This window comes from Amycolatopsis jejuensis (genome assembly GCF_000717335.1).
Classification (GTDB): Bacteria; Actinomycetota; Actinomycetes; order Mycobacteriales; family Pseudonocardiaceae; genus Amycolatopsis; species Amycolatopsis jejuensis.
This window is the reverse complement of the sequence record NZ_JNYZ01000004.1, coordinates 111,350-169,020: the sequence shown is the minus strand read 5'-3', so window position 1 is coordinate 169,020 and position 57,671 is coordinate 111,350. Positions and strand designations below refer to the sequence as shown.

Sequence of the window (57,671 nt, the reverse complement as noted above, 5' to 3'; positions counted from 1 at the left end):
GCATCGCCAAGACGCTGGCCATCGCATCGGTGTGCGACTACCTCGGTATCCCCGAACATGATGTGCCGTGGGTCGACGAGCTCACCTCGGTCTGGAGCCCGGAGCACACGCAATGGTCCGGCGTGAGCGTCACTGACTACCCGGAAGGAACGCTGGAGCGCTACTTCGCGGTCCTTCTCGAGGAACGGGCGGCCGCACCCGCCGACGACGTGCTCACGATCATCGCCGGTGGCCGCGGCGCCTCCCTGTCACTGCGCGCCAAGCTGATGTTGTGCATCGACCTCGTGGTCGCCGGCAACGAGCCCTTGGCGGCGGGTATCTCGGGAGGTCTCCACGCACTGGCGGAGCACCCTGACGCGTTCGCCCGGCTGCAGCGCGAGCCGGAGCTGATCCCGACCGCCGTCAACGAGCTGCTGCGCAGGGTGACCCCCATCCCGTACATGTGCCGGACCACGGCCTCCGACGTCGAGCTCGAGGGCCAGCTCATCCCGGCCGGCTCCTTCGTCTACCTGCTCTACTCCTCGGCCAACCACGACGAGGACGTATGGGGCAAGCCCTACGAGCTCGACGTGGCCCGGAGTGATGCGGGCAAGCTGCTGTCGTTCGGCCGCGGGGCCCACACCTGCATCGGTGCTCCGCTCGTCCGCCTGGTCTACCGGATCCTGCTGGAGCAGCTGACCTCGCGCTTCGCCGCCCTCGAGATGGGCGGAGACGTCCGCATCGTCACCGGGGTGCACATGCCGCACCTCGGCTTCCTCCCGCTCGTGCTCGTCCCCGCATCCCCGGCCCACCGCGACACGCCCTAGGAAAGGTGTCCCATGAGCAACCAGCCGAAGTACCTGATGATCGCCGGCATGGACGTGCAGCCCGACAAGGAGGAGCTGTTCAACGACGTGTACGACACCGAGCACGTCCCGTTCCTGTCCGCAGTGCCCGGCGTGCGGTTCGCGATGCGCTACACCGGGCAGGAGCTGGACATGGCCATCGGCGGGCGCACCCAGCGGCTCGGCGACGGAACCGAGCCGCGCTACTACGTCGTCTACGGGCTCGAAAGCCCGGAGGTGCTCGTTTCGCCCGCCTGGGGGGAGGCCGTGGAGTCCGGGCGCTGGCCCGCGATGGTTCGCCCCTACACCTCGAACCGGCGCCACATCCTGCTCGAGCGCGACGAATCCTGATGTCCGTCGAGTCGAGCCGCCACCTGGTCAGCGCCTACGACCGCGACGATCGAGTCACCCGCCAGCTGACCTTCCCCGAGCCGCTCACGATCTTCGACAGCACCCTGCGGAAGATCCTGCTGACCCCGGGAATTTCCCCGCCGATCGATCAGCTGCTGGCGATCGCCGGCTCGCTCGATCGAGCCGGCATCCGCGAGATCGTGCTCAACGTCCACTGGTGGGGCGACGATCGACCGAACAGCCGCGAATGGGAGGTGCTCCGTGCCGTCCTGCAAAGCGGCTTCGACTTCCACGTCACCGTCTACGCCGACGCCACCCTGCCGCGGGAAGGCAACCGGATCACCCCCCTCGCGGCGATCGAGCAGATCCGATCACTGGGCGCCACGACGATCGAGCTGCCCTTCCTCGTGCCACGCGCCGGAGGCGGGGGAGCCGCGAGCTCACTGGGCGAGCTCGAGGCCCTCTTCGCACAGGCCGCAGACGCGGGCCTTTCCACCGTGCTGGGCCTGTCCGACGTGGGCCGGGTCGACTTCGAGGTCGCGCTGGAGGCGGCGCAGCTGGCAACCGAGCTGGGCTGTACGCGGGTCAACCTCCTCGACTCGTACAGCAGCCTGTCGGTGGAGGCCATGCGCCTGTTCTGCAACGACTTCCGTGCTCGCCTCGACCGGCCGGTGCCGCTCTCGATGCACGTCCACAACGACTTCGGGCTCGGGACCGCCCTCGCGGTCACCGCGGCGACCTCGGGGGTGCACCCCGACGTCTCGGTCAACAGCATCTCCTACCGCTCGGGGTTCGCCGCGCTCCAGGAGGTGGTCCTGGCGCTGGAGCTGCTGTACGACGTCCGGACGGGCATCGACCTCGGTCAGCTGCAATCGCTGTCGGACCAGGTCTCGGCATGCACCGGATTGGTCAACCCGCTGGCCCCGGTCACCGGTGCGCACCAGTACCTCCGCGACGACGCGGAAGGAATCCTGGACTACCTGCGCGACGGCCGGGAGGCCTTCCCCGCCGCGACGTCGTGCATGGCTCCTTCGCTTACCGGCTCCCGAATGCGCGTCGTCTGGGGTGATCGGCACGCGACGTCGACCGTGCGCGCAAAGCTGCGCCAGCTCGGACTGCCGGACAGCGGGGAGCTGGTGACCGCGGTGTACGACGAGATCGTGCGTGCGGTCGACTCCGCCACCACGTACCCGCGGTGGGTCACCGAGGAGCGGGTCGAGGAAATCTGCCGGGTAACTGCGGCTCGCCTGGGCGACGGATACGAATCTCGGTAACGAAATAAGTCCTTTCTATCGAACGAAAGGAATCTGGGTTAGGGTGACCCGCATCCCAGAGCTCTCGGTTCAACCCGAACGGACGACCGGCAGCGAGGAACCTCGCTGACCGAGCAAGGAGACCGACATGAAGCAGCATCTCCTCCGCCGCGTGCGGATGCGGCTGGCCCCGGCGCTCGCTCTCTCCGTGTTGGTCACGGCCGGGTGTTCCGGGGCAGGCGACGGTGCGTCGCCGTCGGACGTGTCGAGTGCGACGATCGGCATGCCGAGCAAGCTGCTCAGCCTCGACATGGACACCAGCCTCGATGCCTTCGGGCAGGCAGTGATGAAGCTCGTCGGAGGCCGGCTCTACGAGATGGCCGACGGTAAGCCGGTTCCGGCGCTGGCCCAGCAGAGCTCGGTGTCCCCGGATGGCCTGACGTGGACCTTCACCCTGGCGAACGGAGCGACCTTCTCCGACGGAACGCCCGTCAAGGCGTCCGACGTCGTCGCGTCGTTCGAGCGAAGCATGAACAACCCGAGCCAGGTGAACCCGAACCTGTTCGCGCCGATGGCATCGGTGAAGGCGCCGTCGGACAACACGGTCGTCGTCAAGCTCAAGTCGCCACGCCCGAACCTGCCGGTGATCCTCACCTACGCCCAGTTCCCGGTGCTCCCGGCTCAGCACCTCGGCGAGCCCGACTTCTTCCGCAAGCCGATCTCTGCCGGACCCTACGTGATCGATCAGACCGGCGCGGACAAGACGAAGCTGTCGGTGAACCCGCGTTACACCGGCCCCGCACCGACGGTGCGGAACCTCGACCTGACCGTCGTGCCGGACGCCAACTCGGCCCTCGTCCAGGTGCAGTCCGGACAGCTGGACGTCGCCTGGGGTGTGCCGGCGAACCTGATCAATGTGATTCCCGCGAACCTCCTCGCGGTTGCGCCGCGTTACGGGTTCGACGCGATCATGCTGAATACGGCGAGCGGTCCGCTCAGCGAGGTGGGCGTCCGCCGGGCGATCTGGGACGCCGCCGACCGGAAGCAGATCTCCGACCTCGCCTGGGGCGGCAAGATCCCGCCCCTCGCCGGCGCGTGGCCGGAGAACGTGCCCGGTTACGACCCCGGCATCAGCACCGCCACCGACCTCGCGGCAGCAAAGAAGGCGCTCGCCGGGACCAGCTGTGCCGCCGGGTGCGCGATCAAGCTGATCTACAGCACCCAGCTCTCGGCCCAGCAGGAGCAGGTCGCGACGGCGCTCCGGCAGGACCTGCAGAAGATCGGCATCACGCTCACCGCCGAAAAGGTCGATGCGACCGAGTGGAACGACGACTACAACAAGGGCTCCTTCGAGATGCTGGTCGTGACCACCTATGACTTCGGCCCGGTCAACGACAACCTGATGGTCCTGCCGCTTCCCTTGAACTCCAAGGTCTACGACAGCTACCCGGGGATGAACCAGGCACTGTCCGATGCCGCGGGCGAGACGGGGGCCAAGCGCGACGATGCGCTGCGCAAGATCGATGCGACGATCCGCGCGAACGTTCCCTGGATCCCGCTCACGGGCACCGGGGTGGTGTCGGCGACCAAGGTTTCGCCGAAGCAGATCGGGTTCATCGACGGCGGGGCGATCAGCGTCGGCCGCGCCGATGGAAGCGTGCGCTGACCACGGTGCACCCCGCGCCACTGGCGGCGCGGTCCGATGGAGCAGAGGATCCACCCAGAACCGACAACCAACGGAGGTGGTCGAAGTGGGAGCACCCACCCTCGAGGCCGGGGACACCCGGGCGGAAGCCCTGGTGGCATCGAAGGCGGCGCGGCGGATCCCGCCTGCGCTCCGGTGGCCACTGAACGTCCTGCGACGGGGAGTGGTGGTACTCGGCCTGGTCGTCGTCATCACGTTCCTGCTCGTCCGGATCCTCCCTGGCGACCCGGCGGATGCATTGGCCGGACAGCACGCGAGCCCCGCGGCGCGCGATGCGATTCGCGCCCGGCTCGGACTCGACGGGTCGCTGTGGCACCAGTTCACGAGCTATGTGGGTGGCCTGGTGACCGGAGACCTCGGGACCTCCGTGTCCCAAGGCGGGGTTTCGGTCGGCTCGATCATCGGCCACGCCCTTCCCATCACCCTGGCGCTCGTGGCCGGAGCGATAGTCGTGGCCCTGGTCGTCGGTATTGCGCTGGGGCTGTTCGCCGGTCACTCCGAGGGAGCCGTGGACGTCGCGACGCGATCGCTGCTGACGACCATGCTGACGGTGCCCCCGTTCTTCCTTGGCTTGCTGCTCATCTGGGGCCTCGCGCTCGCGATGCCGATCTTCCCCGCCGGTGGCTGGCAGGGCTGGGCCTCTTCCCCGAGCTATCTGGTCCTGCCGATCGTATCCTTGTCGATCGCCCTGATCCCGCTCGTCGCCAGGGCGACGCGGCAGTCGGCCAAGGAGGCGCTGGGGGAGATGTGGGTCGAGGCCGCGGAGGCGCGGGGGCTCGGCAGAGCGCGCATGGCGCTGCGTCACATCCTGCCGAACAGCGTGCTGCCGGTCATCACTCTCGTCGGGTACAACGCCGGCGTGCTCATTTCGGGAGCGGTCGTCGTCGAGGCGGTCTTCTCGCTTCCCGGGATCGGCCAGCAGCTGGTCGACGCGGTGACCCAGCGCGACTACCCGGTCATCCAGGGAATCGCGCTGACCTGCGCGGTCGCCGTCGTCATCTTCAACGCAATCACCGACATCCTCTACGGATGGGTCGACCCGCGAGTGAGGCGCGCATGACTACCACCACCTCCCCGGTCGCGCCGTTCGACCGGCGACGGCTGTTCACCCGCGTACGTCCGCGCCGCCGACCGGGCGGGCGGCGGATCGAGCTCTGGGCCGGGGTGCTGGTGCTCGGCGCGGTCGTCGCCTCTTGCGTGCTGGTGCCCCTGATCGATCACACCGACCCCAACGCGTTCGTCGCACCGCCGTTCCAGGCCCCGTCGGCGAACCATCCGTTCGGCACGGACTCCTACGGTCGTGACGTCTTCGTCCGGGTCTTCCACGCCGGCAGGCTCGACCTCGTCATCGCTACCGTCGCGCTCGTTCTGTCGTCCGTGATCGGAACCTTCGTCGGGATGGTCGCCGGCGCGAGCCGCGCGCGGTGGGTCGAGCCGGTCGCGATGCGGATCGTCGATGCGATCGTCGCGTTCCCGTTCATCGTCCTGACCCTCGCGATCGTCGCGGTGGCCGGCCGGGAATGGGCGGTACTCGGGCTGCCCGCCGGGGCGGCGGCCGTCATCCTGTCCGTGGTGCTCGTCGAGTGGACGCTCTACGCCCGGCTGGCGCGCAGCCAGACTCTGACTCTGCGCGACCGTGACTACGTGGTCGCCGCACGGACGCTGGGTTACTCGGCGCCGCGGATCGTGCTTCGCCACCTCCTGCCCGGTGTAGGCCGGACCACGGCTTCCTACGCCGTGGCGGACGCGATCCTCATCATCATCTGGACGGCGTCGCTGTCCTTCCTCGGCCTCGGGATCCAAGCGCCGGCGGCCGATTGGGGGAGCATGATGTTCGAGGGGCGGGCCGTCATGTCACAGGCTTGGTGGATCACGACCATCCCGGGGGCGATGATCGTCCTCACCGGTCTTGCGTTGAGTGCGATCGGTGATTCGCTGCTCGAGGTGAGGTCGCGATGACCAAGACCCTGTTGCAGGTGACGAATCTTGCGGTCGAACGCCGCGGAGTCCGGATCCTGAAGGATGTTTCGTTCTCCGTGCCCCGAGGCGCCTCCGTGGGGCTGGTCGGGGAGACCGGTTCGGGCAAGAGCATGACGTGCCGGGCGGTCATGGGCCTGCTCGGCCGTATCGGGGCAGAGGTCACCAAGGGCTCGGTCGAATATGACGGGACCGACCTGGCTTCCTGCACCCCGGCCCAGCGAAAGTCGCTCCGGCGGAGTGCGATCGGCATGGTGCCGCAGGCATCGATCGGCGGACTGGATCCGGTGGTCCGGATCGGCCGCCAGCTGCGCGAGACGGTCGCTCTTTCCCTGCCTCGCGCCGAAGTCGAGGACCGGCTCGGCGCGCTCCTCAGTGCGGTCCGGCTTCCGTCGGACCCGTCCTTCCTCCGGCGCTACCCGCACGAGCTCTCCGGCGGGCAGCGGCAGCGCATCATGATCGCTCTGGCGCTCGCGGGCAAGCCGGGTCTGCTACTGGCCGACGAACCGACCACCGCACTCGACGTGACTGTGCAACGGGAAATTCTCAATCTCCTGATGTCGTTGCGCGAGGAACTCGACATGTCCATGCTTCTCGTCAGCCACGACTTGGGGGTGATCTCCCAGGTGTGCGACTGGATCGTCGTGATGTATGGCGGGATCACCGTAGAAAGTGGACCTGTTCACGAGGTCCTTCGCGCGCCGGCGCATCCGTACACGCGGGCGCTGGTCGCGTCGCACCCTGCGGCGGTGCCGCCGGGGCAGAGGCTGGCCGGGATTCCCGGATCGCCCCCGGAGGCGACCGACGACCAGGCGGGCTGCCCCTTCACGGCGCGTTGCAACCACGCGGCGGACTACTGCGGGGAACGTCCGGTCAAGCTGCACTCTCTCGACCTTGCCCACGCTGTCGCCTGTCACCGTGCCGAGGAGATCGTGTCGTGACCACCGAACCTTTGCTGAGCGCCGAAGACGCCGGCCTGACCTACCCCAAGGCCGCGACCGCAGCGGTGGCCGGAGTGACTCTCTCGATCCGGGCAGGTGCCTCGATCGGGATCGTGGGCGAGAGCGGGAGTGGCAAGTCGACGCTCGCCCGGATGCTGGCCGGAGTCATCCGGCCGACGGCAGGCCGGGTGCTCGCCCACGGCAGGCCTTGGTCGGAGATCAATCGCTCGGACCCGGTCCGGCGCTCCGTGCAGATGATTTTCCAGGACCCGTCCTCCGCCCTGAACCCATGGATGACGGCGCAGGAGGCGGTAGCGGAGGTGTTCCGCAACTGGGACCGGGCAAGTGTGCGGGAGTCGAAAGAGCGGGCAGGCGACCTGCTGGCGGAGACCGGCCTCACCCGTTCCTCGATGGGTCGCCGCCCGCGCGAGCTGAGCGGCGGCCAGTGCCAGCGCGTCGGGATCGCCAGGGCACTCGCCTGTGCCCCCGACGTCTTGATCGCCGACGAGCCGACCTCGGCACTCGACGTCTCGGTTCAGGCGCAGATTCTCAACACCATCCTCGACCTCAAGGAGACCAGGGGCCTTGCCCTGATGCTGATCTCGCACGACCTGAGCGTGGTGCGGTACATGACCGAATCCGCTGTGGTGATGTACCACGGCACCGCGGTGGAAATGGGCCCGACGGAAGAGCTTCTGACGTCGCCAAGCGAGGAATACACCCGCCAGCTCGTCGCATCGGTACCGGAGATAAGCGCCTGACATCGGTGGTCCACGGGGGTGTCCTTGCCGGATCCAGAGACGTCTCGAAGCCCGGGTTCACGCGGCGTTCAGCCCGCGCACCTGACTTACGCGCCGCGAACCTCCCGATCTTGAGGAGAGCCCGCTTGAGCACGATGCGCCCGGCCTGCCCTGCCGGCGACGGGTGAATGCTGACCCCCGCCACGCCGTTGAATTCGGCCGGCCTCCGAATGCTGCCCCGCCCGTCGCCGCCCACGGTCGCCGGCGCAGTGCGCGCCGCGAGCGCGATCCCACTGCCACTGCTCGACCCGCCAGGCGAGAGCGAAGCGTCCATTTTCACTGTGCATTCTTGAGGTCGTCGCGTGCGCTGCCCATTCGCGATTCACCATCCGGCTCGCGGTACCAGAATACGAGGACAATGACTGCAACGACGGACAAGGCGACGACGTACAACGGAAATGCGAGGCTCGATCCGGTCACCGCAGCGAGCCAGGCGGAAATCAAGGGGGAAAATCCGCCGAGAATGATCGTCGAGTTGTAGGCGGCAGCGCCCGCGGTGACTCGAACCGACGGCGGGAACATCTCCACGAGGCTGAGGTAGGACGGCGTTCCGTAGACGGCGAACGGAATCACGTAGAGCAGGCCGCCGACCAGGCCGAGGCCGAACGACCCCGAACCTCCCAGCAGGAACGTCGGAATGGTCACGACGACGAGGAGACTTGCTCCGGTGATCAGAACCGGCCGCCTGCCGTAGCGATCGGCCAGTCCGCCGGTGAGCACAATGCACCCGACGAGAACGATCCCGATGATGGTGTTGATCGCCAGCGCAGTTCCGCGAGGCATCCCGTTGGCGATCATGTAAGCCAGGTAGGCGGTGAACCCGATATAGGCCGCGGTGGAGTACAGGGCGCCGAAACCCACGAAGATCAGGACCGCCCGCTTGTTCTCGCGCAGGACTGTCCAGAGGCCGGTTGTCCGCGGGACTGCCTCCTCCGCAGCCGCGCGGATTGCCTTGAACTCGGGGGTTTCGTCCACGCGACGGCGGATGTAGATTCCCACGAAACCGAGCGGAAGAGCGATCAGGAAAAGCAGGCGCCAGCCCCATGACGCCATCGCTTCGCCGGGCATGACCGCAGTGAGCAGCGTGGCAAGAGCCGAACCAGCCAGTGTGGCGAGGAAGGTTCCGGTTCCCAGGTAGCTGACGGTGCGCGCACGCCGGTTCGCCGGGGCGTGCTCGTAGAGAAAGGCGACCGCACCGGCAAGTTCCCCGCCCGCGGCAAGGCCCTGGACCAGTCGTAGGCACACCAGCAGAATCGGTGCCGCGATTCCGATGGTGGCATGTGTCGGAACCAGCGCGATCAAGAACGTCGCGCTGCTCATCATCAGAATGCTGACATACAGGATCGACCGGCGTCCGCGAACGTCTCCGATCCGGGCCAGGAGCAGCCCGCCGAGCGGCCGCACGAGGAAGGCGGTGCCGTAGGCCGCCCACGTGTTGAGGAGCGCGGCCGTCGGGTCGGCGGCCGGGAAGAACGATGCCGAGATGTACGCCGCCACCATTCCGTACACGGCAAACTCGTACCACTCGACGAAGTTTCCGATGGTTGCCGCCGCAATCGTGCGACCAAGGCGGGGCCTGCTGGAAACCCGATCGCCGGCCATTCTCTCTTCCGTTGCATTCATGGTACTCAGTCCCTTTCAGCTCCGACGGTCCTTGCCGGCGGTTCCGTTCTGATTGACCAGGACGACAGAATCGGCGTCACCGAACAGCTTCGGGTTCTTGAGAGGATCTCCCGCAAGAATTGTCGGATCGGCTGTTTTGCCGGCCTGTTCCGTCGACGACCGTCGCACCTGTCGACCACACCTGCATGCGAACCTCCCTTGCGATGTCGAGCACATTGCCCCATCCGTACCTCCGGGGCAGTCGACGAACGTCGCAAATCGCACCGTGCTGACGTGACGCTTGCCGAGCCTCAGCGCTCCGCCACAGGCTGGACCAGTGCAGTGGATCCCGGTGAGGGCAATCCGTGGACCTGCCGTCGGCCACGCAGGGCGGAGCTCTCAGCCCGAGGTCACTCGGACGCGGTCGTTCCGCACTTGAAGGACCAGCTCGGCTCCCGTCCACGGAATCCGGCGCTGCTCAACCATGTCTGCCCGGGCCATGCGCCTGCGCCGGGCGGTCGTTGACGCAGAACGAGTTCAGATACCCCGGCTGCGCGGGCGGGACGGAGAACGGAATCAACCCGGTGCACCTGTCCTATGTGGACGAAAGTATCGGGCATGCCATGATCGGATTCCGGTAGTGGACCTGCGACCAGCACATCGGTGATCCGGTGAAGTCGCTGCACATCATGCGCCGCGCCAACTCGGGTTCTTCGCAACGCGACATCGATTGTGCGGAGTGAAACAGGTCCGGGCGTGACGTCCGTGCCGGTCGGTCGCGGGATGCCGGCTCCCTTTGGTGGCCCTGGACAGCAGGCATCGGTCCGCGCAGAGGTCGCGGACTGCGCTCTCGATGGCATCTGCAGTCCGCGCCGGGGTCGAGCGCTTCGTCGGCGAACCGCCGGGCGGCGCTTACCTCCGCGCCGCTCGACGGCGTCGTCGGGCAGGGTGAATCCCGTGCGAGTAGCCCAGTTTCGTTGCATGCAACCAGCCCAGGAAGTCGTGGGTGGCTCCGGCGGCCGCCGCGTCCGCCCTTGGCGGTGAACGGCAACTGCTGCAACGCATTCCTGGTCACCGCAATGTGATCGACCGCGGTGTTCGATCCGGCGTTGCCCGGCCGCATCCGGCAAGGAGACCTGGCTCTGGACCCCGGCGCATCTGCTCGAAAAGGCTGAGGGCACCAGCGGTTCCGCCGTGGGCCCACACCGCGGGACTCGAAGCACGGCGCTCTCAGCGGGGCCCCGCAGCGTGAGGTTGACCCCAGGAGACGGACTCCGGTTCACGGAGTCTCGTGCGGAAGCCCTGCTTGCGTTCGTGGGCCTCGAACTGTTTGCTGCGGGCGGTTTCGGCCTGGCTACCCACTTCCGCGTGTTGCGGCGGCCCGGCCCAGCGATGCCACTCGTTCCCGGCGCTGCCGAACCGCCGTCCGGCTGCGGCACGCCGGGTGCAGCAGGGCCGAGGGGCGCGGCAAGATCGGCACTGGGTCTTGCGGGGACTGGCATGGGCTCGGGCAGGTCGAGCGAATACCCGTCCGGTGTCGCGGCTTCACGGCAGCTCCCACCCTTGGGCCCCGTGCCAGGTGGTGGCCTGTGCTCCGGCCCGGACAGCGGCTGCCAGGGCGTCCTGCTCAGTGGATCCGGAAGCGAGGAGACCGGCGAGCGTGCCGGCGAAGGCATCGCCCGCACCGGTGGTGTCGACCACGGACGTGTGCGGCGGCCGTTCGCGATACTTGCCCCAGCGGGCCCCGTCCGCGCCGAGCGTCACGCAGACCGAGCGCGGCCGCACGGCCAGGCGCTGGTGTTCGTGCTCGTTGACGATGACCGGATCCGCGAGCCGGAGGAGCCGGTCCGGAAGGGGCGCCACGGGAGAAGCGTTCAAGACCAGTCGGGCGCCGGTTTCGGCGGCGAGTTCTGCCGCCTCCTCCACCGCGGGCAGCGGCGTCTCCAGCTGGAGCAGCACGACGGACGCGGTGCGGATCGACTCCGCTGCCGTCGTCACCTCGGCGGCGGTGAGCGTGCTGTTGGCGCCGGGGATGACGATGACGGAGTTTTCGCCGGTGCGGTCGACCGTGACGTGGGCTCGTCCGGTGTGCTGGTCCGGTGCACGCCGGACCGCGGACGTGTCGATCCCGCGCCGGCTGAGGGCATGCAGGTACCGGGTGCCGTCCGGGTCGTCGCCGATCCGGCCGATCATCCGGACGGCGGCGCCGGCGCGCGCGGCGGCGACCGCCTGATTGGCGCCTTTGCCTCCGGGCAGGGTCCGCAGGCGCAAGCCGAGCACGGTCTCGCCCGGCGAGGGGTGCTCGCTCACCGAGACGACGTGGTCGATGTTGAGCGATCCGACGACGCTGACGACGCCGTTCACGAAGTGCCCGGTTCGCCGAGAATGGTGGACAGGAACAGGTCTCCGTAGCGGGCAGCGTCCACGTCGATCGCCACGTCGAGCCTCGCCGCCGGGGCGGCCATACCGTGGAGTTCCTGTTCACCGGACCGCGCGCGGCGGTCGACCACGGTTTGGCCGCGGCCGAACCCCGGCGCGAGCTCCACCTGTACCGGGAGATGCGCTGTGACGAGACCGGCTGGATCGGCGACCGCACACACCGCGCCGGCGTCTCCGATCGTGGCCATGCCGAGCTCGGTGCGGGCCTCGCCGGCGGCCGTGCGGAGCTGGTGTCGCAGCAACTGCCCGGCAAGGCGTGCGCTGCGGTGTTCGTGTGCTGCCAGCTTGTCGCAGCCGGCCGCAGCTACCCCGACGCGGTAGAACACGTCGAGCCCGTACATGGTGACGGGCACTCCGGCGGCGAAAACGATGGCGGCGGCTTCGGGATCGTGCCACGCGTTGAACTCGGCGACCGGTGTTGCGTTGCCCGTCGAGGCGGTGCCGCCCATCACGACGATGCGCTCCAGGCGTTGCATCGCCTCCGGGTAGGTGCGGGCCAGCAGCGCGATGTTGGTCAGCGGGGCCAGCGCGATGAGGGTGACGGGTTCGGCCGCGTCACGGAGTACGTCGCGCAGCAGTTCGACGGCATGCCGGGGATCGGGTTTCCGCGGGGAAGGGGGCAGGCCGAGGTCGGCCATGCCGTCGCGGCCGTGGACGTGGCTCGCGTCGTGCGGTGGGGCGATCAGCGGCCGGGCGGCCCCCGCGGCGACCGGGATCGGGGGAGCGTCCGCGTGCTCGAGGACCGTGAGGGTGTTCCGGACGACCTGCTCGACCGCGGCGTTTCCGGCCACGCAGGTGATCGCGTGCACCCGCAGCCCGGGATGCCGGACAGCGAACAGGAGGGCGAGCGCGTCGTCCACTCCGGTGTCGACGTCGATGACGACGTTCTGTGTGCGCCCGTGCGTCTTGACAGGTCCCAGCTGCATGACTTCACTATGACAGGTAATAGGAAGGACGTCTAGACGTCTTATGAAGAGGTGGAAATGGTGCGCCCGGACATCGTGCTCGTGATGGTGGATCAGCTCGCCGCTCGCTGGCTGGAGCGAGCGTTCGACGGCGTCGTCGCCGTTCCGAATCTGCGCCGGCTGGCCGAGGGAGGGGTCCGGTTCGCCAACGCGTTCACCCCCAACCCGGTCTGCAGCCCGGCGCGGGCCAGTATCGCGACCGGATTGACCAGCCAGGGCCATGGCGTCACCGAATGCGGGTACCGCCTCAGCCCGGAGGTGCCGACTTTCATGCAGGCCCTCCAAGGGGCCGGCTGGCGGACCGGGGCGTTCGGCAAGCTGCATTTCCAGCCGCAGCTGGCCGGTGTCCATCCCGACTACCGGCCATACGGGTTCGACGTCACGCGAATCAGCGAGGACCCGCGCGCGGGGGAGTGGCTGGACTGGGTGCAGCGCCGGCACCCGCAGCACTACCGCGCCGCACAGGCGACGGTGTGGATGACGATGATCCCGGAGCTGGGCGACTACGGTCCCGGGCACTCCGATCTGCGGGAGGAGATCCGGCGGGCCAGGGAGATGTACCCGCAGGTGGCGGGAGAGGCGTATCCGCTGCCGTTTCCCGCCGAGGTTTCCCAGACCGCCTGGATCACCGGCCGCGCATGCGAATTCTTCCGGGAGACCCCGGCAGGCACGCCGCTTTTCGCACAGGTCAGTTATGTGCAGCCGCACAATCCGTTCACGCCGCCTGCGGAGTATGTGCCGCTGGTTTCGGACGCGTCGATCCCCGAACCGGTTGCGGCGGAATGGCAGGGCGACGCGCGCGTGCCGTACTTCGCGCAGGAGCGGTACGCCAGGCCGAGCTACGACACTGCGGACTGGAAACGCGACCGGCGGCTGTACTTCGCCGATCTCGCTCATCTCGACCACGAACTCGGGGTCCTGCTGGACTGCCTCGCCGAGACCGGCCGGCTCGATCGCACCCATGTCATTTTCACCTCGGATCACGGCGAGCTGCTGCATGACCACGGTCTTCTCGGAAAATGGGAACGCCACTACGACTCGTGCATCCGGGTTCCGCTGATCGTGCACGGACCCGGTCTTGCGCCGGCCGTCCGCACCGATCTCGTCGACCTGTGCGATCTCGCGCCGACCGTGTTCGACCTGGCCGGGCTGGCCCAACCCGTGCTGCCGCAGCCGGACCTCGGCCGGCCGTACGAACCCGGCGTACTGCCGCGGTTCGCCGGCCGGTCCCTGCTGGCGCCGCCGTCGGAAGCGGAGGGGCCGCGCGACGCGGTGTACATCCAGAGCAACAACAACCACTGGTCGGCGACGCCCGGCAACTGGGCTCGGACACTGCGCACTGCTCGCCACCGCTACACCGTCTTTCTGGCCGGGGGTGGGGAGCAGCTGTTCGACCTGGAACGGGATCCCGACGAACAGCAGAACCTCGCCGGGCTGCCGGAAGGAGAGGCGGCCCGGCAAAGCCTGCGGGACCGGCTGTTCGAACGGATTGCCTTGGAGGGATACCCGAACAGTCCCCGCGAGCTCTACGGGATCGGGACATGGTGAGCCGGCGTGGCGTGGCGGGCCTTAGGGTGGCCGGGTGATTAAGCCCCCGAAACGCGCCGCGACGGCCGCGCAGATGATCCGGCAGTTCATCGCCGACGAGCTGCAGGCGGGCGACCAGCTTCCTTCGGAAGCCGAGTTCGCCCGCCGCCTCGGGGTCAGCCGCGTCACGGTGCGCGAGGCGCTCGGCCACCTGTGGGTGGAAGGGCTGGTGACCCGGCGCTGGGGAGTGGGCACCTTCGTGCGCGACACCCCGCCGCCGCGGGGGGCCGCGGTCACGAACATCTTCGTCGACATCGCCGATGTCGGTTCGCTGCCGCACAAAATCGAATCCGCCGGACACACCCCTGCGCTGTCGCACGCTCAGGCGGACCGGATCCCCTGCCCGGACGAGGTGGCGGCCGAGCTGGGGCTCGGCCCGGCCGATCCGGTCTGGCGGGTCGAGCGGTGCCTGACCATCGACGGCGCGCCGGCCATCGTGCTGCGGGACCACATTCCGGCCAGCCTCAACGGCGTCGACTTCCCCGCCGACCGGCTCACCGACCTCAACGTGGACCTGCCGGGCCTCATCCAGCGCATCGGGCTCCGCGTGGTCCGGGACGAGGCCCGGCTCGACGCGGTCGCGGCCGACGAGGACATCGCCCGGCTGCTCGGTCTTCCCGACGGCGCCCCGGTTCTGCACGCGCACCAGACCAGCCACGCGAACACCGGGGAGGTCGTCGTCTCCACCTACTCGTACTACCGTTCCGACGTCTTCACGTTCATGTTGGTGCGCACCGTCGGCAGCTGAGCAGCGGCGGGCAACACCCGCCGCTGCACTCAGGACGCTTGCTGTTGCGGCACTGCCGGATTGGTCCCGGCATCGGCGGAGCCGGCGAATCCGCGGGTGCGGACAAACCCCACGCACAGCACCGTGATGATGCACAGCGCGGCGATGTACGCGGCGATTCCCCATGGCCGGCCTCCGTTCGCGGACAGCAGCAGCGTCGCGATCGCCGGCATGAGCCCGCCGCCGAGGACGGTGGCGGCCTGGAACCCGAGGGAGATCCCGGTGTAGCGGACGCGAGCCGGGAACAGCTCGGTGAACAGCGTTGCCTGGATTCCGTAGGCAAGGCCGTTGAACAGATTCACCAGGATCAGCGCGAAGAAGAGCGCGGCGACCGACCGCACCTCCAGCACCGCGAAGAACGCGAACGCCAGCGGAACGCGGCAGAGCGCGACGATCACGAAGGAACGCCGCCGCCCGATCCGGTCCGAGAGCAGTCCGCCGAGCGGCGCCGCGATCAGGTTGACGATGTTGCCCACGAGCAGGGCGTCGATCACCATCGATCGCGAAAAGCCGAGCGGGGAAACGGCGTAGGAGGTCACGAAGACCATCAGGAAGCCGAATGCCGCGACCGAGGTGTAGATCCCGATGGACAGCAGCACCGTCGCGGGGTGGTGCCGCAGCGTTTCCCACAGGGGCGAGCGCGGACGCGTCCCGCTGGCCTTGACCCGTTCGAACTCCGGCGATTCGGAGATCCGGAGCCGGGCCCACAGACCGATCCCGATCAGGCCGACGCTGATCAGGAATGGGATTCGCCAGCCCCATGCCAGCAGTTGCTCGTTCGTCAGCACGGCGAGCAGCACGGTGATCGTCAACGAGGAGAGCACCAGGCCGAACCCGCTGCCGGTCTGCACGAGGCTGCCGTACAACCCGCGGCGCTTCTCCGGCGCGTGTTCGGTGACCAGGGTGACCGCGGCGCCCCACTCCCCGCCGATGCCGAAACCCTGTACGAACCGGAGCACGGTCAGCAGGATCGGCGCGGCGATCCCGATGCTGCTGTAAGTCGGGATGACGCCCATCAGGACTGTCGCGCCGCCCATCACCATCAGGGTCCAGATCATCACCGGCTTGCGGCCGAAGCGGTCGCCGAGGTAGCCGAAGAGCGCGCCGCCGAGCGGGCGCGAGACGAATCCGACGGCGAACGTGCCGAAGGCAAGCAGCGTGCCGGCGACGGGGTTGGCCGCGGGGAAGAACAGGTGCGCGAACACGAGTGCCGTCATCGTCCCGAAGGTGTTGAACTCGTAGAACTCGATCGTGTTCCCGATGACGCTGGCCACGACGAGCTTGCCGTGGCCACGGGCAATGAGGCGGTCCATCCGGACTCCTTCGACAATGGACGTCTAGACGTCTGTCAGTGGCTGGTTCATACTGAGACGGCGGTCACCGATAGTCAAGCCCTGCGATGGCGGGCGGGCGCCGCAGGCGAGGACGCGAGGACAAGGAGGAACCGTGACGGAGCTGACCGGTGGACAGCGGTCCCGAGGCGGCCCGGCGTGGGCAGGGCGGATCGGCCGCACCGTGGCCGAGTCGGCGCCGCACTGGCCGGAACCGGCCACCGGCCCGGCCGCGCCCAACGTGGTCGTCGTGGTGCTGGACGACACGGGATGGTCGGATTTCGGCTGCTTCGGCTCCGAGATCGAAACGCCGGCCATCGACCGTCTCGCCGCAGGCGGGCTGCGGTACCCGAACTTCCACGTCACTCCGTTGTGCGCGCCAACGCGGGCAAGCCTCCTGACCGGCCGCAACCACCACGCGGCCGGGATGCGGTTCCTGCCCAGCGCCGACACCGGGTTCCCGAACTCGCGGGGCCGCATCCACCCCGGCATCGAACTGCTGCCTTCCCGGCTGCGCCAGGCAGGCTACGGCACCTATCTGGCCGGGAAGTGGCATCTCACCCCGCTGCCGGAGATCACCCCGGCCGGGCCGTTCGAGAACTGGCCCTTGGCCAGGGGTTTCGACCGCTTCTACGGCTTCCTGGACGGCTGCACCGACCAGTACGTCCCCGAGCTGTACGAGGACAACCATCCGGTGGACCCACCGGGCGGTCCCGGCTACCACCTGTCCGCGGATCTCGCCGACCGGGCCATCGGCTTCGTCCGCGACCACCTCGCATTCCGGCCGGGCAGCCCGTTCTTCCTGCAACTCGCCCTCGGTGCGACACATGCTCCGTTCCAGGTGCCCCGTCCCCATCTCGAACGCTATCTCGGCACCTTTGCCAAAGGATGGGACCGCACCCGGGAAGATCGCCTGCGCCGGCAGCGGGAATCCGGCCTCGTGCCCGCGGACACCCAGTTGACGGAGCGCAACCCGGGCGTACCGGCGTGGGACACGCTGAGCGCCGGCCAGCAGCAGCTGGCGGTGCACCTCCAAGCGGCCTTCGCCGGATTTCTCGAACACGCCGACGCCCAAGTGGGACGGCTGCTCGACGCGCTGCAGCTGTCCGGCGTCCTGGACGACACCATCGTGATGGTGTTGTCCGACAACGGCGCGAGCCCGGAAGGCGGCACCACCGGAACCGCCGACCTCAACTCGGCCTACGGGCGCATCGAGCAGACGCTCGACCAGGAACTCGCCCGCCTCGACCGGATCGGCGGCCCCGACGGCCCGGCGCACTACCCGCAGGGATGGGCGACCGCGGGAAATACCCCGTTCCGCAGGTACAAGCAGTTCGTCGACCTCGGCGGCATCCGGTCTCCGCTGGTGGTGCACTGGCCGGCCGGGATCACGCGCGGCGGGGAGACCCGCACGCAGTTCGTCCACGCGATCGACATCGCCCCGACCCTGCTCGAGCTCGCCGGTGCAGAGCCGGGCGGACCGGTCGACGGACGCAGCATCGCGGGCACCTTCGCCGAACCCGATGCGCCCCCGGTGCGCGACACGCAGTACTTCGAAATGCTAGGCCACCGCGCCATCTGGCATCGCGGCTGGAAAGCCGTCACCATCCACACCCCCGGCACGCCGTTCGACTCGGACACGTGGCGGCTCTACAACACCACCGCAGACTTCTCCGAATGCCACGACCTCGCCCAGCGCCATCCCGGACAGCTGGCCGAGCTGCGGCAGCTGTGGGAACGGGAAGCAGAAGCCAACGACGTTTTCCCGCTGGACGACCGTCCGCTCGCCACGTTGCTCGGGCTGCGCAGGCCCCAGGGCCTGCTGGCGGCGCGCCGGCTGGTACTCCGTCCTGGGCAAAGCCACGTTCCGCTTGCCAGCCGCATCACCGGGACCGACCGCTCCATGCGGGTCACCGCACGGATTCAGGCAGGCACCTGGCCGGCGGAGGGGGTGATTCTCGCCAGCGGCGGGTCCTACGGAGGCTACGTGCTCTATCTGCACCGGCGCGAGCTCGTGTTCGAACACCTGCTCCTCGACGTACGCGTCACATGCCGTTCCGGAACGATCGCCGCCCCCGCACCGGATCTGCTCGGGTTCACTCTCAGCCGCAGGCCGGACCGCTCGGCCGAACTGGAGCTGTTCGTCGGCTCGGAGACGGCCGGCAAAGCGGTGCTCCCCATCGCTGCGGGCCGTCTGTCCTGCTACGGGCTGGACGTCGGCCGCGACAAGGGAACCCAGGTGTCGACGTCGTATGAAGGCGAATTCCCGCTACCCGGCGACGTTCTCGAGACGGTCACCATCGAGTACCTGGAAGATTCCCGAGCCGAGGAGATCGCCGGAGACCTGGAACGAGAGCAGTAGAACACCCGTTTGCAAAGAGAGCGGCGAAAACCTCGTTGACGGCATCTCTCGCTTTCTTCTTTGGCAGCGGGAACCTCGGGTCCTTCCTGGCCAGGGCTTCTGCATATTGAGGCTTGTTCAAGGTTGGACAAAAGCAATATCGTGGGTGGGGTTCCGGCGGACAATCTCGACGAAGCCGAGCCGGTCGGTGGCGGCCAGTGCCGTGGTAGTGATCGCTGCGGTGCAGGTAAAGGTCGCTATCGACACGGCATGCTCGTTACCGGCCGGTCGCTGATGTGCCGCACAAGAACCTGCTCGGCATGCCCTGGCGCGTCGTCTTCGCGCTCCAGGCCGACGGCTGGATCTTGCGGTCGGCGGTCGTTTGGCACAAACCGCACGCCACGCCGACGCTGATCCGGGATCGGCTCGCGACCCGCCGCGAGATGGTTTTCCTGTTCGTCACGCAACCGGACTACTACTTCACCTTCGACCCGATCCGGCAGCCCTGCACCGGCGACCGCACCCGGTACCGCCGAGTTCACTGCGGCGGGACCAAGCTGAACCCCGTCTGTGGAACCGGACGGGACCCGGTCCGATCACCCCGCGCCCTCCCCGGTCGAGATTTCCGCGCCGTTGCATTGCGGCCGGATGCCCACCGGGCGGGCATGTCCTGGACCCGTTCAGCGGCAGCGGCACTACGGGTGTGGCTGCGCGCGAACTGGGCCGTCGTTTCACTGGTATCGACACCAACCCGGCCTATCACGACATCGCGCGGCGACGGCTCGCCGGACCGACCGCCGCGCCGGACGATATCTGACCGACTGCACCGGTGGTACTCGACCCGGTAATTGTGATAGCCCCTGCAGGGCAGCGAGTTCCTGCGCTGAGGCGCGACTGATTTCGCCGATGTGGGTGACCGTGCAGACGCGGCCGAGCGCCGCGGTGCGGAAACATGTGGCGGCCCACTCATTCGTGGCCTCCCTTTTTCGATGATTGACGCCACCATTCCAGGCCCGCGAGGCCCCGACACGCTGCCGTCCGGAGAGCGTGAGTGGTGCGGCACTGACCAGGCAAGGGAGGCGCAATCTCATGGAAGTCGCGGCAGCACCCGAACCCGGCGGCGATAAGGTCCAGACTGCGTACCCGCGGATCCGGGAACCGTTCTGTGGTCTCAAGAACGTGTGGAGATCGCCGCAGCCGCGCGGTTCCCTCGTCAACGATCGGCAAGTGTGAGTCGTGGCAAGCGAATATCAGAACCGCCGAAGGTGTTGAGGCGCAACGGTTAGCCAGCGAACAGGCACGAGTATTTTTGGAGGTGACGGAATGGCAGGCCCGGAACTGGTCCGTGCGTGGGCTGGACAACGCAGCGTAGGCCGAGTCGGGAGCCACTACGGGAAAGACGCGTACGCGGCGTCGCCGACATTGCTGCGCTTCGCGTGGCTGGGGCGGGTGTCCACTCGGGACATGCAGCCCCGCGCACTTCTACGACGTCGAATCCGGCCGCATGGACCTCGACGAGCGCGGCACCGGACGCTCGCACGAACAGTTCGAGATTCCGATTTCGCGTGACGGCCCGCCTTCGCGTCACGCAGGATCGCGGCGTGCAGATCGATGCGTGAGGTGGCCGCGCGCCATGTGCTGCTCGGATCCAGCTCAGAGGCAGGTCAGTTCGCCCCTTGGGAGACGTCCGTCCCATCCTCGGCGAACGCCTTGAAGTCCTGCATGTGCTGCCGCGACTGTTTGCGAAAGGTGCCGGGCATCAGGCGTCCCATCAGCCGCATCGGCAACCCGTCGAACCGGAACTCGCTCTCGCTCTCCCACCGCGTCCTGTTCGGACCGGCGTCGATGATCCGATCGCGCTGGGCCTGCCACATCCCCCCGCCGACGATCTCACGATCGTAGTGCACGACGACCGACCTGGGGATCGCATGCAGATCCGCGGGGTCGAGACGCGTGACGGTCTCGGTCGCCTCCATCCTCTGCTTGCCCATCTGGAACACGACTCGCGAGGTGGTGCCGATCTGCCCGTGCACCCCGTTGACCGGCTCGTGCAGTATCAAGCCGCGCAGCCACCTCGGCATCTGTGCCGGATCGGAGATCAGGTCGACCACCTCCTGGCGAGGCAGAGCGATCTCGATCGAGACGGTGTACTTCAGCACTCGTTGCCTCCCGGGGCGTAGAACGCGGTGGTGGCCGCCACCGCGGCCGCCACGTGACCCGGATCGCCACCGGCGGCCAGATGAGCTTCGCCCCAGGCCGCGGCACTGCGCCGCACGAAGACCCGCCCCTCGGGCAAGGTTCGGAACTCGTCATGGTCGAGGGCCTTCCCGTCGGCGAGGAACCCGGCCAGGGTCAGCAGATGCAGGTCCCAACCGACACCGCCGGCACCGGGGCCGTAGGTCGGGAACATGGGCTCCCCGACGGCCGCTGCATGGACCAGCTCGAACTCGGTGCCCCCGGCTGGGCCCGGGGACAAGCGCACCTCGACCTCGCTCGTCCCCGGCCACTCATCGGCCTCCGGCCCGAAAAGCCAGGACACCCGCAGCCGCTGCGGCGGGTCGCAGGCAAGGATCTCGCCGTGCTCACCGCCATCCAGCTCGAACGATCCACCGATCCTCAGGTCCCCGGTCACCGGCTTCAACCAGCGGCCCAGTCTCTCGGGGTCGGTGATGGCGTTCCACACGTCGTCGACCGGCGCATCGTATCGACGCCGCAACTCGATCGTGTAAGCGTCGCCGGCAGACAGGGTCGCTGAGCCCATCGTCCGGCGCGCCGCGGCCAGTTCGTCCAGTACGTCTTTCATGTCATCGTCCTTTCGCCGGCGGATCGGCCTGGCCATCGCCTCGGGTACGGGATGCACGCCTGCCGCGGGCCAGCTCGGTTCCCAGGGCATCGAGCCGCTGATCCCAGAACCCGCGAAACCGGTCCAGCCACACGTCGACCTCGCTCAGCGGGGAGGGGTCGACGGCGTAGAACCGGCGAGCCCCCTCAGCTCGAACCGACGCGAACCCGTTCTCCCGAAGAACGCGCAGATGCTGGGAGACAGCCGGCTGAGACAGCGCGAACTCGGCCCGGATCACCTCCGTGATCGCGCCAGAGGTCTGCTCGCCATCGGCCAGCAGCTCCAGGATGCGCCGGCGCACCGGGTCACCAAGGATGTCGAACGCGTGCACAACCGAATCATACCCGGTGTCGCTTATATAAGCCAAGACTGGCACTCTGGCCGGTCAACGCCAACCCTCGCGCCTTCGCCTCAGCCGCCATCGCCGCCGCGGCGGCCTGCTCCGGCGACAGCTGCGCCGCCTTCTGATCACGCTTGCGCGGACTCACAAGCTCCGATGCCATCACTCACAGTGCCCATCCCGCCAGACCTCAACCCGGCGTATCAGGCCGAAACACCAATCTTGGAACAGTCCCGCTCGGCGTCCACTTTGGACATCACTTCTGGGCAAGCCTTGCGGCGTCGGCCTTGTGGACCGTGGGCCTGCGCTGACTACGCTGCTCCGGGCCAGCTGCCGATAGCGAGAGCCTCCTGTATGTAGGGGATTCACTTGGCTGCATCGACCACGAGATGTGGGATGGATCGATGTGGTCAGGGCTGCCCGTCTGCCGGGTTGAGCACAGGATCAGCAGGCGAATCGAGCGACCGCCACCCGCGTTCCATGAGCGCATGATCAGCCACGGAGAGACTTACGAAACCGACCCCTCATGAGCTCAGCTGTGCGGCCTTGCCGTGCAGATAGCGTTGCAGGGGCAGGCTGCTCGTCCGGTCGGCGGCGGCCTGGTACGAGGCCACTGCCGCCGCGTGGTCGCCGGCCATTTCGAGCAGATGCGCCCGGACGGCGTGAAACCGGTGATGGTCGGCGATCCGTGCGTCGGCCGGGAATTTGTCCAGCAGCGCCAACGCTTCCTGCGCGCCCTGCGCCATCGCCACGGCGACGATGTGGTTCAGCGAGGTCATCGGGTTGTCCGTGATCTGCAGCAGAACCTCGTACAGGGCAACGATTTGCGGCCAGTCGGTCTCCTCGTAGCCGGCGGCCTCGTCGTGGACGGCGGCGATCGCGGCCTGCAACTGATACGGCCCGGCCTCGCCCTTGGGAAGCACCTCGCTCACCAACGCGACGCCCTCCGCGATCAGCGACTGGTCCCACCGGGTGCGGTCCTGGTCGGCCAGCAGGATCAGACCGCCGTCGGGCGCGGTGCGGGCCGGCCGGCGCGCGTCGGTGAGCAGCATCAACGCGAGCAGGCCGGTGACTTCACTGTTGTCCGGCAACAACTTGTACACCAACCGGGTCAGCCGGATGGCCTCACCGGCGACGTCGGTGCGCTGCAGCTGCGGACCGGACGTGCTCGCGTACCCCTCGTTGAAGATCAGGTACAGCACGTGCAGTACCGCCCCGAGCCGCTCGGACCGCTCGGCACCCTGCGGAATGGCGAACGGGACACCGCTGTCCTTGACGCTCTCCTTGGCCCGGCTGATCCGCCGCGCCATCGTCGCCTCCGGCACGAGAAACGCCCGCGCGATCTCCGCGGTCGTCAACCCGCCGACCACGCGCAGAGTCAACGCGATCTGCGAAGCCGGTGACAGCGAAGGATGACCGCACATGAAGAGCAGGATCAGCGTGTCGTCGGAGTCCGATGCCGGACGATCGGCGGCAGGCGCCAGCCACTGCTCCGGCAGCGTCCGCTGAGCGACCGTGTCCTCACGCCGCCGCCTGGCCTGCTCGTTGCGCAGCAGATCGGTCAGGCGGCGCGAGGCGACGGCGATCAGCCAGCCGAGCGGGTTCTGCGGCATCCCGGACGGCCACTGCGTGGCGGCGGCGAGCAGGGCTTCCTGGACCGCGTCCTCGGCAGTGTCGAAGTGTCCGTACCGCCGGACGACCGCGCCGAGGACCTGCGGCGCCAGCCGGCGCAACAGGCTCTCGGCCTCGGTGTCCGCCATCAGACTTCTGGCTCGGGCGCGTACTCGTCGATCGGCCGGATGTCGACGTACCAGTCGTGGTCCAGCCGGGCGTGCTCCGGGTGCGGGGTGTTGACCAGCCGCGCGGCGATCTCGGTGGCCCGATCGAAGCTCTCGCACTCCACGATCGTGTAACCGGCGAGCACTTCCTGGGTCTCCGGGTACGGCCCGTCGGTCACCACCGGAACGCCGTCCTTGCTACTCACGCGACGGGCGTGCACGGGTGCGCTCAGTCCGCGGGCGTCGACGAACTCACCTGACGCGACCAGGTCGTTGTTCCACTTGGCCATGAACTCGTGCATGGCCGCGACCTCTTCGGCACTCCAGGCCGGCCGGTCGGCGGCCTTGCCGGTCAGCATGTCGTAGTCCCGCTGCGAGCCCATCAGCATGATCATGTACTTCACGGTCGTTGTCCTCTCTGGTTGCCGTACGACTGAGACGTCGAAGCCGCCGGGACATCCCGGACATCGCTCCGGGAGATTTTCCGGCCCGTTCTTCCAGCGCCTCGTCCGCAGTCGTCAATGATCTTGAGCGCGTCCGCCTCGCCCCGCCCGGGTCACACCGATGAGCCGCTCGGTGACCAGGTGGTTCCGTTCGGCCATCGAGCCGGCGGTGGTTGCCGGACCCGAGCGGACCGATCTCGCCCGCGCCGATCCGCCGGTCGATCAGCAGATAGATGAGGTCGTCGACGAAGAACACCAACCGGCTCAAGTGCACCGTGACATTGATCGGCTCGACGGGTCCCCGCAGCCCGGCCGCGACGCGGTGATCTTGCTCTTCGACCGCAGTAAGACGAGCGAACAGGACAAAAAAGAAGAGGAGAGTGTCATGTCTGACAACTCTCCCGTTCCCATCCTTGTGGTGCCCTCGGCAGGATTCGAACCTGCGACACCTGCCTCCGGAGGGCAGTGCTCTATCCCCTGAGCTACGAGGGCTCGCCGCTTGCGCGACTGTGCAGAGCTTAGCGCATGGCCGTTCCCGGTTGAGCACAGGAGGGGGCCTTGCGCGGTAGCGTCGATCTTGCCGGGAAACCCAGGCGGGGGTGACCGAAAGGGGAACTGTCGTGAGTGCCGAGCCGTTCCGGGTCCGGATTGCCGACGACGACATCTCCGACCTGCGGGATCGGCTGCGCCGCACTCGGTGGCCCGAGGCCGAGACCGTCGGGGACTGGTCGCAGGGGCTTCCTCTTTCCTACGCCCAGGATCTCTGCCGCAGCTGGGCCGGGGACTACGACTTCGGGTTCGCCGACCGGGTCAACGTCTTTCCGCAGTTCCGGGACACCGTCGACGGGCTCGGGATTCACTTCCTGCACGTCCGCTCGCCGGAGCCGGACGCGTTTCCCCTGGTCATCACGCATGGCTGGCCTGGCTCGGTGCTCGAGTTCCTTGCCGTCGTCGGGCCGCTCACCGACCCGCGGGCGCACGGGGGCGACCCCTCGGACGCGTTCCACGTGGTCGCGCCTTCGTTGCCAGGGTTCGGCTGGAGTGACAAGCCGGCGGCGGCCGGGTGGGACGTCAAGCGCATTGCGCGGGCCTGGGATCAGCTCATGGGCTCCCTCGGTTACGACCGTTACGGTGCCCAGGGCGGTGACTGGGGGTCGGCCGTTTCGGGGGCGCTCGGTGAGGTCGCGCCGGGGCGGGTGGCGGGGGTGCACGTCAACATGGCGATCGCGCCGCGGGGGGATTTCGCTGATCCGACGCCCGAGGAAACCGAGGGGGAAGCGGCGATCCAGGAGTTCCGCCGCACCGGGAGCGGATACTCGAGCCAGCAGGGCACGCGCCCGCAGACCCTCGGTTACGCCCTCACCGACTCACCCGCCGGGCAGGCCGCCTGGATCGCCGAGAAGTTCTGGGCCTGGACCGACAACAACGGCCGCCCCGAGGACGCCGTCTCGCGGCAGCAGCTCCTCGACGCCATTTCGGTCTACTGGTTCACCGCGTCGGCCACGTCCTCGGCGCGGCTGTACTGGGAGAGCTTCGGCAGTTTCGGCGACCTGATCACCGCGCCGTCCGGGATTTCGGTGTTCCCGCGGGACATCGGACGGCCGTCGCGCCGTCAGGCCGAGCTGCGGTTCACCGATCTGCGCTGGTTCGAGCGGCTGCCCCGCGGCGGGCATTTCGCGGCGATGGAACAGCCTGCCTTGCTCGTCGAGCAGATCCGCGGGTTCTTCCGCCTGGTGCGGTAAAGCCGCTTCTCACTTCCCGGGACGCTACTGGGGAAGGCCGTCCCTGCCCGTTAAGGTGAACTTAGGCTACCCTGTATTGCACATATGCGCATGTCACTATATATTGCGGGAGACGGCGAAAGGGGAGGCGAGCGATGGGACACGGGCACAGCCACGGACACACCGCGGCGCCGGCGAGCGCGTCCGGTCGTTACGTGCGTGCGCTGCTGGTCGCCCTCGTGGTGGGCGCCGGGTTCATGGTGCTGGAGTTCGTGGTGGGGTTCGCCACCGGCTCACTGGCACTGGTGTCCGACGCGGCGCACATGTTCACCGACGTCCTCGGCGTCGGCATGGCGCTCGCCGCCATCGTTCTCGCGCGCCGCAGCGGGCCGACGTTCAGCCGCACGTTCGGCATGTACCGCGCGGAAGTCCTTGCCGCACTGGGCAATGCGGTGCTGCTCTTCGGGGTCGCCGGGTACGTGGCGGTGGAGGCGATCGGCCGGATCACCGACCCGCCCGAGGTACCCGGCCTGCCGGTGCTGCTCGCCGCCGCGGCCGGGCTCGCCGCGAACATCGTGTCGTTCGTCGTCCTGCGTTCGGGCGCCAAGGAAAGCATCAACGTCCGCGGTGCGTACCTCGAGGTGCTGGCCGACCTGATCGGCTCGGTCGGCGTACTGCTCAGCGGCGCCATCACGCTCACCACCGGCTGGCGTTATGCCGACCCGATCATCGGTGTCGCCATCGGCCTCTTCGTGCTGCCGCGCACCTGGACGCTGGCGCGCCGCGCGCTGCGGATCCTGTTCCAGCACGCCCCGGCAGGCGTCGACGTCGCCGAGATCAGCACCGAGCTCGCGGCGCTCCCGGGCGTCGCGAACGTGCACGACCTGCACGTCTGGACTCTCACCTCCGGCATGGAGGTCGCCTCCGCGCACCTGACCATGACCGCGGAAGCCGAACAGTCCACTGTGCTCACCGACGCGCAGGACCTGCTGTCGGTGCGCTACGCGATCAAGCACGCCACGCTCCAGGTCGAAGGACCGCAATGCGCCCGCCGGTGCGAGGAGCTGTCCTGGTAGACCGGGGACATGCGCAAGGACTTCGACCCCGGGCAGCTGGCCCCGAACGCGTTCTACCGGCTCCTCACCGCGACCGTCGTGCCCCGGCCGATTGCGTGGGTGTCCAGCACTTCCCGGTCCGGAGTGGACAATCTGGCGCCGCATTCGTTCTTCACCGTCGCGTCCGCGTCGCCCGCGATCCTGCAGTTCACGTCGGTGGGGCGCAAGGACACCTTGCGCAACGTGGTGGCGACGCGGCAGTTCGTGGTGAACCTCGCGGCCGAGCCGTTGTTCGAGCGGGTCAACGACACCGGCACCGATTTCCCGCCCGAGCTCAGCGAATTCGACGAGGCCGGGCTCACCCGCGAACCCAGCCTCAAGGTCCGCCCGCCGCGCGTCGCGGAATCGCCGGTGGCGTTCGAATGCGAACTGCACAGCACGGTCGGCTTCGGCTCGTCGACGGTGGTGTTCGGCCGGGTCGTGCACCTCGCGATCGCTGAGGACGTCCTCGACGGCGACCACCCGCTGATCGACCGGCTCCGCCCGCTGGCCCGCCTCGGCCGCGACGAATGGTCCACGCTCGGCGAAGTGAAGGAACTGGGCCGCCCGCGCTACGAACCCTCGTGAGGGCTACGGCGCCGGTCTTGCCGGGGTAGCCGCATCGGCTCGGATACACCGCACACCACGTGGGGTGGGCCTTGCCCGAAGGCGAGTCGGTCACCGCCGCCGAGGGTGCGGGGCGACTGATCCCCTCGAACACCCCCGGTTTGGTCTAGCGGGTGAAGAACCGTGCACCGTGGGAAGTGGTGTCGGACGGGTACCGGCGCAAGCGGCTGGGCCTGGCTCATCCCCACCACCGGCATCGAAGACAGGCTCTTGGAACCGCTACGACCCCTCGTGAGGGCTACGGACCGGGGAGCGGTTGCGCGTCCCGGGAGCGGAGCATGCTCCGCATCTGGTCCATCTCCGCGCCCTGTGACGTCAACATGCTGCGGCACAACGCTTTCACCGCCGCGAGCGACGTGTGGTCCTGCGCGTACTCGGCCATCGCGACGCCGCCCTGGTGGTGGCGCAGCATGAGCTGCAGGAAGAACACGTCGAGCTCGCGCCCGGACAGCGTGCGCAGCTTGACGAGGTCGGCGTCGGTGGCCATGCCGGGCATCGGCGCGCCGCCTGCCGGGCTGCTCGTGGGCACCTGCATGCCCGCGTGCCCCATCGGCTCGGTCATCCACGTCATGTACGCGCCGGTCGCCTGTTCCGGCTGATCCCACAGCATGAGCCAGCCCTTCATCCGCCCGACCTGCTCGGTCTGCGTGCGCTCGATGTCGAACGCGAGCTGGCGGATCTCCGGGTCGGTGGAGTGGTCGCGGGCCCAGCCCGCCATCGTGACCGCCTGCAGGTGGTGCACCGACATGTCCTGCGCGAACCCGACCTCGACCGAGCCCGCCGCCGGGTTCGCCTCGGCCGGACCGGCGTCGGTGAACCGGGTCGCGAAAATCCCGATGGCCGCGCCGACCAGCAGCACCGCCACCAGAGTCCCGCTGATGATCACCCAGGGCGACCAGCCCGGCCGGTCCCCGCCATCCGATCCGCCGGTCGGCTCGCCCGAGTCATCGGCATGACCCACCGAGCCGCCGACCGGCCCGGCCGAACTGGCCACCCCGCCGGCGTGTTCAGCAGAACCACCGGCAGGATCACCGGCTTGCACTGCAGGGTCCGAGCCACTCATCGGGCGGGTCACTGTCCGGTCGGCGGCGTGCCGGGCTTCCCGCCCTGCTCACCCTGGGCACCGGTGCTGCCCTTGTAGTCCATGGGCTTCGCGTCCGGACCGGGCTTGCTCGGGTCGAACTTCGGCGGGTTGGCCGGGTCGAACATGCCGGGGCCGAGCGCGTCGCACGAGGCGCCGATCTCCGGGTACACGCCGTTCGGGTTGGTGCGCAGCGCGGCGATGAACGCGTCGATGCGCTCGTCGTCCGGGCTGTCCAGCTTCAGCTGGTGGCCCCACGACTGCACCGAGATCGGCTTGTCCAGACCGGGGTACGGCGAGAGCATCATGTACGTCTTGCCGGTGACCCGCTTGGCCAGCTGGTCGACCTGGTCACCCTTGATCCGGTCCGGGTTGTAGGCGATCCACACGGTGCCGTGCTCGAGGGCGTGCACCATGTTCTCGTTGCGCACCGGGTTCGGGTACACGACGCCGTTGCACGCGGCCCAGTAGCCGTCGTGCGGGCCGCCGAACGGCGGAGAGTGGTCGTACGCCACCCGTTCGGTGGGGAGAATGTGCACCGAACCGGTGTACTTCGCGGTGATCACGCCCTGGATGCGGCTGGACGGGTCCGGGTCGCTCGCCGACGGTGTGTACGACTCGGCCGCCCGCTTCGGCGCGGACGCGATCAGGTAGTACGTGACCACCCCGGCCAGCAGCGCCACCACCAGTACGACGCCGATGATCGTGCCCCACGGCGTGCCCTTGGTCGCGACGACGGAGCGGTTCTTGGCCGCCCTGACCGCCGCCTTGCCGGACTGGCCCTTCTTCCTGGTGGTCCCGTTGGCCATGGTTGCCGAGATCTCCTCGTGAGCGCGGGGGAGGGATCCGGACGGACCCTGCCGGTGGCCCAGTGTAGAGACCGGGCGTCGGATCACCGTGAACACCCGAGCGCTGCCCCGGCAAGCGGAACACCCGTCCGGGTGTGCCCGCGGTCTCGCCTGCCCGGACCGGCGGAAGCACGGCGCCCGCCCGCACCTAGAATTCGGCGAGTGACTCCCGCCGCTCTCGCCGATCTGGTCCGCAGCTCCGCCGTGCAGGTCCTCGCCGCACGGGGCGTCGACGACGCCGTGCTCCCGGAGCAGGTGACCATCGAACGCCCGCGCAATCCGGACCACGGCGACTACGCGACCAACCTCGCCCTGCAGGTGGCCAAGAAGGCGGGCCTGAAGCCGCGCGAGTTCGCCGAGGCGCTGGCCGAGGTCGTCGCGGGTGCGGACGGCGTGGCCGCGGCCGAGGTCGCCGGACCCGGGTTCCTCAACTTCCGTCTCGCCGCCGGCGCGCAGGGCGAGGTCGTCCGCCAGGTGCTGGCCGCGGGTGCGGAGTACGGCCGTGGCACCGCGCTGGCCGGGCGCCGGATCAACCTGGAGTTCGTGTCGGCCAACCCGACCGGCCCGATCCACCTCGGCGGCACGCGCTGGGCCGCGGTCGGCGACGCGCTCGGCCGGGTGCTGGCCGCGCAGGGTGCCGACGTCACGCGCGAGTACTACTTCAACGACGCCGGTGCCCAGATCGACCGGTTCGTCCGCTCGCTCATCGCCGCCGCGCAGGGCCAGCCCGCGCCCGAGGATGGGTACGCCGGGGCGTACATCTCGGACATCGCCGCCGAGGTGATCAAGGCCGAGCCGAGCGCGCTCAGCCTGCCCGAGGCCGAGCGGCACGAGACCTTCCGGCGCATCGGCATCGAGCTGATGTTCAGCCAGATCAAGGGAAGCCTGCACCAGTTCGGCACCGATTTCGACGTCTATTTCCACGAGAACTCGCTGCATGAGTCCGGCGCCGTCGAGGCCGCGGTGCAGCAGCTCAAGGACTCCGGCAACCTCTACTTCGCCGACGGCGCCTGGTGGCTGCGTTCCAGCGAGTACGGCGACGACAAGGACCGGGTCGTCCTCAAGAAGGACGGCAACCCGGCCTACATCGCAGGAGACCTCGCCTACTTCAAGGACAAGCGCAACCGCGGTTTCGACCTGTGCATCTACATGCTCGGCGCGGACCACCACGGTTACATCGCGCGGCTCAAGGCCGCGGCGGCCGCGTTCGGCGACGACCCGGGCACCGTCGAGGTGCTGATCGGCCAGATGGTGAACCTGGTCAGCGACGGGAAACCGGTGCGGATGTCCAAGCGCGCGGGCACGGTGATCACGCTCGAGGACCTCGTGGAGGCCGTCGGCGTGGACCCGGCGCGGTACGAGCTGATCCGGTACTCCGTCGACTCCACTTTGGACATCGACCTCGACCTGCTTCGCAAGCACTCCAACGACAATCCGGTGTACTACGTGCAGTACGCGCACGCCCGGCTGTCGTCGCTGCAGCGCGGCGCGGCGGACCTCGGGATCAAGTCCGAAGCGGACGTGGACTTCGGCCTGCTGACCCTGCCCGCCGAGGGCGATCTCATCCGCACCATCGGCGAATTCCCCGCCCTCACCGCACGGGCCGCGGAAATGCGCGAACCGCACCGCGTGGCCCGGTACCTCGAGGAACTGGCCGGTGCGTACCACAAGTTCTACACGGTGGGCCGGGTCCTCCCGCAGGGCGACGAGGAGGCCACCCCCCTCACGCACGCCCGGCTCGCCCTGTGTGAAGCCGCCCGCCAGGTGCTGGCGAACGGCCTGTCGCTGCTCGGTGTCTCCGCTCCGGAACGGATGTAAGAAATGGCGCACCCCGCGGGCCCCCGCCACGCCGACGTCTACCCCCATGCCGACGCCTCCGGGTTCCCGCCCGCGAGTGCCGGCGAACTCGACCAGCTGCCCGCGAAAGTGTGGCCGCGCAACGCTTATCGCGCCGCCGACGGCGTGGTGCGGATCGCCGGGGTCGACGTGCGCGACCTCGCCGAGGAGTACGGCACGCCGCTGTTCGTGGTCGACGAGGCGGACTTCAAGTCCCGCTGCGCCGACTACGCCGAGGCCTTCGACGACCCGGCGCTCGTGCACTACGCGTCGAAAGCCTTCCTGTCGGTGGAAATCGCCCGCTGGGTGGCGGAGCAGGGGCTGAGCCTCGACGTGTGCAGCGGCGGCGAGCTGGCCGTCGCGCAGCGCGCGAACTTCCCGGTGGAGCGGATCACCTTCCACGGCAACAACAAATCGGTCGCCGAGCTCGACGCGGCGGTCGAGGCCGGGGTCGGCACCGTCGTCGTCGATTCGTACTACGAGATCGCCCGGCTCGCCGAGATCGCCGCCACGCGCGAGGTGCAGCAGAAGGTGCTGGTACGGGTGACCGTCGGCGTCGAAGCGCACACGCACGAGTTCATCGCGACTGCGCACGAGGACCAGAAGTTCGGGTTCTCGCTCGCGTCCGGCGATGCCGCGGAGGCCGTGCGCCGGGTGCTGAACGCGCCGTCGCTGCGCTTGATCGGCCTGCACAGCCACATCGGGTCGCAGATCTTCGACGCCGACGGCTTCGAGGTCGCCGCCCGCCGCGTCGTCGGGCTGCTCGCCGACCTGGCCAAGGAGCACGGCCGCGACCTGCTCGACCAGCTGAACGTCGTCGACCTCGGCGGCGGCTTCGGCATCGCGTACACCGAAAAGGACAATCCGCCGCCGCCTTCGCAGATGATCACGCAGATCCGCGAGATCGTGCGCAAGGAATGCGCGTACGCCGACCTGCCGATGCCGCGGATCGCCGGCGAGCCCGGCCGCGCGATCGCCGGACCGGGCACGTTCACCCTGTACGAGGTCGGCACGATCAAGGACGTCGCGCTCGGTGACGAAACCGCCCGCCGGTACGTGAGCGTCGACGGCGGCATGAGCGACAACATCCGCACGGCGCTGTACGACGCGGTATACGACTGCCGCGTGGTCTCGCGGTCGGCAGCCGACGGAGACGACCCGGTCACCCCCACGTTGTCCCGAGTGGTGGGAAAACACTGTGAATCCGGTGACATCGTGGTCCGAGACTGCTGGCTGCCAGACACGCTGGCTCCCGGCGACCTCTTGGCCGTCGCGGCGACCGGTGCCTACTGCTACGCGATGGCGAGCGGGTACAACCGGCTGCCGCGCCCGGCGGTGGTTGCTGTGCGCAACGGTGCCGCCCGGCTGCTGCTGCGCAGGGAGACGACGGACGACATGCTGCGCCTGGAGGTTTGAGAAGTGTCCACTGTGTCTCCATCCGGTTCGCCCAGGATCCGCGTCGCGCTGCTCGGCTGCGGAACGGTCGGCAGCGAGGTCGCCCGGCTGCTCACCGAGCAGGCCGGTGAGCTGGCCGCCCGGGCGGGCGCGCCGGTGGAACTGGCCGGGATCGCGGTAAGGCGCCCGGACAAGCATCCGGAGCTGCCTACCGAGCTGCTCACCGACGACGCGGCGGCGCTCGTGGTCCGCGAGGACATCGACGTGGTGGTCGAGCTGGTCGGCGGCATCGAGCCGGTCCGCAGCTGGCTGCTCGCCGCGCTGAACGCGGGCAAATCCGTGGTCACGGCCAACAAGGCGCTGCTCGCCGAGTATTCGGCCGAGCTGTTCGAGGCGGCCGACGCGGCCGGTGCCGACTTGTACTTCGAGGCGGCCGTCGCCGGGGCCATCCCGCTGCTGCGCCCGCTGCGCGAATCGATGGCGGGCGACCGCATCACGCGCGTGATGGGCATCGTCAACGGCACCACGAACTACATCCTCTCCGCGATGGACGCCACCGGCGCCGGGTACGCGGAAACGCTCGACGAGGCCAGCCGGCTCGGGTACGCGGAGGCCGACCCGACGGCGGACGTCGACGGCTACGACGCCGCGTCGAAGGCCGCGATCCTGGCCTCGCTGGCGTTCCACACCCGGGTCACCGCGAAGGACGTGCACCGCGAGGGCATCGCCGACGTCACGGCGTCCGACCTCGCCGCGGCGCGCACGCTCGGCCGCACGGTGAAGCTGCTGGCGATCTGCGAGCGGGTGACGGCCGACGACGGTGCGGAATCCGTGTCCGCACGTGTGCATCCGGTGATGATTCCGCGCAGTCACCAGCTCGCCGGGGTCGGCGGCGCGTTCAACGCGGTGTACGTCGAGGCGGATGCGGCCGGGGAGCTCATGTTCTACGGCCAGGGCGCGGGTGGCGCACCCACCGCCAGCGCGGTGCTGGGTGATCTCGTTGCGGTGGCCCGGAATCGGGTGGTCGGCGGCCGTGGCCCGCGCGAGTCGGCGCACGCCGCGCTGCCGGTGCGGCCGATGGGCCAGACCCCGACGCGGTACCACGTGAGCCTCGACGTCGCCGACCGGGCGGGTGTCTTGGCCCAAGTGGCGCAAGCGTTTGCCGCGCACGGCGTGAGCATCGCCGCGGTCCGCCAGCGCGACGCGAACGACACGGCGAGCCTCGTGGTGGTCACCCACCTTGCCCCGGACGCGGCGCTTCAGTCCACTGTGGACGAAATCGCGAAACTCGACGTGGTGCACGAAGTCGTCAGTGTGATGCGGGTGGAAGGCGAAGACGCATGAGTGCGTGGCCGGGAATCATTGAGGCGTACCGAGATCGCGTGCCGGTCCCGGACGGCGCGCGGGTGGTGACGCTCGGCGAGGGCAACACGCCGCTGCTGCCTGCTGCGTACCTGTCGGAGGTCACCGGGGCCACGGTGTACCTGAAGGTCGAGGGCGCGAACCCGACGGGCTCGTTCAAGGACCGCGGGATGACCGTCGCCATCACGCACGCGCTGGCCAGCGGGCTCAAGGCGGTGATCTGCGCGTCCACCGGCAACACTTCCGCGTCGGCTGCCGCGTACGCCGCCCGCGCCGGGCTCACCTGCGCGGTGCTGGTGCCGCAAGGCAAGATCGCGATGGGCAAGCTCGCCCAGGCCGTCCTGCACGGCGCGCGCATCCTGCAGGTCGACGGCAACTTCGACGATTGCCTCGAACTGGCCCGCAAAACCGCCGCGGATTACCCGGTCACGCTGGTCAACTCGGTCAACCCGGTGCGCATCGCCGGCCAGAAGACCGCGGCGTTCGAGATCTGCGACGTCCTCGGCGAAGCGCCGGACGTGCACTGCCTCCCGGTCGGCAACGCGGGCAACATCACCGCGTACTGGAAGGGCTATTCGGAGTACGCCGCCGATGGTGTGGTGAAGAACACCCCGCGGATGTTCGGCTTCCAGGCGGCCGGCGCGGCGCCGCTCGTGCGCGGCGAACCGGTGCCCGACCCGGACACCATCGCCACCGCGATCCGCATCGGCAGCCCGGCGTCGTGGGCGGGTGCGGTGTCGGCGCGCGACGAGTCGGACGGCCTGTTCGACGCCATCACCGACGAGAAAATCCTCGAGGCGTACCGGCTGCTGGCCAGCCGTGAGGGCGTGTTCGTGGAGCCCGCCTCGGCGACGAGTGTGGCCGGTCTGCTGGCCACCGCCGCCGACGGCCGCCTGCCCCAGGGCTCGACGGTGGTCTGCACGGTCACCGGCCACGGCCTGAAGGACCCGGCGACGGCCCTGGAGGGCAACGTCGAGGTCGAACCGCTGGCCGTGGACCCGACAGCCGTAGCAGCGGCCCTGGACCTCCGATGACCGCCCGCGCCCCCGCCCCCGCTCGGCCCCAACCACCCCAATGTGGCATTGGGTGCATCTCACGCACCCAATGCCACATTCGCTGCATCGCATGCACCCAATGCCACATTGGGGCGCGGTCGTGACCGGGTTCCGCGCGACGGTCCCCGCCTCGACGGCGAATCTCGGCCCCGGGTTCGACGCGCTCGGTCTTGCGCTTGCCCGGCACGACGTCGTCGAGCTGCAGGTCACCGCGGGCGGGCTGAAGGTCGAGGTGCTCGATGCGGGGGCCGGCGGGGTGGCCGACGTGCCGACCGACGAGTCCCACCTGGTGGTACGCGCGATCCGGCGCGCCTGCGAGCACCTGGACGTGCAGCCGCCGGGCCTGCACCTGCGTTGCCACAACAACATTCCGCACGCGCGCGGGCTCGGGTCGAGCGCCGCGGCGGTGGTGTCCGGCGTCGCGCTCGGGTATGCGCTGGCCGGACGTCCGCTCGACGACGACGCACTGCAGCTCGCGGCGGAGTTCGAGGGGCACGCCGACAACGCGGCGGCCAGCCTGCTCGGCGGGCTCGTGGTGGCGTGGTGCGACGGCGGCCGGTTCCGCGCCGAGCGGGTCGAGCCGAACCCGGCGATCCGGCCGGTGGTGGCGGTACCCGCGGAAAGGTCGTCGACCGACGCCACGCGCGGGCTGCTCCCGCCGCAGGTGCCGCACGCCGACGCGGCGCACAGCGCGGGCCGGGCGGCGCTCGCTGTGCTCGCCGTCACCGAACGGCCCGAGCTGCTGATGGCCGCCACCGAGGACCGCCTGCACCAGGACTACCGCGCCGAGGCGTACCCGGCGAGCACTGCCCTCGTGCGCACCCTCCGTGCCCACGGGGTCCCCGCCACGATCTCCGGCGCCGGGCCCACTGTGCTCGCGCTCACGACCACGGGAATACTGCCGCCCGGCATCGGCGTTACGGGTTTCGAAGTCGCCGAACTGGGCGTCGACCGCATGGGTGTGCAGGTCGTCGCGAGGTGACGGCCCGGTCACGCGGCGGACGAGAACGTGCGCCACGCGGGGGGTGGTTGTTGCACCCGGAGAGGGTGCGGTCTACCCTCGGGGGCGTTCGATCACCGTGCGTTTCCGCACCCGATGCCGGTCCTGACGGCTCCTCAGGGGGCTCCGGTCCGCATCCTTCGTCGATCCGCCGATCCGCACCGCACCAGCTGCGGGACGCGGAAGGACGCAGGCGGGTTTCCGGTTCCGGCGGTGCCGAATTCCGCTTCCTCCGTCCGGAGGGGGCAAACACCCTGTGCTGGCGGCGCTAGCTGTGTCTCGCACGGCTGGGCGCGACCCGTCCGCATCGGAGGCAGAAGCCGTCTCGCGAGTGCTGCGACCGGCGGCAGTCCGCTGATCCACCCGGAACGTGGATCGGTCAGGAAGGACATGTGTGAGCAACACCGATCTGTTGAGCGGCGACGTGGAGACCCCCGCCGCGGCCGCTGAGACCAATGGGGCCGCGGCAGCTCCGAAGCGCCGCACCGGGGGCCTGTCCGGGATGGTCATCGCCGAGCTCCGCCAGCTGGCGGGCGAACTGGGCGTGGGCGAGACCACCGGGATGCGCAAGGGGGACCTGATCGCCGCGATCCGCGAGCGTCAAGGCAAGAGCAAGAAGCGCGCCACCGCCACCGCGGAACCGCTCCCGCTGGACGGGGTGGGCGAGCCGGTCAAGGCGGAGAAGCCGGCGCGCCGGACCAAGGCCGAGACCGCCAAGGCGGAGCCGAAGGCCGAGGCGGCGCAGCTGGAGACTTCGGTCCAGGCCGAGGCGCCGAAGGCGGAAGCCCCGAAGGCCGAGGCGCCGGAGGCACCCGCCGAGAAGCCGTCCGGCCAGGAGCGATCCGAGCAGGGCGACGGCCAGTCCGACGACGGTGGCCGCAGCCGCCGTCGCCGCGGCGGGGCGAACCGTTCCGGCGAGGGCCAGCGCGAGCAGCGCGGTGACCGCCAGAGCGGCAACCGGGACAACCGCGACGGCCGGGACAACCGCGATAACCGCGATAGCCGGGACAACCGCGATAACCGGGACAACCGGGGTGGTCAGGACGACCGCCGCGACCGGCAGCGCAACCAGCAGGACAACCGCGATAACCGGGACAACCGGGACAACCGCGGGGCCCAGGACGACGATGACGAGAGCGGCCGCCGCGGGCGCCGCTTCCGTGACCGCCGTCGCCGGGGCAGTGGCGGTGGCCAGCGCGAGGGCGGCGCACCGGACACCGAGATCCGCGAGGACGACGTCCTGCTGCCGGTGGCCGGCATCCTCGATGTGCTCGACAACTACGCGTTCGTGCGTACCTCGGGCTACCTGGCCGGGCCGAACGACGTGTACGTGTCGCTGTCGCTGGTGCGCAAGTTCGGCCTGCGCCGCGGTGACGCGATCACCGGTGTCGTGCGTCAGCCGCGCGACGGCGAGCAGCAGCGGCAGAAGTTCAACCCGCTGGTGCGCGTCGACTCGATCAACGGCCTGGAGCCGGACGAGGCCAAGCGCCGCCCGGACTTCACCAAGCTCACGCCGCTGTACCCGAACGAGCGGCTGCGCCTGGAAACCGAGCCGCACAAGCTCACCACCCGCGTGATCGACCTGATCATGCCGGTCGGCAAGGGCCAGCGGGCGCTGATCGTGTCGCCGCCGAAGGCCGGTAAGACCACGATCATGCAGGACATCGCAAACGCGATCACCACGAACAACCCTGAGGCCCACCTCATGGTCGTGCTGGTCGACGAGCGGCCGGAAGAGGTCACCGACATGCAGCGGTCGGTGAAGGGCGAGGTCATCGCCTCCACCTTCGACCGCCCGCCGTCCGACCACACCTCGGTCGCGGAGCTGTCCATCGAACGGGCCAAGCGCCTGGTCGAAATGGGTCACGACGTCGTGGTGCTGCTGGACTCGATCACCCGCCTCGGCCGCGCGTACAACCTGGCCGCGCCCGCCTCGGGCCGGATCCTGTCCGGTGGTGTCGACTCGACGGCGCTGTACCCGCCAAAGCGTTTCCTGGGTGCCGCGCGCAACATCGAGAACGGCGGCTCGCTCACCATCTTCGCCACGGCGATGGTGGAAACCGGGTCCACGATGGACACGGTGATCTTCGAGGAGTTCAAGGGCACCGGCAACGCGGAGCTCAAGCTGGACCGGAAGATCTCCGAGCGGCGCGTGTTCCCGGCGGTCGACGTCAACCCGTCGGGTACTCGTAAGGAAGAGCTGCTGCTTTCGCCGGACGAGCTGGCGGTGACGCACAAGCTGCACCGCGTGCTGCACGCGCTGGACTCCCAGCAGGCCATCGACCTGCTGATCTCGCGCCTGCGCAAGACGAAGACCAACATCGAATTCCTGATGCAGGTCTCGAAGACGGCACTGGGCTCCAACGACGACGACTGAGCCCCCCGCCGCCGCACCCGGCCCGCCCCCTTCCGCACCAGGGGGCGGGCCGCTTGCATGTCCGTGAAGGGAACCATCACGGAATCTAATTCCGTGATGGTTCCCTTCACGGCTTTCAGTGCCCAGGGGCGCCGGTGAGGGTGCAGCCCGGACGGGACAGGTCCACCCGCGAGCCGGCGACCAGGCAACCGGAGATCGGCGCGACCTGCTGGCCGTAGCTGCGCCCCTGTACCGCGGTCACCGTGCCGTCCTCGGCGACCTCGCACGGATTGCCTTCGGTGCACTGCTTGCCGTCGCGGTTGCTCGTGTTGTTGATGCCCGCGACGGTGTTCTCGTCGGAAAGCAGGGCCGACCCGGAGTAGCCGGGTTTGCTCGCACAGGTGTCACTGGCGGCGTAGCGCACCGAGTTGTCCTGCTGCCAACCGCCTTCGCGGAGATGCGGTACCACGGCTTCCACTGTGCACTGTGGACGGGAGCCGGAGTAGGCCATGGTCAGCTGTTGCCCGGCGCGCATCGGGGTGGCGGACAGCCGGAACACCTTCGCGCCGTCGGCAGCCAGTTGTGCGTAGGTCTTGTCCAGCCGGTACAGCGCGATGTCGGTGCCGGTCATCGTCGCGTACACCAGCCGGGTGGCCCGCGCGGTCGTCTGGGGGTAACCGGCGGGATCGGCGATGGGGATCGGCCGGTCCAGGTTGGCGGGCTGGTCCACCAACGCCTTTCCCGGGGCGGGGCGGTCGCCCTTGATGCAGTGGCCGTTCGTCAGCGCCAGTGCGGGATCCTCCGGGCTCGCGGTGTCCGGGCGGATCACCGCTCCCTGGCAGTCGCCTACCTTGGCGGTGCCTTCCACATTGGGCACCGGCGAATCCGGGGGTACGTCGGTACCGCTGACGATGCCGTTGATCCAGCCGGAGTTCTTCGAGACATCGGTGTACATGTCCGGCAGGTCGGCGCCGCGGATCCCCGGGCCGATGACCGTTCCGGCCAGCACCCACTCGGCACCGTCGCGGATCAACGCCGGTCCGCCCGAATCCGTGGTGCCGGGTCCGACCGCGGGCTGCTGACTGCCGATACAGAGCGGAAGGGTGCTTCCGTCGTCGTCCCAGCACTGGTCGAGCGGCTGCACCACGGTGTCCGCCGCGCGCAGCTTGCGCGGGAAACAACCGGGGTCGGCGAAGTCGCTGCAGGACGTGGCGGTGGCGCCCCAGCCGAGGATCCGGGCCGCTGTGCCCGGCTTCGGCGTGGTCGCGGTCATCCGTACCGGCTTGGCATTGACCGGAGTGCGCAGGTGCAGCAACGCGAGATCCTCGCCCGGCGGGTCGTACTTGTCGTGCCGTCGGTAGAACTTGTCGACCTCGGCGACCTCGCCTCCGGTGGTCACGTCCAGCGATCCGACGCGCACCTTCCACCCCCGGGGAACGGCGACGGTCGCACCGGTCGGAGTGTTTGCGCAATGTCCGGCGGTCACTGCCCACTGCGACCCGATCAGGACCGCCCCACATCGGTGCCCGTCGGGACGGGGGGAGTCGTATTGCAGGGAAACCATGAACGAGTACGACTGGGCGGCCTCGCTCCCGCCGACGATGGCCGACGCCGGGACGGCGCCCGCCACCGCGGCGGTCACGCTGAATCCGAGCAGCAGTGCGAATGGTCGAATACGCATGCCGCCACGATGATCGACTCATGTCTGCGGAGTGCGATCATCCTGTCACCGAATCATGACTTCCCGCGGTCAGTGCCGGGGTACGGCAGCCGGGGTCCAGCCGCGGTAGTTGTTGAAGTACCCGGTGGAGCTGCCGTGGCCGATCTTGCCGCCGACGCTGGTCGCGTAGAAGCCGCCGTTGCCGTCGGCGATGCCGACGTGGCCGTATGCGCTGATGTTCCAGTACACGAACGAACCCAGGGGCGGGGTGCCGCTCGTGTGCTTCGGGCTGGCGCCGTTCCAATGTGCATTGGCGGACGCCCACACTCCGGTGGTGCCGTACGAGTTCTCCGCCGCCTTCTCGCAGTAGTGCTCCCAGCCGGTGCTTCCCAGATGCGCCTTGTACCAGGCGACCGCACCGGCCGGGGTGCCGTCGCCTGCGCTGGTGATGCTTGCCTCGGGCAGCATCGTGAACGTTCCCGCCGCGGGGTTCACGTCGGCGGCCGTCACCTCGGTGTTCGCGTTCGCCGCCGGGGCGAAGACCGCCACGGACGCGGTCAGTGCGACCACCGCGGCGACCCGGCCGAGCAGGTCGGTAGTACGCATTTCCGGACCTCCAGATGGTGAGTGATTCACGAAGAAGGCCAGCTTTGCGACAGCAGGTACAAGATTCGTACAAGGCCCGGGAATAGCTGGTCACCGGGGTGTGTTGAAGGCCCTGCCGGCTCGTCTGGCAGAATGACCCGCTGAAGTCCGGCACCGGTTCACCCCGCATCAGGGGACCCGGGGCCAACGAGAGAGGACACCATGAAGAGCGGTATTCACCCCGAATACGTGACCACGACGGTGACGTGCAACTGCGGGAACACCTTCGTCACCCGCAGCACGAAGGAGTCGGGTCAGATCCACGTCGAGATCTGCTCCAACTGCCACCCCTTCTACACCGGCAAGCAGAAGATCATGGACACCGGTGGCCGGGTTGCCCGGTTCGAGAAGCGCTACGGCAAGCGGCAGAAGACCGACGCCAAGTAGCTCGTCCGACGGCGCCCACCCGCACGCCCGGGTGGGCGCCGTCGTTCTGTCCGGGCCCGTTCGGGAGAGGAAGGCGGCGAAGTGGATTCGAGTTCGCTCAAGGGGCTGCTCGACGAGCACGCGCAGCTGGAACAGCAGCTCGCCGACCCGGCCGTGCACGCCGACCAGGCCAGGGCCCGCAAGCTCGGCCGCCGCTACGCCGAGCTGAGCCCGGTCGTGCGTACCGTGCGCGAGCTGGACCAGGCCCGTGACGACCTCACCGCGGCCCGTGAGCTGGCGGCGGAGGACGCGGCGTTCGCCACCGAGGCCGACGAGCTCGCCGCGAAGATCCCGCAGCTCGAAGCGAAACTCACCGAACTGCTGCTGCCGCGCGACCCGTACGACGGCTCCGACGTGGTCATGGAGATCAAATCCGGCGAGGGCGGCGAGGAATCCGCGCTGTTCGCCGGGGACCTGCTGCGGATGTACCTGCGGTACGCCGAACGGCACGGCTGGAAGGCCGAGGTGCTCGGCTCGACGGAGTCGGACCTCGGCGGGTACAAGGACGTCACGCTGTCGATCAAGACGAAGGCGGCCGAGGTCGACGGCGTGTGGTCGAGGCTGAAGTTCGAGGGCGGCGTCCATCGCGTGCAGCGGGTGCCCGCCACCGAATCGCAGGGGCGCATCCACACGTCGGCCTCCGGGGTGCTGATTTACCCGGAGCCGGAGGAGGTCGAGGTCGAGATCGACCCGAACGACCTGCGCATCGACGTGTTCCGCTCGTCCGGCCCCGGCGGCCAGAGCGTGAACACCACGGACTCGGCGGTGCGGATCACGCACCTGCCCACCGGGATCGTCGTGTCGTGCCAGAACGAGAAGTCGCAGATCCAGAACCGGGCGCGCGCCCTGCAGGTGCTGCAGGCGCGGTTGCAGGCGATCGCCGAGGAGGAGGCCGCCGCGAAGGCGTCGGACGCCCGCCGGTCGCAGGTCCGCACGGTGGACCGTTCGGAACGCGTGCGCACGTACAACTTCCCGGAGAACCGGATCTCGGACCACCGGGTGAACTACAAGGCGTACAACCTGGACCAGGTCCTGGACGGCGAGCTGGACGGCGTGCTCGACGCGCTGGCCACCGCCGACCGGGAGGAACGGCTCGCACAGGCAGGCTGAGCCTCAGGCGGCGGCGAGCTCTTCGGCCGCTTCGATCTTCTCGGGCGTGGTTTCCTCGCGGGGGAGCAGGCTGAGAATCGCGAACACGATGGCCAGCACCGTCGGGAACAGCGTCAGCAGCTGGTGTTTCACGCCTTCGACGCCTTCGCCCAGCGCGGACAGCCCGAGCTGGCCCACGGCGAAGAACACCAGCAGGAACGCCACGATCCCGTACTCCCGCCGCCGGTGGCGGAAGGCGCGGACGCCCGCCAAGGCGATCAGCACCCAGATCGGGATCAGCACGAACAAGCCCAGCGGCGCGGCCAGCGCGGCGAGACCGGAGAACACCGGGACGCGGTACTCCTTCGCCAGGCGCGGCTGCCCGGACAGCTCGCCGAAGCTGCCGAGGTTCTCCGGGCGCGCGGTGAGGGCGTCGATTCCGCCCTGCTGAAGGATTTCCGCCGTACGCGCGGGATGCGAAGCGTAGTACTGCACCACATTGCGGCGGCTGATTTTGTCGCGGTACTGCGGGTACAGCGGATCGTGCCAGGCGGCGTTTTCGCTCCACCAGCCGGTGCCGATGTACTTCTCGAACGACTCCGGCAGCCCGAGCGCGGCGAGGTCGGCCTTGGTGTCGTGTTTACCGTCCACAATGGAGTCGAAAACCGCGTGATACATGTTGGCCTCGCGGTACTCCGTATTGGCCGGATCTCCCTGGGACTGCATCGCGAAGGTGCCCGCACCCACGATCGCGAGTACCGCCAGCGGCAGCACCCAGCGTTCGCGACCACGCGCGCCGGGCGGGCGGGTGAGCAGCAACGCGACCGCGAAAAGCGGGATGAGCAACAAGGTCTGCGACTTGGCGTTGAGCCCGATGAGTCCACCGAGGACAGTCACCGCGGCGCCGGTCCAGCGCAGACCGCGCGTGCGGTGCATCAGCAGCAGGCCGCCGCAGATCAGCAGGATGCCGAGGAACGCCGCGCCTTCGCTGAGCACTGACGCGAAATAGCCGAAGAACGCGGAATCGCCCATCACGAGCAACAGCAGCGCAGTGGCAATGATTCGGTTGCGCCGGTTCAGGTCGAGCCCGAGCACGGTGGCCGTGATCGCGCCCGCGACGAGAATGCAGGTGAGTACGCCGAGAACCAGCAGGTTGAGCACGCCGGCCGCGCCGAAGAGGGTACCGAGCTTGCTCGCCGCCCAGTCGAGCCAGTTCTGGCTCGAGATGTACGCCGAATCGCACGGTGGCGCGGACCCGTAGCTGAACCGCACAAAGCCTTCCGACGGCCGGTCCAGCTGCCGTCCGCCGAGCCGGCACAGCAGCCGCCAGCCGTCCCCGTTGTCGGCCATCCCGACCGGCCGGGGAACGAGGAACCGCAGCAGCAACAGCACGAGCGAGGCGGCGAACACCCCGAGGCCGAAGCGCAGGTCCCTGGATCTCACCGGGCGAGTCTAAAGGGTGACCTCCCGGGCAGACCTCGGGACTGGGCGGGGCAGTACTCGCCTGGCAGGCGGGTCTGGGGACCTACGTTGCGAAGGTGACTTCTCTCGACGACGGTGCGACCTTCGACTACCTCGTGTGCGGCGCCGGTCCGGCCGGTTCGGTCGTTGCCGGCCGCCTCTCCGCCGACCCGGACGTGCGCGTCCTCCTGGTGGAAAGCGGCGGTACCGACGACGTGCCGAGCGTGCTCGACCCGGACCAGTGGCCGCTGAACCTGATGACCGACCGGCACTGGGACTTCTTCGCCGAACCCAACCCGCACCTGAACGACCGGCGGCTGGGGTACGCGATGGCCCGCGTCCTCGGCGGTGGCGGCAGCGTGAACGCCGGCGTGTGGGCACGCGGGCACCGGACCGACTGGGACGGCTACGCCGAGGTCACCGGCGATCCGGCGTGGGGCTACGAGCAGGTGCTGGAGCGGTACCGGCGGATCGAGGACTGGCACGGAACACCGGATCCGGCGCGCCGCGGCACCGGCGGCCCGATGTACATCCAGCCTGCTCAGGACGTCCATCCGCTGTTCACCGCGGCGCTGGACGGCGCGGAATCCACCGGGATCCCGCGGTTCGGCAGCGCGAACGGCGAGCTGATGGAGCACGTCACCGGCTGCGCCATCCTGGACGAGTTCAACCGCGACGGTGTCCGCCAGAGTCCCTTCCGGGCGTACCTGGGCGACCACGCCGACCGGCCGAACCTGACCGTGCTCACCGGCACCACGGTGTCCCGCGTGCTGGTTTCCGGCGGCCGGGCCACCGGGGTCGAGATCATCCGGGACGGCAAGGCGCTCCAGGTCTTCGCTTCCGGGGAAGTGGTGCTCTCACTCGGCGCGATCAACACCCCGGCCGTGCTGCAGCGGTCGGGCATCGGCGGCGAGGAAGAGTTGCGGGGCTTCGGAATTCCGGTCGTCCAGCACCTGCCAGGGGTCGGCGGCAACCTCAATGACCACATCAGGTTCAGCTGTGTCTGGGAAGCCCCCGACGACGTCTCGCTGCCACTGTCGTCGCGCAGCAAGTCGGTGTCTTTCTGGGGGGACGAAAGCCGTCCCGGTGGGCCGGAATTCGTGCTGTACACCATCCCCGGCAGTGCCGTTTCCGAGGAGATTGCGGCGCAGTACCCGCCGCCCGAGCAGGCCATCACGCTGATGCCCGCGCTCCGTCCGCGCAGCACCGGCCGGGTCCGGCTGTCCGGCGTGGACCCGTTCGCCGCGCCGAGGATCGACACCGGTTTCCTGTCCGATCCCGCGGACGTCCGCTCCGCGCTCTCCGCCATCGAGCGGACGCGGGAAATCGGCAACTCCGCCGCCCTCCGCCCGTTCGCCGCCCGCGAGGTGGCGCCGAGGCTGGGGATCGACCTGGAGGATTTCCTGCGCAACGCGGTGGAGACGTACTGGCACCAATGCGGTACTGCGCGGATGGGCAACGACGACCAGGCGGTGGTCGACAGTTCGCTGCGCGTGCGGGGAATCGACCGGCTGCGTGTGGCGGACGCGTCGGTGCTGCCGAAGGTGACCGTGGCGAACACCATGGCGCCGAGCGTGCTCGTCGGCGAGCGGGCAGCCGAGCTGCTGACCCGCTGAACCCGCGACCCGGCCAGGCGTCCCCGGTGCCGGGGCGGTTGTCGATACCCTGGGCAGCACCCCTGCTGGGTACGACGAGTGAAGGACGACCAGTGAATCGGCAGCCGCTGCGCCTGGCCATCATGGAGGCCACCCGGATCCTCACCGAGGCGGGCGTGGAATCGCCGCGGTCGGATGCGGACCTCATCGCCGCGCACGTACTCGGCGTCGACCGGGGCAGGCTGCCGATGGTGCCACTGGTCGACCCGCCGGTGATCGAAGCGATCGGGCAGATGGTCGCGCAGCGGGCGAAACGGATCCCGCTGCAGTACCTCACGGGTTGGGCGGCGCTGGGAAACATCACGGTGAACGTCGGCGCGGGGGTGTTCGTACCGCGGCCGGAGACGGAGCTGCTGCTCGAATGGGGCGTGAAGTTCCTGCAGGGCCGCGAGTACCCGGTGGTGGTCGACCTGTGCACCGGCTCGGGCGCGCTGGCGCTGGCGATGGCGAACGAGCGCCCGGACGCGGTGGTGTACGCGGTGGACGTGGACCCGCAGGCACTCGCGTGGGCCCGGCACAACGCCGACGTCCACTCCGCGGCAGGCAACACCCCGATCCGCCTCTACTCGGGCGACATCGCCGACCCGACGATGTTCGCGGAGCTGGACGGCCTGGTCGACCTGGTCCTGTGCAACCCGCCGTACGTACCGGAAGGCACCCAGGTCCCCCCGGAAGTCGGCGAACACGACCCGGTACGCGCGGTGTTCGCCCAGGAGAGCGGCCTGGGGGTGATCCGGCACGCGATCGCGGCGGGTGCGCGGTTGTTGCGTCCGGGTGGCGGGCTGGCGATCGAGCATGATGACACGCATGGGTCGGCGGTGCCGGCGTTGGTGCGTGCTCGTCGGGTCCTCACCGGCGTTGAGGATCACTCCGACCTGACTGGCCGGGCTCGTTATGTCACCGCACGCCGCCTGGGTTGAGTTGTCTTGGGTGGTCCGGCCTCGATTGCGGCCGGACCGGTCGCAATCGCACTGCCCGCTTTGGTTGAGCGGCCTGGGGGTGATCCGGCACGCGATTGCGGCGGGTGCGCGGTTGTTGCGTCCGGGTGGCGGGCTGGCGATCGAGCATGATGACACGCATGGGTCGGCGGTTCCGGCGTTGGTGCGTGCTCGTCGGGTCCTCACCGGCGTTGAGGATCACCCCGACCTGACTGGCCGAGCAAGGTACGTCACCGCCCGCCGCCTGGGTTGACCGGCGAGTTTTCCCCACGGCGACAATCCCTTGCCCCGCACCGTACGCAACCCCTACCGTGGGCGGCGCCAACAGACTCGGCTTTGGGGGAGAGTCATGTCCTTGCGCAACCGGCTGGCCGTCGTATGCGGCGCCCTGCTCATCACCACCACCGCGACCACCGCTGCCGCGTCAGCCGCCGCTGGGCCGAGCAACCTGCCCACCGGCGAGTACACACTCACCGCGGACTACCACCAGTTCGACGCCGTCAACTCCGGCCTCGCGTCCCGGCTGCCGACCCGGCCCGTGCACACCGTGATGGACAACGCCAACCACGAACGGACCGGCCTCCCGGGCGACTTCAAGCTCGCTGGGCTCACCGGCGGTTTCCGCTTCGACGACACCGACAACGGCGACTGCACCAACTACCCGCAGGGCATCACCACCAGCCGTGACGCCGTCGGGGGCAACTACGACGGGCATCAGCTCGTCGCGGTCAGCTGGTACACCCGTGACGCCTGTGGCGGCAACCAGGTGCGCAGCCGGATCACGCTGGTCGACTGGGATGCCACCTACCCGAACAAGTACCGCAAGATCCTGCTCGTCGAGCCCACCGGGACCGGGTCCGCGCCGGACTTCAAGGACATCCCGATCCACGCCGGCGGCGTTTCCTGGTACGGCGACCATCTGTACGTCGCCGACACCGGCCGTGGCATGCGGGTCTTCGACATGCGCAAGATCCTCGAGGTCAACTCCGGCGGGTCCGCGGGGCAGATCGGCCGCTCCGGCGACGAGTACTACGCGCACAACTACCGCTACGTCCTGCCGCAGGTCGGCACGGTCGCGGCGCACACCACGTCGGGCACGAACCTGTCGTGGTCGAGCATTTCGCTGGACCGGGTCAGCAAATCCATGGTGATGACCGAGTACACCTGCCAGTCCGGCTGCACCGACTACCCGAACCGCGCTCCGCGGGCGATTCGCTTCCCGTTCGCCTCCGGCGTGTTCGCCGCGTCGACCACGGCGAGCCAGGCGCTGAAGCTGCCCTGGTACCAGCTCAACGGCGTCGCCTCGCACAACGGCCGCTGGTGGTTCAACTCCTCCGGCGCGAAGCAGCTGTACTACTGGACCCCGTCCGCGGGCCCGGCCACGCACCCGTGGGTCAGCTACGGCGAGAGCATCTCGTACTGGGAGGACCCGAACGGCGCCGATCTGCTGTGGTCCCTGCAGGAAGGCAAGGGCAACCGCAACGTCTTCACGGTCAAGCAGGCCACCTACGGCAGCTGACCCGGGCCCTTTGCCGCCGCCGTCCGCCGCACCAGATCGCCCCAATGTGGCATTGGGTGCGTCAGATGCAGCGAATGCCACATTGGGTGCGTCGCATGCACCCAATGCCACATTGGGGTGCTTGGGGTGAGCGGGGCTGGCAGCGACGGGCAGGCGGGGCCGGACCGGAGAGGGCGGGCTAGGCTGCCCGGCATGAGTGCGGTCTACGACTGCGGCAAGCGCGACACCCGTGCCGAAGGGCTTTCCGCGGCGGCTGCCGCCGTGCGGTCCAGCAGGCTGGTCGTCCTGCCCACCGACACGGTGTACGGCATCGGTGCCGACGCGTTCGACGCCGGGGCCGTGCAGGCCCTGCTGCGGGCCAAGAACCGCGGCCCGGACATGCCGGTCGGCGTGCTCGTCGGTTCGTGGTCCACTGTGGACGGTCTGGTGCTCGGCGTGCCGCCGCAGGCGCGGGCGCTCATCGAGGCGTTCTGGCCGGGCGACCTGTCGATCGTGCTGCCGCATGCGCCGAGTCTGCAGTGGAATCTCGGCAACGCCCGGGGCACCGTGATGCTGCGGATGCCGCTGCACCCGGTCGCGCTGGAGCTGCTGCGCGACGTCGGCCCGATGGCGGTGTCGAGCGCGAACGTGTCCGGCCGTCCGCCCGCGTCGACCGCCGCCGAGGCGCAGGAGCAGCTCGGCGACGCGGTTTCGGTGTACCTCGACGGCGGGTCCAGCGGCGAGCCGGTGGCTTCGTCGATTGTGGACCTCACCGGCGACAACCCCACGGTGCTGCGCGAAGGTGCGGTCACCAAGGACGCCATCGCCGAGGTCATCGGCGTACCCGCGGAGTCGCTCAGCACAGAGTGACCGCCGTTCACCGGGACCGCACGCGGGCGCGGTAGCGTGACGCGGTGACTCCGACCTCCCGGCGGGCCTGACCCGGTCATGCCTGCAGTCCAAGGACTTCTCCCGATCCGGGAGTACCTGCTCGTCGCGCTCACCGCGGCCGCGGTGACGTACCTGCTCACCGGGCTGGTCCGGCGCGTCGCGATCCGGGTCGGCGCGATCGCCAACCCGCGGGCCCGCGACGTGCACGTGAAGCCGATCCCGCGGATGGGCGGCGTCGGGATCTACCTCGGGGTCGCCGCGGCGATGGGCCTCGCGCACCAGCTTCCCGCGCTGAGCCACGGTTTCGACGCCTCGCTCGACTCGGTCGGCGTGCTGCTCGCGGCCGGGGTCATCTCGCTCATCGGGGCGCTGGACGACCGGTTCGAGCTCGACGCCTGGACCAAGCTCGCCGGACAGGTCATGTGCGCCGGGATCCTGGTGATCTTCGGCGTGCAGTGGGTGTCGTTCTGGGTGCCGTGGGGCGGCACCGGCGATTCGTTCGGCTCGGTGCTGGTGCTGGACAAGAACCAGGGCGCGCTGCTCACCGTGGTGATGGTCGTGATGATGGTCAACGCGATGAACTTCGTCGACGGCCTCGACGGGCTGGCCGGCGGACTCGGCTTCATCGCCGCCACGGCCACCTGCGCGTTCTCGCTCGGCCTTCTCGACAGCACCGGCGGCGACTTCGGCACGTACCCGCCCGCGCTCATCGCCGCGACCCTCGCCGGAGCGTGTCTCGGTTTCCTCCCGTACAACTTCCAGCCTGCCAAGATTTTCATGGGCGACTCCGGATCGATGATGATCGGCCTGATGCTCGCCGGTGCCACCACGTCGGCGAGCGGACGCGTGAGCTACACCCGGTTCTCCGCCTCGGACGCGCTCGCCCTGCTGTCGCCGCTGGTGGTCGTGGCCGCGGTGCTGTTCGTGCCGGTGCTCGACCTGGTGCTGGCCGTGATCCGGCGCACCCGGCGCGGGCAGAGCCCGTTCGCCGCCGACAAAATGCATTTGCACCACCGGCTCCTGGAAATCGGCCATTCACAACGCCGTGCCGTACTGCTCATCTATTTGTGGGCAGGAATTCTTGCTTTCGGCGCGGTGTCGGTCACGCTGTTCGACAGCCCGGTGGTGTTCTGGGTCATCGCCGCCGCGCTGGTGGCCGCGGTGCTGGTTTCCCTGGTACCACGGTTGCGGGCACGGCACCGCCACGGAGTCTGACCACGGCGCCCGCTATACTGGCGGGTCGAATCGAACGAGGAGCAAGTACGTGAGCGACAGCGAAACGCCGGACCAGACGCAGGCGAAAGCGGAAAACCCGCACGCCGCCCCGGTGCGTGCGCTGGCGCGGTCGATGACCAGGGCCTCGCTCCTGTTCACCCCGCCGTTCATCCTCGCCTGCATAGTGCTCTTCAGCGTTCTCAACGGCCTGCCCGGGTTCCTCGGCTCGCTGGTCGGCGGGGTGCTCGCGATGGCCGCGTCGCTGTCCACGCTCGGCATGATGAAGATCAGCGCGGGCCAGGACCCGTCGTTCGTGATGCTCATCGCGCTCGGCGGGTACGCCGCCAAGGTCATCCTGCTGTTCCTCGCGCTCACCCTGCTCAAGGGCGTCACCGCGCTGCACCCGCTTTCGCTGGGCATCACCATGATCGTCGCCATCCTCGTGGCCGCCGCCGTGGAGTTCGCGAGCTTCCGCAAGACCCGCATGCCCACGATCATCCCGGCCGGTGAATGACCGGTTCGGGACGCGGGTCCCGGCCGGGACGGGACTTAGGTCCTCGACCGAACGGATGGTTAGGAGTACGCCTGTACGGCACTGATTGACCTGCTGGTATGGTCCGCTTCATGGGTGGCGGCCTCGGCCGCGCACTCCCGAAGACGAACCGCGATCAGCAGTGTGGCGACCGGATGGTTCCGCCTCTTCCAGCCGCTGGTCCGAAGTAGACCGCAGGGCAGTGTTCACGCGAGACATCCCCGTGCACGGACCGGGAAACCGGGTCCCGCGCGCGGTGGGTAAGCCGCCTCCGGCGTCCCGATGCGTATCGGGTACGTTAAGTCCAGATCGTGACGATTCCCCCGGCGGAGTGAACGCCGGCCGGGAGAACCGGGAGGAGCCCAGTGGCCGCGCTGGTACTGACCGAGGGTGCGACCTTCGCGCCCCCTGGCGCCGAAAGCTTCGAGCTGCCGCCGTTGTTCGGCTTCGTCACGAAGCCGATGCTCCTGGTGGTGCTCTCGGTGATCATCATCGCGGGGTACTTCCTGCTGGCGACGCGCAAGCTGAAGGTCGTGCCGAGCAAAGGCCAGTTCGTGGCCGAGTTCATCTACGACTTCGCGCGCAACAACATCGCCCGCGAGCAGATCGGCTCGAAAGACTTCAAGCGGTTCGTGCCGGTCATCTTCGCGTTGTTCACCTTCATTCTGCTGAACAACCTCTACGGGGTCATCCCGTTCCTGCAGTTCCCCACCATGGCGCGGTTCGGGTTCCCGATCGCGCTGTCGGTGCTCGTGGTCTACCCGATGTACCACTACGCCGGGATCAAGAAGCACGGCCTCGGCGCGTACTTCAAGAAAGAGCTCGCGCCCGCCGGGGTCCCCGGTCCGGTGCTCCCGCTCTTCGCGGTGATCGAGTTCGCGGAGAAATTCTTCCTGAACCCGCTCACGCTCGCCATCCGTGTTTTCGCCGCCATGTTCGCCGGGCACCTGATCCTGGCGGTCTTCACTCTCGGCGGCACGTTCCTGCTCACCGAGACCTCGAGCATCGCGCTGAAGCCGGTGTCGTTGGTGGCGTGGATCTTCGCCATCGGCCTGACGTTCCTGGAAGCCTTCATCCAGGTGCTGCAGGCATACATCTTCGCCCTGCTATCCGCGGGGTACATCGGCGCCGCGCTGGCGTCGGAACACTGAGAACACCAGAAGCCCCGATCCGCGTGAGTGCGCGGACCGAAGTGAAGGGAAACGCACGTGAGCAACATCGTTCTGGCCCAGGCCGCCGCTGAGGCCGTCAGCATCAACAAGGGCCTCGCCGCGATCGGCTACGGCCTCGGCGCGATCGGCCCGGGCATCGGCGTGGGCCTGATCTTCGCCGCGGTGATCAACGGCACCGCCCGTCAGCCGGAGGCCCAGAGCAAGCTCCAGGGCATCGGTTACGCCACCTTCGTGCTCACCGAGGTGCTGGCCCTGATCGGGATCGTCATCTACTTCATCGCCTCCGCCTGAGTCGTCCGCTCTCGCATAAGGAGACGTTGTGCTGAAGACCGAAATGGTGCTCGCATCGGAGAACCCGATCATTCCGGACCCCTCGGAACTGATCCTCGGCATCGTCGCCTTCCTGATCCTGCTGTTCCTCCTGAAGAAGTTCGTCGTCCCCCGCTTCGAGGCGACCTACGAGGAGCGGGCGCAGAAGATCGAAGGCGGCATCGAGAAGGCCGAGAAGGCTCAGGCCGAGGCCGAGAAGGCGCTGTCGGAGTACAAGGCCCAGCTGGCCGACGCCCGCTCCGAGGCCGCCAAGATCAGGGACGACGCCCGGCTCGAGGCCGAGCAGATCAAGACCGAGCTGCGGGAGCAGGCCGAGGCCGAGTCCCAGCGGATCGTCGCGCAGGGGCACGCCCAGCTGCAGGCCCAGAAGGCGCAGATCATCGCCGAGCTGCGGGCCGAGATGGGCCGCAACGCGGTCGAGCTGGCCGGCCGGATCGTCGGCGAGTCGCTCGAGGACGAGGCACGCCGCCGGGGCACCGTCGACCGGTTCCTGTCGGAGCTGGAGACCGCTGGGTCGTCCAACGGATCGGGGAAGTAGCCAGAGATGACGCTGCATGCTGCGAGCCGTGAAGCGCTCGACCTCGCCGGGGAACGCCTCGGCGAGGTGCTGGCCGCCGCGGGTACTGATCCCGCGGTGGTCGGGGACGAGCTGCTCTCGGTCGTCGACCTCCTGGACCGCGAGATCGGCCTGCGCCGCGCGGTCGGTGACGCTTCGGTAGCCCCGGAGAGCCGCCAGGGTCTCGTCCGCCGCCTTTTCGACGGGAAGCTGGGCGAACCGGCTCTGCAGGTGCTCGACACCGTGGCGGGCAGCCGCTGGTCCAGCCCCCGTGAGCTGGTGGACGGGCTCGAGTCGGTCGGCCGTTCGGCGCTGCTCACCGCCGCCGAGAAGACCGGGAAGATCGAGACCGTCGAGTCCCAGCTGTTCCAGGTCGCGCGGATCGTCGCGGGCTCCCCGGAGCTCGAGGCGGCGCTGTCCGACCTGGCCGCTCCCGCCGACGCGAAGCGGACCCTGGTCCGCGGGCTGTTCGCGGACAAGGTCGACGCCGTCACCGAAACACTGGTCGAGCAGGTCGTGCGCCGCGCCAAGGGGCGCGGGGTCGGCAACGGGCTCGACAAGCTGGTCACCCTGGCCGCGGAGCGGCGGGAGCGCTCGGTCGCGTATGTGACCGCCGCGAACGCGCTCACCGACGAGCAGCGGACCCGGCTCGGGGCCAAGCTCGACGGCATCTACGGGCGGCCGATCGCGCTGCACGTCGAGGTCGACCCGAAGCTCGGCGGCGGGCTCGTCGTCCGCGTCGGGGACGAGATCATCGACGGCAGCACCGCCGGGCAGCTGGCGGCCGTGCGCCGCACGCTGAGCCGGGCCTAGGCCGGTTTCGGCACCACAGACTTTGCACACTGACAGAAGAGAAGCGAGAGCGGGAACGAAATGGCCGAGCTGACGATCTCCTCGGACGAGATCGCCCACGCGATCGAGAACTACGTCTCGAGTTACGCCCCTTCGGTGGAGCGGGAAGAGGTCGGTGTCGTCGCCGACGCCGGTGACGGGATCGCCCACGTCGAGGGGCTGCCCTCGGCCATGGCCAACGAGCTGCTCGAGTTCCCTGGCGGGATCCTCGGCGTGGCGCTCAACCTCGACGCCCGCGAGATCGGTGCCGCGATCCTCGGCGACTTCGAGAGCATCGAAGAAGGCCAGCAGGTCAAGCGCACCGGCCAGGTCCTCTCGGTGCCGGTCGGCGACGGCTACCTCGGCCGGGTCGTGAACCCGCTGGGCGCGCCCATCGACGGCCTCGGCGACATCGAGACCACCACCCGGCGCCCGCTGGAGATCAAGGCCGCCTCGGTGGTCGAGCGCCAGCCGGTGTCCGAGCCGCTGCAGACGGGCATCACCGCGATCGACGCGATGACCCCGATCGGCCGTGGCCAGCGCCAGCTGATCATCGGCGACCGCAAGACGGGCAAGACGGCCGTCGCGGTCGACACGATCATCAACCAGAAGGCGAACTGGGAGACCGGCGACCCGAAGAAGCAGGTGCGCTGCATCTACGTCGCGATCGGGCAGAAGGGCTCCACGATCGCCTCGGTCAAGCAGTCCCTCGAGGACGCGGGCGCGATGGAGTACACCACCATCGTCGCCGCCCCCGCTTCGGACTCGGCAGGCTTCAAGTGGATCGCGCCCTACACCGGTTCGGCCATCGGCCAGCACTGGATGTACGAGGGCAAGCACGTCCTGATCGTGTTCGACGACCTCACCAAGCAGGCCGACGCCTACCGCGCGATCTCGCTGCTGCTGCGCCGCCCGCCGGGCCGCGAGGCGTTCCCCGGCGACGTCTTCTACTTGCACTCCCGCCTGCTCGAGCGGTGCGCGAAGCTGTCGGACGAGCTGGGCGCGGGCTCGCTCACCGGTCTCCCGATCATCGAGACCAAGGCGAACGACGTGTCGGCCTACATCCCGACCAACGTCATCTCGATCACCGACGGCCAGTGCTTCTTCCAGTCGGACCTCTTCAACGCCGGTCAGCGCCCGGCCATCGACGTGGGCATCTCGGTGTCCCGCGTGGGTGGTGCCGCGCAGGTCAAGGCGATGAAGGACGTGTCGGGCTCGCTCCGCATCGACCTGTCGCAGTACCGCGAGCTGGAGTCGTTCGCCGCCTTCGCCTCGGACCTCGACGACGCGTCGAAGGCGCAGCTCGAGCGCGGTGCCCGGCTGTACGAGGTGCTCAAGCAGCCGCAGTACTCGCCGGTTCCGGTCGAGGAGCAGGTCGCCACGGTGTACCTGGGCACGAACGGCCACTTCGACTCGGTGCCCACCGAGGACGTGCGCCGCTTCAACCAGGAGTTCCTCGACTCGGCGCGGCGCAAGCACACCGAGGTCCTCGGTGCGATCCGTGACTCCGGCAAGTTCACCGACGAGGCTCGCGACGGCCTGGTCGCCGCGGTGAACGAGTTCAAGAAGGAGTTCACTACCTCCGAGGGCAAGCCGCTGGTCGAGTCGGGCGCCGACGCGATGGACGCCGAGAAGGTCGGGCAGGAGACCGTCAAGGTCAACAAGCCCGCCCCGAAGAAGTGAGCTGGTAGCCCATGGCCGCACAACTCCGGGAGCTTCGCTCGCGCATCAAGGCGACGAAGTCGATCGGCAAGATCACCAAGGCGATGGAACTCATCGCCACCGCGCGCATCACCAAGGCGCGCGCGAAGGTCGCCGCTTCCCGGCCGTACGCGGACGAGATCACCAAGGTGCTCTCGGCGCTGGCCGGCGCGGCGGCCAACCTCGACCACCCGCTACTGGTCGAGCGCCCGGCACCGAAACGGGCCGCGGTACTGGTCGTCACCAGTGACAAGGGCCAGTGCGGCGGCTACAACAGCAACGTGCTGAAGGCGACCGAGGAACTGCTTGCCCTGCTCCGCGACGAGGGCAAGGAGGCCGACGTCTACGTCACCGGCAGCAAGGGCCTCAACTACTACCGGTTCCGCGGCCGCCCGGTCGCGGGCAGCTGGACGGGCTTCTCCGACCAGCCGGGGTACCGGGATGCGGTCGAGACGGCCGAGACGCTGGTGGAGTCCTTCAACGCGGGGGCGGGCGGCGAAGGCGGGGTGGACGAGATCCACGTCGTCTACACCGAGTTCGTGTCGATGCTCACGCAGCGGCCGGTGGCCAAGCGCGTCGCGCCGCTCGAGGTCGAGTACTCCGAGGGCGAGGACGAGAAGCCGGCCGGTCTGCTGCCGAGCTACGAGTTCGAGCCGAGCGCGGACAAGCTCTTGGCCGCGCTGCTGCCGAAGTACATCAACACCCGGCTGTACGCGGCGCTGCTCGAGTCCGCGGCGTCCGAGCTCGCGGCCCGCCGCACGGCGATGAAGGCGGCGTCGGACAATGCGAACGAACTGGTGGGCAACCTGACGCGGGAGATGAACCAGGCCCGCCAGGCGCAGATCACCCAGGAGATCTCCGAAATCGTCGGTGGCGCGAACGCGCTCACCGCAGCAGGAAGTGATGATTGATGACCAGTACTGAAGCCCCGCGCGCCAAGGGGCGCATCGTCTCGGTGACCGGGCCGGTCGTCGACGTCGAGTTCCCGCGCGGTTCCGTCCCCGACCAGTTCAACGCGCTCAAGGTCGAGATCGAGTTCGAGCAGCTGCGCAAGACGGTGACCCTCGAGGTTGCCGCGCACCTCGGCGACAACCTCGTGCGCACGATTTCGCTGCAGCCGCAGGACGGTCTCGTCCGCGGTGCGGAGGTCACCGACACCGGCGGCCCGATCACCGTGCCGGTGGGCGACAAGGTCAAGGGCCACGTCTACAACGCGCTCGGCGAATGCCTCGACGAGCCCGGCTACGGCGACGACCTCGAGCGCTGGGGCATCCACCGCAACCCGCCGCCCTTCGACCAGCTCGAGGGCAAGACGGAGATGCTGGAGACCGGCCTGAAGGTCGTCGACCTGCTCACCCCGTACGTCCAGGGTGGCAAGATCGGCCTGTTCGGCGGTGCCGGCGTGGGCAAGACGGTGCTGATCAAGGAGATGATCACCCGTGTCGCCCGTAACTTCGGTGGTACCTCGGTGTTCGCCGGCGTCGGCGAGCGCACCCGTGAGGGCAACGACCTCTTCCTGGAGATGTCCGAGGACGGCGTCATCAACGACACCGCCCTCGTGTTCGGCCAGATGGACGAGCCGCCGGGCACCCGCATGCGGGTCGCGCTGTCCGCGCTGACGATGGCGGAGTACTTCCGCGACGTGCAGAACCAGGACGTGCTGCTCTTCATCGACAACATCTTCCGGTTCACCCAGGCCGGTTCCGAGGTGTCGACCCTGCTGGGCCGCATGCCTTCGGCGGTGGGCTACCAGCCGACGCTGGCCGACGAGATGGGCCAGCTGCAGGAGCGGATCACGTCGACCCGTGGTCGTTCGATCACCTCGATGCAGGCGATCTACGTGCCCGCGGACGACTACACCGACCCGGCCCCGGCCGCGACGTTCGCCCACCTGGACGCCACCACCGAGCTGTCGCGTGGGGTCTTCCAGAAGGGCATCTTCCCTGCGGTGGACCCGCTGGCGTCGACGTCGACGATCCTCGACCCGGCCATCGTCGGCGAGGACCACTACCGCGTCGCCTCCGAGGTCATCCGGATCCTGCAGAAGTACAAGGAGCTGCAGGACATCATCGCGATCCTCGGCATGGACGAGCTTTCCGAAGAGGACAAGCTCACCGTGCAGCGGGCGCGCCGGATCGAGCGGTTCCTGTCGCAGAACATGCTGGTGGCCGAGGCCTTCACCGGGCAGCCGGGCTCCACGGTGCCGCTGGCCGAGACCATCGAGTCGTTCGACAAGATCACCAAGGGCGACTTCGACCACTACCCGGAGCAGGCGTTCCTTGGTATCGGTGGCCTCGAGGACCTCGAGAAGAAGTACCACGAGATCACCGGAAAGTGATTTCCGAGAGCGGCGGGGGCATTGTCCATTGTGGACGGCAGCCCCCGCCGTT

General features: G+C 69.0%; 50 protein-coding genes, 1 tRNA gene and 3 pseudogenes (1 of these 54 cut by a window edge). 37 read left to right on the top strand and 17 right to left on the bottom strand.

Annotated elements, in window-relative coordinates; all coding sequences use genetic code 11:
• The 8 genes from OO71_RS05520 to OO71_RS51985 form a co-directional block, all read left to right on the top strand.
• On the top strand, positions 1-806 hold the 3' portion of the coding sequence (locus OO71_RS05520) for a cytochrome P450 (RefSeq protein ID WP_033288527.1). Its footprint begins 409 nt before the window's first position; only the last 806 of its 1,215 coding nucleotides appear in the window; its start codon lies beyond the left edge, outside the window; it ends in the stop codon at positions 804-806.
• Between the two features lie 12 nt (positions 807-818).
• The gene (locus OO71_RS05515) at positions 819-1,175 is read left to right on the top strand and encodes a hypothetical protein (protein ID WP_033288526.1); all 357 of its coding nucleotides are present in this window, start codon (positions 819-821) and stop codon (positions 1,173-1,175) included.
• On the top strand, positions 1,175-2,449 hold the full coding sequence (locus tag OO71_RS05510; protein WP_051791035.1) for a hypothetical protein: 1,275 nt from the start codon (positions 1,175-1,177) through the stop codon (positions 2,447-2,449). Before OO71_RS05515 ends, OO71_RS05510 begins: the two co-directional genes overlap by 1 nt.
• Before the next feature lie 127 nt (positions 2,450-2,576).
• Positions 2,577-4,094, top strand: coding sequence for an ABC transporter substrate-binding protein (locus OO71_RS05505; protein WP_033288525.1), 1,518 nt, complete (start codon positions 2,577-2,579; stop codon positions 4,092-4,094).
• Between the two features lie 85 nt (positions 4,095-4,179).
• Positions 4,180-5,193, top strand: coding sequence for an ABC transporter permease (locus OO71_RS05500; protein WP_162186029.1), 1,014 nt, complete (start codon positions 4,180-4,182; stop codon positions 5,191-5,193).
• Positions 5,190-6,092 (top strand): ABC transporter permease, encoded by a 903-nt coding sequence (locus OO71_RS05495; protein WP_051791033.1) that lies wholly within the window; start codon positions 5,190-5,192, stop codon positions 6,090-6,092. Before OO71_RS05500 ends, OO71_RS05495 begins: the two co-directional genes overlap by 4 nt.
• Complete coding sequence (locus OO71_RS05490; protein ID WP_033288524.1) at positions 6,089-7,051, top strand: ABC transporter ATP-binding protein; 963 nt, start codon at positions 6,089-6,091, stop codon at positions 7,049-7,051. The genes OO71_RS05495 and OO71_RS05490 overlap by 4 nt, the downstream gene beginning before the upstream one ends.
• Positions 7,048-7,812, top strand: coding sequence for an ABC transporter ATP-binding protein (locus tag OO71_RS51985; protein ID WP_051791032.1), 765 nt, complete (start codon positions 7,048-7,050; stop codon positions 7,810-7,812). The genes OO71_RS05490 and OO71_RS51985 overlap by 4 nt, the downstream gene beginning before the upstream one ends.
• Positions 7,813-7,996: 184 nt before the next feature.
• On the opposite strand, the pseudogene OO71_RS52880 reads toward OO71_RS51985, so the two are convergent.
• From OO71_RS52880 to OO71_RS05470, 5 genes and pseudogenes are all read right to left on the bottom strand, one after another.
• Positions 7,997-8,125 (bottom strand): annotated as a pseudogene (locus OO71_RS52880) (amidase family protein); the annotation flags it as partial.
• 2 nt (positions 8,126-8,127) lie between these two features.
• Positions 8,128-9,453, bottom strand: coding sequence for an MFS transporter (locus OO71_RS05480; RefSeq protein WP_033288523.1), 1,326 nt, complete (start codon positions 9,451-9,453; stop codon positions 8,128-8,130).
• Between the two features lie 926 nt (positions 9,454-10,379).
• Positions 10,380-10,576, bottom strand: a pseudogene (locus OO71_RS52875) (IS1380 family transposase); the annotation flags it as partial.
• A gap of 422 nt (positions 10,577-10,998) precedes the next feature.
• Positions 10,999-11,817, bottom strand: a complete 819-nt coding sequence (locus OO71_RS05475; protein WP_033288522.1) for a ribokinase — start codon at positions 11,815-11,817, stop codon at positions 10,999-11,001.
• Complete coding sequence (locus tag OO71_RS05470; RefSeq protein WP_051791031.1) at positions 11,814-12,818, bottom strand: nucleoside hydrolase; 1,005 nt, start codon at positions 12,816-12,818, stop codon at positions 11,814-11,816. Before OO71_RS05470 ends, OO71_RS05475 begins: the two co-directional genes overlap by 4 nt.
• A 57-nt stretch (positions 12,819-12,875) precedes the next feature.
• Here OO71_RS05470 and OO71_RS05465 point away from each other — a divergent pair, with 57 nt between their 5' ends.
• Both OO71_RS05465 and OO71_RS05460 read left to right on the top strand, forming a co-directional pair.
• Positions 12,876-14,405 (top strand): sulfatase family protein, encoded by a 1,530-nt coding sequence (locus tag OO71_RS05465; protein ID WP_156096184.1) that lies wholly within the window; start codon positions 12,876-12,878, stop codon positions 14,403-14,405.
• A 34-nt stretch (positions 14,406-14,439) separates the two neighbouring features.
• Entirely contained in the window at positions 14,440-15,192 is a 753-nt protein-coding gene (locus OO71_RS05460; protein ID WP_156096183.1) for a GntR family transcriptional regulator, read from the top strand.
• A 29-nt stretch (positions 15,193-15,221) separates the two neighbouring features.
• Here the strand turns inward: OO71_RS05460 and OO71_RS05455 are convergent, their stop codons facing one another.
• Positions 15,222-16,544, bottom strand: a complete 1,323-nt coding sequence (locus OO71_RS05455) for an MFS transporter (protein WP_033288519.1) — start codon at positions 16,542-16,544, stop codon at positions 15,222-15,224.
• A gap of 133 nt (positions 16,545-16,677) precedes the next feature.
• On the opposite strand from OO71_RS05455, the gene OO71_RS05450 reads away from it, so the two are divergent.
• Positions 16,678-18,924, top strand: coding sequence for an arylsulfatase (locus tag OO71_RS05450; protein ID WP_051791030.1), 2,247 nt, complete (start codon positions 16,678-16,680; stop codon positions 18,922-18,924).
• Between the two features lie 361 nt (positions 18,925-19,285).
• Complete coding sequence (locus OO71_RS53090; RefSeq protein WP_425388652.1) at positions 19,286-19,720, top strand: DNA methyltransferase; 435 nt, start codon at positions 19,286-19,288, stop codon at positions 19,718-19,720.
• 847 nt (positions 19,721-20,567) lie between these two features.
• On the opposite strand, the gene OO71_RS05440 is transcribed toward OO71_RS53090, so the two are convergent.
• The 6 genes from OO71_RS05440 to OO71_RS05415 all read right to left on the bottom strand — a co-directional run bounded on the left by OO71_RS05440 (position 20,568) and on the right by OO71_RS05415 (position 24,798).
• Positions 20,568-21,062: an SRPBCC family protein gene (locus tag OO71_RS05440; protein WP_245633572.1), complete on the bottom strand. Its 495-nt coding sequence runs from the start codon at positions 21,060-21,062 to the stop codon at positions 20,568-20,570.
• Positions 21,056-21,742: an SRPBCC family protein gene (locus OO71_RS05435; protein WP_245633571.1), complete on the bottom strand. Its 687-nt coding sequence runs from the start codon at positions 21,740-21,742 to the stop codon at positions 21,056-21,058. The genes OO71_RS05440 and OO71_RS05435 overlap by 7 nt, the downstream gene beginning before the upstream one ends.
• On the bottom strand, positions 21,708-22,076 hold the full coding sequence (locus OO71_RS05430) for an ArsR/SmtB family transcription factor (protein ID WP_033288517.1): 369 nt from the start codon (positions 22,074-22,076) through the stop codon (positions 21,708-21,710). The genes OO71_RS05435 and OO71_RS05430 overlap by 35 nt, the downstream gene beginning before the upstream one ends.
• A gap of 533 nt (positions 22,077-22,609) precedes the next feature.
• Positions 22,610-23,845 (bottom strand): RNA polymerase sigma factor, encoded by a 1,236-nt coding sequence (locus OO71_RS05425; protein WP_033288516.1) that lies wholly within the window; start codon positions 23,843-23,845, stop codon positions 22,610-22,612.
• Complete coding sequence (locus OO71_RS05420) at positions 23,845-24,258, bottom strand: YciI family protein (protein WP_245633585.1); 414 nt, start codon at positions 24,256-24,258, stop codon at positions 23,845-23,847. Before OO71_RS05420 ends, OO71_RS05425 begins: the two co-directional genes overlap by 1 nt.
• Before the next feature lie 464 nt (positions 24,259-24,722).
• Positions 24,723-24,798: transfer RNA gene (locus OO71_RS05415), tRNA-Arg, on the bottom strand.
• Between the two features lie 128 nt (positions 24,799-24,926).
• On the opposite strand from OO71_RS05415, the gene OO71_RS05410 reads away from it, so the two are divergent.
• The 3 genes from OO71_RS05410 to OO71_RS05400 all read left to right on the top strand — a co-directional run bounded on the left by OO71_RS05410 (position 24,927) and on the right by OO71_RS05400 (position 27,709).
• On the top strand, positions 24,927-26,048 hold the full coding sequence (locus OO71_RS05410) for an epoxide hydrolase family protein (RefSeq protein WP_033288514.1): 1,122 nt from the start codon (positions 24,927-24,929) through the stop codon (positions 26,046-26,048).
• Between the two features lie 134 nt (positions 26,049-26,182).
• On the top strand, positions 26,183-27,103 hold the full coding sequence (locus tag OO71_RS05405) for a cation diffusion facilitator family transporter (protein WP_033288513.1): 921 nt from the start codon (positions 26,183-26,185) through the stop codon (positions 27,101-27,103).
• A gap of 9 nt (positions 27,104-27,112) precedes the next feature.
• Positions 27,113-27,709: a flavin reductase family protein gene (locus OO71_RS05400; protein ID WP_033288512.1), complete on the top strand. Its 597-nt coding sequence runs from the start codon at positions 27,113-27,115 to the stop codon at positions 27,707-27,709.
• Between the two features lie 277 nt (positions 27,710-27,986).
• Here OO71_RS05400 and OO71_RS05395 read toward each other — a convergent pair whose 3' ends face one another.
• Positions 27,987-28,811, bottom strand: coding sequence for a DUF305 domain-containing protein (locus OO71_RS05395; RefSeq protein WP_084144745.1), 825 nt, complete (start codon positions 28,809-28,811; stop codon positions 27,987-27,989).
• 8 nt (positions 28,812-28,819) lie between these two features.
• On the bottom strand, positions 28,820-29,638 hold the full coding sequence (locus tag OO71_RS05390; RefSeq protein WP_033288511.1) for a thioredoxin-like domain-containing protein: 819 nt from the start codon (positions 29,636-29,638) through the stop codon (positions 28,820-28,822).
• A gap of 201 nt (positions 29,639-29,839) precedes the next feature.
• Between OO71_RS05390 and argS the strand changes: the two genes are divergently transcribed.
• The 6 genes from argS (at position 29,840) to rho (ending at position 38,702) form a co-directional block, all read left to right on the top strand.
• Positions 29,840-31,495: an arginine--tRNA ligase gene (gene argS, locus OO71_RS05385; protein WP_033288510.1), complete on the top strand. Its 1,656-nt coding sequence runs from the start codon at positions 29,840-29,842 to the stop codon at positions 31,493-31,495.
• A gap of 3 nt (positions 31,496-31,498) precedes the next feature.
• On the top strand, positions 31,499-32,929 hold the full coding sequence (lysA, locus tag OO71_RS05380; protein WP_033288509.1) for a diaminopimelate decarboxylase: 1,431 nt from the start codon (positions 31,499-31,501) through the stop codon (positions 32,927-32,929).
• 3 nt (positions 32,930-32,932) lie between these two features.
• On the top strand, positions 32,933-34,252 hold the full coding sequence (locus OO71_RS05375) for a homoserine dehydrogenase (RefSeq protein ID WP_156096182.1): 1,320 nt from the start codon (positions 32,933-32,935) through the stop codon (positions 34,250-34,252).
• Complete coding sequence (gene thrC / locus OO71_RS05370) at positions 34,249-35,304, top strand: threonine synthase (RefSeq protein WP_033288508.1); 1,056 nt, start codon at positions 34,249-34,251, stop codon at positions 35,302-35,304. Before OO71_RS05375 ends, thrC begins: the two co-directional genes overlap by 4 nt.
• Positions 35,305-35,395: 91 nt before the next feature.
• Complete coding sequence (gene thrB, locus OO71_RS05365; RefSeq protein ID WP_245633570.1) at positions 35,396-36,307, top strand: homoserine kinase; 912 nt, start codon at positions 35,396-35,398, stop codon at positions 36,305-36,307.
• Positions 36,308-36,719: 412 nt separating this feature from the next.
• On the top strand, positions 36,720-38,702 hold the full coding sequence (gene rho, locus OO71_RS05360) for a transcription termination factor Rho (protein ID WP_033288507.1): 1,983 nt from the start codon (positions 36,720-36,722) through the stop codon (positions 38,700-38,702).
• A gap of 115 nt (positions 38,703-38,817) precedes the next feature.
• Here the strand turns inward: rho and OO71_RS05355 are convergent, their stop codons facing one another.
• Entirely contained in the window at positions 38,818-40,362 is a 1,545-nt protein-coding gene (locus OO71_RS05355; protein ID WP_033288506.1) for a S1 family serine peptidase, read from the bottom strand.
• A gap of 69 nt (positions 40,363-40,431) precedes the next feature.
• Positions 40,432-40,947 carry a hypothetical protein gene (locus OO71_RS05350; RefSeq protein ID WP_033288505.1) on the bottom strand — a complete coding sequence of 172 codons (516 nt, stop codon included), beginning with the start codon at positions 40,945-40,947 and terminating at the stop codon, positions 40,432-40,434.
• Positions 40,948-41,148: 201 nt separating this feature from the next.
• Here OO71_RS05350 and rpmE point away from each other — a divergent pair, with 201 nt between their 5' ends.
• Positions 41,149-41,373: a 50S ribosomal protein L31 gene (gene rpmE, locus OO71_RS05345; protein ID WP_033288504.1), complete on the top strand. Its 225-nt coding sequence runs from the start codon at positions 41,149-41,151 to the stop codon at positions 41,371-41,373.
• A gap of 81 nt (positions 41,374-41,454) precedes the next feature.
• Complete coding sequence (prfA, locus tag OO71_RS05340) at positions 41,455-42,522, top strand: peptide chain release factor 1 (protein ID WP_033288503.1); 1,068 nt, start codon at positions 41,455-41,457, stop codon at positions 42,520-42,522.
• 3 nt (positions 42,523-42,525) lie between these two features.
• On the opposite strand, the gene wsfD is transcribed toward prfA, so the two are convergent.
• Positions 42,526-43,944 carry a glycan biosynthesis hexose transferase WsfD gene (gene wsfD, locus OO71_RS05335; protein WP_033288502.1) on the bottom strand — a complete coding sequence of 473 codons (1,419 nt, stop codon included), beginning with the start codon at positions 43,942-43,944 and terminating at the stop codon, positions 42,526-42,528.
• Between the two features lie 95 nt (positions 43,945-44,039).
• Here wsfD and OO71_RS05330 point away from each other — a divergent pair, with 95 nt between their 5' ends.
• The 14 genes and pseudogenes from OO71_RS05330 to atpD all read left to right on the top strand — a co-directional run bounded on the left by OO71_RS05330 (position 44,040) and on the right by atpD (position 57,619).
• A complete protein-coding gene (locus tag OO71_RS05330; RefSeq protein WP_033288501.1) occupies positions 44,040-45,578 on the top strand; it encodes a GMC family oxidoreductase in 1,539 nt (512 codons plus the stop codon).
• A gap of 92 nt (positions 45,579-45,670) precedes the next feature.
• Complete coding sequence (prmC, locus tag OO71_RS05325; RefSeq protein WP_033288500.1) at positions 45,671-46,537, top strand: peptide chain release factor N(5)-glutamine methyltransferase; 867 nt, start codon at positions 45,671-45,673, stop codon at positions 46,535-46,537.
• A gap of 67 nt (positions 46,538-46,604) precedes the next feature.
• Positions 46,605-46,808: pseudogene (locus OO71_RS51970) on the top strand (peptide chain release factor N(5)-glutamine methyltransferase); the annotation flags it as partial.
• Positions 46,809-46,904: 96 nt separating this feature from the next.
• Complete coding sequence (locus OO71_RS05320) at positions 46,905-48,074, top strand: hypothetical protein (protein WP_033288499.1); 1,170 nt, start codon at positions 46,905-46,907, stop codon at positions 48,072-48,074.
• A 192-nt stretch (positions 48,075-48,266) separates the two neighbouring features.
• Positions 48,267-48,923: an L-threonylcarbamoyladenylate synthase gene (locus tag OO71_RS05315; RefSeq protein ID WP_033288498.1), complete on the top strand. Its 657-nt coding sequence runs from the start codon at positions 48,267-48,269 to the stop codon at positions 48,921-48,923.
• 78 nt (positions 48,924-49,001) lie between these two features.
• The gene (locus tag OO71_RS05310; RefSeq protein WP_033288497.1) at positions 49,002-50,159 is read left to right on the top strand and encodes a glycosyltransferase family 4 protein; all 1,158 of its coding nucleotides are present in this window, start codon (positions 49,002-49,004) and stop codon (positions 50,157-50,159) included.
• Between the two features lie 49 nt (positions 50,160-50,208).
• Entirely contained in the window at positions 50,209-50,673 is a 465-nt protein-coding gene (locus OO71_RS05305; protein WP_033288496.1) for a Cg1360 family ATP-synthase-associated protein, read from the top strand.
• 383 nt (positions 50,674-51,056) lie between these two features.
• Positions 51,057-51,842 (top strand): F0F1 ATP synthase subunit A, encoded by a 786-nt coding sequence (gene atpB / locus OO71_RS05300; RefSeq protein WP_033288495.1) that lies wholly within the window; start codon positions 51,057-51,059, stop codon positions 51,840-51,842.
• A 57-nt stretch (positions 51,843-51,899) separates the two neighbouring features.
• Positions 51,900-52,154 carry an ATP synthase subunit c family protein gene (locus tag OO71_RS05295; protein ID WP_033288494.1) on the top strand — a complete coding sequence of 85 codons (255 nt, stop codon included), beginning with the start codon at positions 51,900-51,902 and terminating at the stop codon, positions 52,152-52,154.
• Between the two features lie 28 nt (positions 52,155-52,182).
• Complete coding sequence (locus OO71_RS05290) at positions 52,183-52,731, top strand: F0F1 ATP synthase subunit B (protein ID WP_033288493.1); 549 nt, start codon at positions 52,183-52,185, stop codon at positions 52,729-52,731.
• Positions 52,732-52,737: 6 nt separating this feature from the next.
• Positions 52,738-53,562 (top strand): F0F1 ATP synthase subunit delta, encoded by an 825-nt coding sequence (locus OO71_RS05285; protein WP_033288492.1) that lies wholly within the window; start codon positions 52,738-52,740, stop codon positions 53,560-53,562.
• Between the two features lie 60 nt (positions 53,563-53,622).
• Entirely contained in the window at positions 53,623-55,263 is a 1,641-nt protein-coding gene (gene atpA, locus OO71_RS05280) for a F0F1 ATP synthase subunit alpha (RefSeq protein WP_033288491.1), read from the top strand.
• A gap of 11 nt (positions 55,264-55,274) precedes the next feature.
• On the top strand, positions 55,275-56,192 hold the full coding sequence (locus OO71_RS05275; protein WP_033288490.1) for a F0F1 ATP synthase subunit gamma: 918 nt from the start codon (positions 55,275-55,277) through the stop codon (positions 56,190-56,192).
• A complete protein-coding gene (gene atpD, locus OO71_RS05270; RefSeq protein ID WP_033288489.1) occupies positions 56,192-57,619 on the top strand; it encodes a F0F1 ATP synthase subunit beta in 1,428 nt (475 codons plus the stop codon). The genes OO71_RS05275 and atpD overlap by 1 nt, the downstream gene beginning before the upstream one ends.
• The last annotated feature ends 52 nt before the right edge of the window (positions 57,620-57,671 follow it).

What these genes read in the sequence shown, in the direction of transcription:
- OO71_RS05480 (WP_033288523.1), bottom strand. Translation starts at nt 9,453, where the DNA reads ATGGCCGGCGATCGGGTTTCCAGCAGGCCCCGCCTTGGTCGCACGATT.
- OO71_RS05310 (WP_033288497.1), top strand. Translation starts at nt 49,002, where the DNA reads ATGCCTGCAGTCCAAGGACTTCTCCCGATCCGGGAGTACCTGCTCGTC.
- OO71_RS05400 (WP_033288512.1), top strand. Translation starts at nt 27,113, where the DNA reads ATGCGCAAGGACTTCGACCCCGGGCAGCTGGCCCCGAACGCGTTCTAC.
- OO71_RS05320 (WP_033288499.1), top strand. Translation starts at nt 46,905, where the DNA reads ATGTCCTTGCGCAACCGGCTGGCCGTCGTATGCGGCGCCCTGCTCATC.
- OO71_RS05420 (WP_245633585.1), bottom strand. Translation starts at nt 24,258, where the DNA reads ATGATCATGCTGATGGGCTCGCAGCGGGACTACGACATGCTGACCGGC.
- OO71_RS05455 (WP_033288519.1), bottom strand. Translation starts at nt 16,544, where the DNA reads ATGGACCGCCTCATTGCCCGTGGCCACGGCAAGCTCGTCGTGGCCAGC.
- OO71_RS05275 (WP_033288490.1), top strand. Translation starts at nt 55,275, where the DNA reads ATGGCCGCACAACTCCGGGAGCTTCGCTCGCGCATCAAGGCGACGAAG.
- thrC (WP_033288508.1), top strand. Translation starts at nt 34,249, where the DNA reads ATGAGTGCGTGGCCGGGAATCATTGAGGCGTACCGAGATCGCGTGCCG.
- atpD (WP_033288489.1), top strand. Translation starts at nt 56,192, where the DNA reads ATGACCAGTACTGAAGCCCCGCGCGCCAAGGGGCGCATCGTCTCGGTG.
- OO71_RS05350 (WP_033288505.1), bottom strand. Translation starts at nt 40,947, where the DNA reads ATGCGTACTACCGACCTGCTCGGCCGGGTCGCCGCGGTGGTCGCACTG.
- lysA (WP_033288509.1), top strand. Translation starts at nt 31,499, where the DNA reads ATGGCGCACCCCGCGGGCCCCCGCCACGCCGACGTCTACCCCCATGCC.
- OO71_RS05355 (WP_033288506.1), bottom strand. Translation starts at nt 40,362, where the DNA reads ATGCGTATTCGACCATTCGCACTGCTGCTCGGATTCAGCGTGACCGCC.
- OO71_RS05495 (WP_051791033.1), top strand. Translation starts at nt 5,190, where the DNA reads ATGACTACCACCACCTCCCCGGTCGCGCCGTTCGACCGGCGACGGCTG.
- OO71_RS05425 (WP_033288516.1), bottom strand. Translation starts at nt 23,845, where the DNA reads ATGGCGGACACCGAGGCCGAGAGCCTGTTGCGCCGGCTGGCGCCGCAG.
- OO71_RS05515 (WP_033288526.1), top strand. Translation starts at nt 819, where the DNA reads ATGAGCAACCAGCCGAAGTACCTGATGATCGCCGGCATGGACGTGCAG.
- OO71_RS05505 (WP_033288525.1), top strand. Translation starts at nt 2,577, where the DNA reads ATGAAGCAGCATCTCCTCCGCCGCGTGCGGATGCGGCTGGCCCCGGCG.
- OO71_RS05470 (WP_051791031.1), bottom strand. Translation starts at nt 12,818, where the DNA reads ATGCAGCTGGGACCTGTCAAGACGCACGGGCGCACACAGAACGTCGTC.
- atpA (WP_033288491.1), top strand. Translation starts at nt 53,623, where the DNA reads ATGGCCGAGCTGACGATCTCCTCGGACGAGATCGCCCACGCGATCGAG.
- rpmE (WP_033288504.1), top strand. Translation starts at nt 41,149, where the DNA reads ATGAAGAGCGGTATTCACCCCGAATACGTGACCACGACGGTGACGTGC.
- OO71_RS05490 (WP_033288524.1), top strand. Translation starts at nt 6,089, where the DNA reads ATGACCAAGACCCTGTTGCAGGTGACGAATCTTGCGGTCGAACGCCGC.
- OO71_RS05465 (WP_156096184.1), top strand. Translation starts at nt 12,876, where the DNA reads ATGGTGCGCCCGGACATCGTGCTCGTGATGGTGGATCAGCTCGCCGCT.
- OO71_RS05405 (WP_033288513.1), top strand. Translation starts at nt 26,183, where the DNA reads ATGGGACACGGGCACAGCCACGGACACACCGCGGCGCCGGCGAGCGCG.
- OO71_RS05285 (WP_033288492.1), top strand. Translation starts at nt 52,738, where the DNA reads ATGACGCTGCATGCTGCGAGCCGTGAAGCGCTCGACCTCGCCGGGGAA.
- OO71_RS05395 (WP_084144745.1), bottom strand. Translation starts at nt 28,811, where the DNA reads ATGAGTGGCTCGGACCCTGCAGTGCAAGCCGGTGATCCTGCCGGTGGT.
- OO71_RS05510 (WP_051791035.1), top strand. Translation starts at nt 1,175, where the DNA reads ATGTCCGTCGAGTCGAGCCGCCACCTGGTCAGCGCCTACGACCGCGAC.
- thrB (WP_245633570.1), top strand. Translation starts at nt 35,396, where the DNA reads ATGCACCCAATGCCACATTGGGGCGCGGTCGTGACCGGGTTCCGCGCG.
- OO71_RS05315 (WP_033288498.1), top strand. Translation starts at nt 48,267, where the DNA reads ATGAGTGCGGTCTACGACTGCGGCAAGCGCGACACCCGTGCCGAAGGG.
- OO71_RS05390 (WP_033288511.1), bottom strand. Translation starts at nt 29,638, where the DNA reads ATGGCCAACGGGACCACCAGGAAGAAGGGCCAGTCCGGCAAGGCGGCG.
- OO71_RS05435 (WP_245633571.1), bottom strand. Translation starts at nt 21,742, where the DNA reads ATGGCCAGGCCGATCCGCCGGCGAAAGGACGATGACATGAAAGACGTA.